Annotated in this window: 55 protein-coding genes and 1 tRNA gene (1 of these 56 only partly in view); 17 read left to right on the forward strand and 39 right to left on the reverse strand. The window is 56.5% G+C overall.

Annotation, left to right across the window (positions count from 1 at the left end):
• Window positions 1-171 precede the first annotated feature (171 nt).
• A complete protein-coding gene (locus tag EDC30_RS12910; RefSeq protein WP_132259259.1) occupies window positions 172-2,292 on the forward strand; it encodes a PAS domain-containing sensor histidine kinase in 2,121 nt (706 codons plus the stop codon).
• Between the two features lie 62 nt (window positions 2,293-2,354).
• Here EDC30_RS12910 and EDC30_RS12915 read toward each other — a convergent pair whose 3' ends face one another.
• The 4 genes from EDC30_RS12915 to EDC30_RS12930 all read right to left on the reverse strand — a co-directional run bounded on the left by EDC30_RS12915 (window position 2,355) and on the right by EDC30_RS12930 (window position 5,747).
• The gene (locus tag EDC30_RS12915) at window positions 2,355-3,110 is read right to left on the reverse strand and encodes a Crp/Fnr family transcriptional regulator (RefSeq protein WP_132259260.1); all 756 of its coding nucleotides are present in this window, start codon (window positions 3,108-3,110) and stop codon (window positions 2,355-2,357) included.
• Between the two features lie 343 nt (window positions 3,111-3,453).
• The gene (locus EDC30_RS12920; RefSeq protein ID WP_132259261.1) at window positions 3,454-3,882 is read right to left on the reverse strand and encodes a response regulator; all 429 of its coding nucleotides are present in this window, start codon (window positions 3,880-3,882) and stop codon (window positions 3,454-3,456) included.
• A 96-nt stretch (window positions 3,883-3,978) separates the two neighbouring features.
• Complete coding sequence (locus EDC30_RS12925; protein WP_132259262.1) at window positions 3,979-4,611, reverse strand: response regulator; 633 nt, start codon at window positions 4,609-4,611, stop codon at window positions 3,979-3,981.
• A 35-nt stretch (window positions 4,612-4,646) separates the two neighbouring features.
• Window positions 4,647-5,747 (reverse strand): sigma-54 interaction domain-containing protein, encoded by a 1,101-nt coding sequence (locus tag EDC30_RS12930; RefSeq protein ID WP_132259263.1) that lies wholly within the window; start codon window positions 5,745-5,747, stop codon window positions 4,647-4,649.
• A 394-nt stretch (window positions 5,748-6,141) separates the two neighbouring features.
• On the opposite strand from EDC30_RS12930, the gene EDC30_RS12935 reads away from it, so the two are divergent.
• The 5 genes from EDC30_RS12935 (at window position 6,142) to EDC30_RS12955 (ending at window position 11,617) form a co-directional block, all read left to right on the forward strand.
• Window positions 6,142-8,064 (forward strand): PrkA family serine protein kinase, encoded by a 1,923-nt coding sequence (locus EDC30_RS12935; RefSeq protein WP_132259264.1) that lies wholly within the window; start codon window positions 6,142-6,144, stop codon window positions 8,062-8,064.
• 72 nt (window positions 8,065-8,136) lie between these two features.
• Window positions 8,137-9,405, forward strand: coding sequence for a YeaH/YhbH family protein (locus EDC30_RS12940; protein ID WP_132259265.1), 1,269 nt, complete (start codon window positions 8,137-8,139; stop codon window positions 9,403-9,405).
• A gap of 11 nt (window positions 9,406-9,416) precedes the next feature.
• A complete protein-coding gene (locus EDC30_RS12945; protein WP_207907276.1) occupies window positions 9,417-10,976 on the forward strand; it encodes a SpoVR family protein in 1,560 nt (519 codons plus the stop codon).
• Between the two features lie 88 nt (window positions 10,977-11,064).
• On the forward strand, window positions 11,065-11,349 hold the full coding sequence (locus tag EDC30_RS12950; RefSeq protein ID WP_132259267.1) for a hypothetical protein: 285 nt from the start codon (window positions 11,065-11,067) through the stop codon (window positions 11,347-11,349).
• 10 nt (window positions 11,350-11,359) lie between these two features.
• Window positions 11,360-11,617, forward strand: coding sequence for a hypothetical protein (locus EDC30_RS12955; RefSeq protein ID WP_132259268.1), 258 nt, complete (start codon window positions 11,360-11,362; stop codon window positions 11,615-11,617).
• Window positions 11,618-11,685: 68 nt separating this feature from the next.
• Here EDC30_RS12955 and EDC30_RS12960 read toward each other — a convergent pair whose 3' ends face one another.
• Entirely contained in the window at window positions 11,686-12,273 is a 588-nt protein-coding gene (locus tag EDC30_RS12960) for a hemerythrin domain-containing protein (RefSeq protein ID WP_243656775.1), read from the reverse strand.
• Between the two features lie 260 nt (window positions 12,274-12,533).
• On the opposite strand from EDC30_RS12960, the gene EDC30_RS12965 reads away from it, so the two are divergent.
• The 3 genes from EDC30_RS12965 to EDC30_RS12975 all read left to right on the forward strand — a co-directional run bounded on the left by EDC30_RS12965 (window position 12,534) and on the right by EDC30_RS12975 (window position 14,095).
• Window positions 12,534-12,890 carry a hypothetical protein gene (locus EDC30_RS12965; protein ID WP_132259269.1) on the forward strand — a complete coding sequence of 119 codons (357 nt, stop codon included), beginning with the start codon at window positions 12,534-12,536 and terminating at the stop codon, window positions 12,888-12,890.
• Window positions 12,891-13,255: 365 nt separating this feature from the next.
• On the forward strand, window positions 13,256-13,519 hold the full coding sequence (locus EDC30_RS12970) for a hypothetical protein (protein WP_132259270.1): 264 nt from the start codon (window positions 13,256-13,258) through the stop codon (window positions 13,517-13,519).
• A gap of 273 nt (window positions 13,520-13,792) precedes the next feature.
• Window positions 13,793-14,095, forward strand: a complete 303-nt coding sequence (locus tag EDC30_RS12975; protein ID WP_132259271.1) for a hypothetical protein — start codon at window positions 13,793-13,795, stop codon at window positions 14,093-14,095.
• 197 nt (window positions 14,096-14,292) lie between these two features.
• Here EDC30_RS12975 and EDC30_RS12980 read toward each other — a convergent pair whose 3' ends face one another.
• The 16 genes from EDC30_RS12980 to EDC30_RS13055 all read right to left on the reverse strand — a co-directional run bounded on the left by EDC30_RS12980 (window position 14,293) and on the right by EDC30_RS13055 (window position 29,708).
• The gene (locus tag EDC30_RS12980) at window positions 14,293-16,161 is read right to left on the reverse strand and encodes an integrin (RefSeq protein ID WP_207907277.1); all 1,869 of its coding nucleotides are present in this window, start codon (window positions 16,159-16,161) and stop codon (window positions 14,293-14,295) included.
• Window positions 16,162-16,731: 570 nt separating this feature from the next.
• Window positions 16,732-17,382 (reverse strand): SGNH/GDSL hydrolase family protein, encoded by a 651-nt coding sequence (locus EDC30_RS12985; protein WP_132259273.1) that lies wholly within the window; start codon window positions 17,380-17,382, stop codon window positions 16,732-16,734.
• Window positions 17,383-17,401: 19 nt separating this feature from the next.
• Window positions 17,402-18,076, reverse strand: coding sequence for a glutathione S-transferase family protein (locus EDC30_RS12990; protein ID WP_243656776.1), 675 nt, complete (start codon window positions 18,074-18,076; stop codon window positions 17,402-17,404).
• A 65-nt stretch (window positions 18,077-18,141) separates the two neighbouring features.
• The gene (locus tag EDC30_RS12995; protein WP_132259274.1) at window positions 18,142-18,561 is read right to left on the reverse strand and encodes a hypothetical protein; all 420 of its coding nucleotides are present in this window, start codon (window positions 18,559-18,561) and stop codon (window positions 18,142-18,144) included.
• A 182-nt stretch (window positions 18,562-18,743) separates the two neighbouring features.
• The gene (locus EDC30_RS13000) at window positions 18,744-19,490 is read right to left on the reverse strand and encodes an SGNH/GDSL hydrolase family protein (RefSeq protein ID WP_132259275.1); all 747 of its coding nucleotides are present in this window, start codon (window positions 19,488-19,490) and stop codon (window positions 18,744-18,746) included.
• 383 nt (window positions 19,491-19,873) lie between these two features.
• Window positions 19,874-19,963 (reverse strand) — tRNA-Ser (locus EDC30_RS13005).
• 50 nt (window positions 19,964-20,013) lie between these two features.
• Window positions 20,014-21,270, reverse strand: a complete 1,257-nt coding sequence (hemW, locus tag EDC30_RS13010) for a radical SAM family heme chaperone HemW (RefSeq protein WP_132259276.1) — start codon at window positions 21,268-21,270, stop codon at window positions 20,014-20,016.
• Entirely contained in the window at window positions 21,267-21,851 is a 585-nt protein-coding gene (gene rdgB / locus EDC30_RS13015) for an RdgB/HAM1 family non-canonical purine NTP pyrophosphatase (protein WP_132259277.1), read from the reverse strand. The genes hemW and rdgB overlap by 4 nt, the downstream gene beginning before the upstream one ends.
• A gap of 24 nt (window positions 21,852-21,875) precedes the next feature.
• A complete protein-coding gene (locus EDC30_RS13020; RefSeq protein WP_132259278.1) occupies window positions 21,876-22,361 on the reverse strand; it encodes a TlpA family protein disulfide reductase in 486 nt (161 codons plus the stop codon).
• Window positions 22,358-23,593 carry a sialidase family protein gene (locus EDC30_RS13025; RefSeq protein WP_132259279.1) on the reverse strand — a complete coding sequence of 412 codons (1,236 nt, stop codon included), beginning with the start codon at window positions 23,591-23,593 and terminating at the stop codon, window positions 22,358-22,360. The genes EDC30_RS13020 and EDC30_RS13025 overlap by 4 nt, the downstream gene beginning before the upstream one ends.
• Before the next feature lie 12 nt (window positions 23,594-23,605).
• A complete protein-coding gene (locus EDC30_RS13030) occupies window positions 23,606-25,696 on the reverse strand; it encodes a TonB-dependent receptor family protein (RefSeq protein ID WP_207907278.1) in 2,091 nt (696 codons plus the stop codon).
• Between the two features lie 249 nt (window positions 25,697-25,945).
• Entirely contained in the window at window positions 25,946-26,257 is a 312-nt protein-coding gene (locus EDC30_RS13035) for a hypothetical protein (RefSeq protein ID WP_132259280.1), read from the reverse strand.
• A 250-nt stretch (window positions 26,258-26,507) separates the two neighbouring features.
• Window positions 26,508-26,900, reverse strand: coding sequence for a DUF2946 domain-containing protein (locus tag EDC30_RS13040; protein ID WP_132259281.1), 393 nt, complete (start codon window positions 26,898-26,900; stop codon window positions 26,508-26,510).
• Window positions 26,901-26,927: 27 nt separating this feature from the next.
• Window positions 26,928-27,662 carry a ribonuclease PH gene (gene rph, locus EDC30_RS13045; RefSeq protein ID WP_132259282.1) on the reverse strand — a complete coding sequence of 245 codons (735 nt, stop codon included), beginning with the start codon at window positions 27,660-27,662 and terminating at the stop codon, window positions 26,928-26,930.
• A 99-nt stretch (window positions 27,663-27,761) separates the two neighbouring features.
• On the reverse strand, window positions 27,762-28,694 hold the full coding sequence (locus tag EDC30_RS13050) for a PP2C family protein-serine/threonine phosphatase (protein ID WP_132259283.1): 933 nt from the start codon (window positions 28,692-28,694) through the stop codon (window positions 27,762-27,764).
• 3 nt (window positions 28,695-28,697) lie between these two features.
• On the reverse strand, window positions 28,698-29,708 hold the full coding sequence (locus tag EDC30_RS13055) for a serine/threonine protein kinase (RefSeq protein ID WP_132259284.1): 1,011 nt from the start codon (window positions 29,706-29,708) through the stop codon (window positions 28,698-28,700).
• A gap of 160 nt (window positions 29,709-29,868) precedes the next feature.
• Between EDC30_RS13055 and EDC30_RS13060 the strand changes: the two genes are divergently transcribed.
• The 4 genes from EDC30_RS13060 to EDC30_RS13075 are packed head-to-tail and all read left to right on the forward strand — an operon-like array spanning window position 29,869 to window position 34,007.
• On the forward strand, window positions 29,869-30,765 hold the full coding sequence (locus tag EDC30_RS13060) for a YicC/YloC family endoribonuclease (protein ID WP_132259285.1): 897 nt from the start codon (window positions 29,869-29,871) through the stop codon (window positions 30,763-30,765).
• A gap of 45 nt (window positions 30,766-30,810) precedes the next feature.
• The gene (gene gmk, locus EDC30_RS13065; RefSeq protein ID WP_132259286.1) at window positions 30,811-31,455 is read left to right on the forward strand and encodes a guanylate kinase; all 645 of its coding nucleotides are present in this window, start codon (window positions 30,811-30,813) and stop codon (window positions 31,453-31,455) included.
• A gap of 19 nt (window positions 31,456-31,474) precedes the next feature.
• Window positions 31,475-31,678, forward strand: a complete 204-nt coding sequence (gene rpoZ, locus EDC30_RS13070) for a DNA-directed RNA polymerase subunit omega (RefSeq protein WP_132259287.1) — start codon at window positions 31,475-31,477, stop codon at window positions 31,676-31,678.
• Between the two features lie 49 nt (window positions 31,679-31,727).
• Window positions 31,728-34,007, forward strand: a complete 2,280-nt coding sequence (locus EDC30_RS13075; RefSeq protein WP_132259288.1) for a RelA/SpoT family protein — start codon at window positions 31,728-31,730, stop codon at window positions 34,005-34,007.
• 2 nt (window positions 34,008-34,009) lie between these two features.
• Here the strand turns inward: EDC30_RS13075 and greB are convergent, their stop codons facing one another.
• The 6 genes from greB to EDC30_RS13105 all read right to left on the reverse strand — a co-directional run bounded on the left by greB (window position 34,010) and on the right by EDC30_RS13105 (window position 40,856).
• On the reverse strand, window positions 34,010-34,567 hold the full coding sequence (gene greB / locus EDC30_RS13080) for a transcription elongation factor GreB (RefSeq protein WP_132259289.1): 558 nt from the start codon (window positions 34,565-34,567) through the stop codon (window positions 34,010-34,012).
• 40 nt (window positions 34,568-34,607) lie between these two features.
• Window positions 34,608-35,873: an EAL and HDOD domain-containing protein gene (locus EDC30_RS13085; RefSeq protein WP_243656777.1), complete on the reverse strand. Its 1,266-nt coding sequence runs from the start codon at window positions 35,871-35,873 to the stop codon at window positions 34,608-34,610.
• A 183-nt stretch (window positions 35,874-36,056) separates the two neighbouring features.
• A complete protein-coding gene (locus EDC30_RS13090) occupies window positions 36,057-37,010 on the reverse strand; it encodes a 23S rRNA (adenine(2030)-N(6))-methyltransferase RlmJ (protein ID WP_132259291.1) in 954 nt (317 codons plus the stop codon).
• 151 nt (window positions 37,011-37,161) lie between these two features.
• On the reverse strand, window positions 37,162-38,478 hold the full coding sequence (aceA, locus tag EDC30_RS13095; RefSeq protein WP_132259292.1) for an isocitrate lyase: 1,317 nt from the start codon (window positions 38,476-38,478) through the stop codon (window positions 37,162-37,164).
• Between the two features lie 588 nt (window positions 38,479-39,066).
• Entirely contained in the window at window positions 39,067-39,561 is a 495-nt protein-coding gene (rraA, locus tag EDC30_RS13100; RefSeq protein ID WP_132259293.1) for a ribonuclease E activity regulator RraA, read from the reverse strand.
• A 47-nt stretch (window positions 39,562-39,608) separates the two neighbouring features.
• Window positions 39,609-40,856 carry an MFS transporter gene (locus EDC30_RS13105; protein ID WP_132259294.1) on the reverse strand — a complete coding sequence of 416 codons (1,248 nt, stop codon included), beginning with the start codon at window positions 40,854-40,856 and terminating at the stop codon, window positions 39,609-39,611.
• A gap of 114 nt (window positions 40,857-40,970) precedes the next feature.
• On the opposite strand from EDC30_RS13105, the gene EDC30_RS13110 reads away from it, so the two are divergent.
• Window positions 40,971-41,771: an AraC family transcriptional regulator gene (locus EDC30_RS13110; protein WP_132259295.1), complete on the forward strand. Its 801-nt coding sequence runs from the start codon at window positions 40,971-40,973 to the stop codon at window positions 41,769-41,771.
• Window positions 41,772-41,977: 206 nt separating this feature from the next.
• Window positions 41,978-43,840, forward strand: coding sequence for a dihydroxy-acid dehydratase (ilvD, locus tag EDC30_RS13115; protein WP_132259296.1), 1,863 nt, complete (start codon window positions 41,978-41,980; stop codon window positions 43,838-43,840).
• Window positions 43,841-43,977: 137 nt separating this feature from the next.
• On the opposite strand, the gene EDC30_RS13120 is transcribed toward ilvD, so the two are convergent.
• The 3 genes from EDC30_RS13120 to EDC30_RS13130 all read right to left on the reverse strand — a co-directional run bounded on the left by EDC30_RS13120 (window position 43,978) and on the right by EDC30_RS13130 (window position 47,519).
• Window positions 43,978-44,469 (reverse strand): hypothetical protein, encoded by a 492-nt coding sequence (locus EDC30_RS13120; RefSeq protein WP_132259297.1) that lies wholly within the window; start codon window positions 44,467-44,469, stop codon window positions 43,978-43,980.
• Between the two features lie 38 nt (window positions 44,470-44,507).
• Window positions 44,508-45,020, reverse strand: a complete 513-nt coding sequence (locus EDC30_RS13125) for an RDD family protein (RefSeq protein ID WP_165973819.1) — start codon at window positions 45,018-45,020, stop codon at window positions 44,508-44,510.
• A gap of 222 nt (window positions 45,021-45,242) precedes the next feature.
• Window positions 45,243-47,519: an ATP-binding protein gene (locus EDC30_RS13130; RefSeq protein WP_165973820.1), complete on the reverse strand. Its 2,277-nt coding sequence runs from the start codon at window positions 47,517-47,519 to the stop codon at window positions 45,243-45,245.
• Window positions 47,520-47,768: 249 nt separating this feature from the next.
• Here EDC30_RS13130 and EDC30_RS13135 point away from each other — a divergent pair, with 249 nt between their 5' ends.
• Entirely contained in the window at window positions 47,769-48,245 is a 477-nt protein-coding gene (locus tag EDC30_RS13135) for a host attachment protein (RefSeq protein WP_132259300.1), read from the forward strand.
• 2 nt (window positions 48,246-48,247) lie between these two features.
• Here the strand turns inward: EDC30_RS13135 and EDC30_RS19915 are convergent, their stop codons facing one another.
• The 3 genes from EDC30_RS19915 to EDC30_RS13145 all read right to left on the reverse strand — a co-directional run bounded on the left by EDC30_RS19915 (window position 48,248) and on the right by EDC30_RS13145 (window position 51,804).
• Window positions 48,248-48,370 carry a hypothetical protein gene (locus EDC30_RS19915; protein ID WP_279389758.1) on the reverse strand — a complete coding sequence of 41 codons (123 nt, stop codon included), beginning with the start codon at window positions 48,368-48,370 and terminating at the stop codon, window positions 48,248-48,250.
• A gap of 107 nt (window positions 48,371-48,477) precedes the next feature.
• Window positions 48,478-51,063: an ATP-dependent chaperone ClpB gene (gene clpB, locus EDC30_RS13140; protein ID WP_132259301.1), complete on the reverse strand. Its 2,586-nt coding sequence runs from the start codon at window positions 51,061-51,063 to the stop codon at window positions 48,478-48,480.
• Between the two features lie 195 nt (window positions 51,064-51,258).
• Window positions 51,259-51,804, reverse strand: coding sequence for a Dps family protein (locus EDC30_RS13145; RefSeq protein ID WP_132259302.1), 546 nt, complete (start codon window positions 51,802-51,804; stop codon window positions 51,259-51,261).
• Between the two features lie 257 nt (window positions 51,805-52,061).
• On the opposite strand from EDC30_RS13145, the gene EDC30_RS13150 reads away from it, so the two are divergent.
• Window positions 52,062-53,075 carry a cation diffusion facilitator family transporter gene (locus EDC30_RS13150; RefSeq protein ID WP_243656778.1) on the forward strand — a complete coding sequence of 338 codons (1,014 nt, stop codon included), beginning with the start codon at window positions 52,062-52,064 and terminating at the stop codon, window positions 53,073-53,075.
• Here EDC30_RS13150 and crcB read toward each other — a convergent pair.
• The 6 genes in view from crcB to EDC30_RS13180 are tightly spaced (at most 40 nt apart) and all read right to left on the reverse strand, a layout consistent with a single transcriptional unit that may run on beyond the window.
• Window positions 53,056-53,430 carry a fluoride efflux transporter CrcB gene (gene crcB / locus EDC30_RS13155; RefSeq protein ID WP_132259304.1) on the reverse strand — a complete coding sequence of 125 codons (375 nt, stop codon included), beginning with the start codon at window positions 53,428-53,430 and terminating at the stop codon, window positions 53,056-53,058. The genes EDC30_RS13150 and crcB overlap by 20 nt on opposite strands.
• On the reverse strand, window positions 53,427-53,936 hold the full coding sequence (moaE, locus tag EDC30_RS13160) for a molybdopterin synthase catalytic subunit MoaE (protein WP_132259305.1): 510 nt from the start codon (window positions 53,934-53,936) through the stop codon (window positions 53,427-53,429). Before moaE ends, crcB begins: the two co-directional genes overlap by 4 nt.
• Before the next feature lie 3 nt (window positions 53,937-53,939).
• Window positions 53,940-54,197: a molybdopterin converting factor subunit 1 gene (gene moaD, locus EDC30_RS13165; RefSeq protein ID WP_132259306.1), complete on the reverse strand. Its 258-nt coding sequence runs from the start codon at window positions 54,195-54,197 to the stop codon at window positions 53,940-53,942.
• A gap of 9 nt (window positions 54,198-54,206) precedes the next feature.
• Complete coding sequence (locus tag EDC30_RS13170) at window positions 54,207-55,475, reverse strand: molybdopterin molybdotransferase MoeA (RefSeq protein ID WP_243656779.1); 1,269 nt, start codon at window positions 55,473-55,475, stop codon at window positions 54,207-54,209.
• A 40-nt stretch (window positions 55,476-55,515) separates the two neighbouring features.
• Entirely contained in the window at window positions 55,516-56,976 is a 1,461-nt protein-coding gene (gene thrC, locus EDC30_RS13175; protein ID WP_132259308.1) for a threonine synthase, read from the reverse strand.
• A gap of 31 nt (window positions 56,977-57,007) precedes the next feature.
• Window positions 57,008-57,242 carry the 3' end of a GNAT family N-acetyltransferase gene (locus tag EDC30_RS13180; protein ID WP_243656780.1) on the reverse strand. Its footprint extends 302 nt past the window's final position, so 235 of the gene's 537 nt are visible here — the last part of the coding sequence; its start codon lies off the right edge, out of view; it ends in the stop codon at window positions 57,008-57,010.

Raw genomic sequence — 57,242 nt, forward strand, 5'->3', positions numbered from 1 at the left:
ACTGGAAGACTTATACAAAAGACTGCGTATAGATCTATGAAATTAAAGCCAAGATAAAAATAATTGCATTCAGAAATGGAATGAATTCGGTGTGCATCTTCTTATTCATTGAGATGCATCAATCCTGGTTGGCACATTTTTCATCGTCGCTCAGTAAAATACTGGGCCCTTTTGATTTTTGCGCAAAGTACAAATCGATACAGCAATTACATTGGCATCTGTTTTCCTATCAGTCGGCATCTGCTCCCAGAAATCATGAACCCTAATTCCATCGGACGCCGCCTTTTCAATATTCGACTGATCTCCATTCTCGTCGCATTCATCCTGTCTATCGGAGGAGCGGCGCTGATGTTGGACATGGAAACATCCCTTTTTGCTTCTGTGCCAGACAATCAAAGTCTATTTTTACCTGCTACCCGTACCTTCACCGCGGCAGCGATATTGCTATCCGGATTGTCGCTCGGCTTGCAAATCGAACCGTCGATTTTCAAGTCCGCCCAAGTGAACCGACTACTGCGCATTGCTGCACGAAGCTTTGCTGGCTTGATGATTTTTCTGGGAATTGTTTCCTTGGTCGATATCGCGATCAGCAAAAACTTCATTCCCTACCTGAGCACTTCGATTTTTTCCATTAATGTCGACCTGCATGCAATGTCATTTCTGACGGCATTAACCGCCATCCTTGCTGGATGGGGACTGTACCGCCTTGACGACGTTACGCATAACAAACACTTTTCCGCTGAATACTGTGCGGTAGCCGTCCTGGCGCTGATGTCCGTTCCGGTCATCGGCTATTTATTTAATCTGCCGATGCTGGCTAGCCCAGGTCCCTCACCAGCCATTTCCCGGGAAACACCATGGGCGTTCATTGCGTTGGCGATTGGGATGTTGCTCGCTCGCCCTCAACACTCGATGATGGCTGTCTTATTCAGTAAGGCGCCAGGAGGTCGACTGTTACGCAGCGTTTTACCTGCAACAATCATTTTGCTGGTGGGCTTGGCCCTGCTTGCGAAATGGGGTGAAAGCCAGGGCTTCTACGGCAAAGAAATGATTTCGCCACTGGCGCTACTGGCTGGCTGCGCCCTGCTATTGGTGTTGTACTGGCGCGCGGCGTTAATACTGAATCAGGAATACGGCACTCGCGTCAAGGGAGAAGCCGAGCTGGCGCAAACCAATCACCTGATTCGCATCGTAAGCGACTTCACGACTGATGCCATCTGCGTCAAGGATCGCAGGGGGCGCTATATCTTCGCCAACCCCATGGCATTGAAGATCTTTGGCAGACAATTGAATAAAGTCGTCGGCTTTACGAGTGTCCAGATACTCGAAGGTCAGGAAGAAGCCGCAGCCGCCATCGAGGCGAACCACCGGACCGTTCTTAGCGAAGAAAAAGCCAATGCGATCGAATTCACGCTGAAATCTGCCGTCGGTAAGCGCACGTATTATGTGACTACCGCTCCCTGGTTCGGCAAGCATGGAAAAATCATGGGAACGGTAGGCATCGCCACCGACATCACCGACAGAAAACGCAGCGAAGATGCATTGCGCGCGCAGGAAGCCCGCCTTGAAAAACTGGTGGAGGCGAGGACGCAGGAAGTGCGGGAACTGATCGGCCATCTTGAAACGATGCGCGAAGAAGAAAAGCGCGCCATTGCGCGCGAGCTGCATGATGACATGGGCGCATCCCTGACCGCACTCAACATGCACTTGGCAATTATGTTCCAGCAGATTTCAAACGAACCGGGCATGGCCGAACGGATCGTGCAAATCAAGGCCTTGCTGGGCTCGATAACGGCGACCAAGCGTCGCATCCAGAACGGACTGCGCCCTGACAAGCTCGATATCTTCGGCATCAAGACGGCAATTACCGATCAGGCAATGGATTTCGAAAACTATACCGGCCTAAGCTGCTCTGTCAGTTTGCCGGATGAAGAGGTGAAGTATTCCTCCCAAGTGGAAACGTCCCTCTTCCGGATGGTCCAGGAGGCGCTCAACAATATCGCCAAGCATGCCAAGGCATCTCACGTGGATATCATCCTGGACGATGATGGCGACTACATCTATCTGACCATTCGCGACAATGGCGTTGGCATTCCACCTGCGGTTCACCCCTATACCCTGACGCATGGCTTGCGGGGCATGCGCGAGCGCGCCGCCTATCTGGGCGGCAGCATAGCCATCGATAGCAAGCCGGGAGCTGGCACCCGCATCAGCATTACCCTGCCAAAGACCCATATCATCAGTCCGGCCGAATCCGCAACCATCCTGGATTTTCCAAAGCACCCGGCATAAATCACGAGCATCGCGGCGCTCCATCACCGAGCAAAGCCTAAAACGGAAGCATGTCGGATTGCTTATTTCTGTGCCGAGGCGCCGGAATCCATCTTCGTCGGCAGCAATCGTTCGTATTCGCTTTTCAGATCGGCGTAGCATTCACATACCTTGTGCTCCAGGCCCTCGCGATCCAGGATCGTGATGTGACCGCGGCTGTAATGGATCAGCTTTTCATCCTGCAGCCGCCCCGCTGCTTCAGCCACACTCTCGCGCCTGACCCCCAGCATGTTGCCGATCAATTCCTGGGTCATGGTCAGCTCATTGGATGGCAGGCGATCAAGCCGCAGCAACAGCCAGCGACATAATTGCTGGGCGACGCTGTGGTGACGGTTGCATACTGCAGACTGCGACATCTGCGTCAGCAATGCCTGGGTAAACCGTAATAAATGCTTTTGCAGCGCACCGCCCCGATCGAATTCTTCTTTCAATTGTGCGGCGCCAAGGCGAAAGCCGTAACCGGCGCTGGTCACCACTGCCCTGCTGGACATGGCGCCGCCGCCCATCCACTGCGCTACGCCGACCAATCCTTCATGACCGATTACCGCAGTTTCCGCCGACGCGCCATCCCGTGTATCGTGCAGGATCGAGACGATGCTACTGGTAGGGAAATAAACATACGGCATAGCGGCGCCGGCTTCCGCCACCACCATCCCCAAGGGCATGGATGCAAGTTCCAGGAAAGGGCTGAGCCGTTCATATTCGCCATTAGGTAACGATGCCAGGATATGATTCTGTTGCGGATTATGTCCATACAGACCGGCAATTCGCACCGGCATGTCAGCTTGCCGAGCCCTGACCTGCTGTCGCTGTTCGTTACCGTACTTTTTGAATGTATTGAGGACGTGAGAACTTACCGGCCGCAAAGCGGAAGCACCTGTAAAAGAACTGCTCTTCTGCCCCATGAACGTCTCCTGGCTTGTCCAATACCCTGTCTGCATGCCGTCAACACTACGTTTTCGGGATGCACTGTTCTGAACTAGTTGTGGGATTGCAGAGGCAGCGGGAAGTTGCGCATAGCATCAGCATTCTGAAGAAGAACTGACATGTCGCCAAACGACACCATGAATTCGTACGTAAGCCTGCTTGAAATTCTTAAGAAACGGCTTTGCCCGATTTCAATCAAGAAATCGTAATCGAGGATGCGAGCTTGTTCATCAAAGAACGAAGCTGCAGGAAGTCGGTGGATTTATCAAAAAAATGCGCAACGCCATATTGCGTACATGCCCGTCGGTAAGTATCGCTGGCATTATTGGTGAAGATAACTTTGACGTTGATATTAATATTGGGCAGGCTGTTCAAGGAACGCAAAAGATTTACGCCGTTTCCCTGCTTGAGACGTATATCAAGAATCAATACGTCGCAGTGATTGGAAGATAGTTGCTCTAATGCATCGTTTTCCCCATCCGCATAGCCAACGAGTTCAATACCTGGAATATTAGTCAGGTTTTGAATCAACAAGTCCCGAACCGCCTTTGAATCTTCCACCAGGAAAATTCGGAGGCAACGTGGCGCGGTCACCGTGGATACGGGGGCATGAGAACGATTCATTGCATACATTAAGTGAAGTTAAGCTTCTCCCTGAAACTGCAAGTACATTCCATTTATCAACATTATTACATTGCTTACTAAAATGCAATTAAATTGCTAATCGATCAGTTTTTCTTTAATTGCGTAATAGATCAGGTCGGCATTGGTTGCCATGTTCATTTTTTGCAATATCCGCGTACGGTAAGTACTGACGGTTTTTACGCTGAGACACAAAGTATCGGCAATTTTCGTGACCCCTTCGCCCTGGCTCAACTTGCAAAAAATTTCATATTCCCTGCGCGACAAAGTTTCATGCAAGGCTTTACTGCCTTCATTTTCCTTTTGCGTGGTCAGCAATTCAGCAACGCCGTAGCTGATATATTTTCTGCCGCTTCTGACGGTATTGATGGCGTTTACCAGTTCCTCCGCCAGCGCCTCCTTCTGCACATAACCAGCTGCTCCGCTGCGAAGCATATGTACGGCATAGCGGTTCTCCGGATGCATGCTGAGTATGAGTACAGGCAAGTTGGGCTTTTCCCTCTTAATCTGTCGCAACACTTCCAGCCCGCTTTTATCCGGCATCGCGATATCCAGAAGAACGACATCCCAGTCTTGAGTGCGAATCAGTCGGATCGCTTCGTCGGCGGTTGCCGCCTCCCCGCCAATGCGCATGTCTGGCAGGCTATCGATAATATAGTGGACGCCGGCGCGCACCACGGCATGATCATCGACTACCAGAATATTTACCATATATTAACTACCTTGCTATGCTTGAAGGCGCCACCTTACCCGGCACCACTTGGTTTAGATTCATACTCTTTTAAACGATTGTACAAAGTCTTCAGACTGACGCCCAATACTGCGGCAGCCAAAGTTTTATTACCGTTATAGTGCCCCAGCGTTGCGCAAATCAGCTTGCGCTGCGCTTCTTCCAGGGTACTGCCCACCTGCAGCGTCACGCAGTCTCCCGACTCTTCTCGGTCCGCCTGGACCGCCTCGGACAAAGCCGGGCTCGGCGCCGTCATGGCTGCAGTCAAATCCAGTTCGCGATCCGCCAAAATGAACGCGCGCTGAACGGCATTCTTCAATTCCCTCACATTCCCCGGCCAATGATAGGTCTGCATGAATTGCCGCGAAGCCTGTGAAAAGACCTTGTTCGTGTGGTCTTCGCGATTCAAGCGATCCAGAAACACATTGGCGATCAATTCGATATCTTCCCCTCGCTCGCGCAGCGCCGGCACCTGCAAGGGAAAAACCGACAATCTGTAATACAGATCACTGCGCAGGATGCCATCCCGTACAGCCTGTTTCGGACACCGGTTGGTGGCGGCAATCACCCTAACCTTTACTTCCGTTTCCGAATCGGCGCCGACCCGGCAAAACCGCCCGGTCTCCAGGATACGCAGCAACTTGATCTGCATATCCATCGGCATTTCCGTGACTTCATCCAGGAACAGGATGCCGCCATCGGCACGCTCGAAACACCCCTTGCGGCTACGCACAGCGCCGGTAAAGCTCCCGCGCTCATGCCCGAACAGCTCCGCCTCCATCAGGTTCGGGGAAATCGCCCCACAATTTACCGCCACAAATGGCTGGCCGGCACGTCCGCTCATCAGGTAGATCGTATTGGCTACCAATTCCTTACCCGTACCGCTTTCCCCCTCGATTAATACATTGGCCTGAGTCGGCGCCACCTTGGCGATCATGCGAAAAAGCTGCCGCATAGGCCGCGATGCGCCATACAGATCGCCGAATCTTGCCAGAACTTGGGGCTGGGGTTTTTGTGTCTCGTCAGAAATCGTTGCAATAACTGGAATACGAGGTTCACAGGCGAGGTAGCGCACAGCGGCCTGAGGCGTGTCACTAATTCGGTAATCGTTAAGCATAGGACACTCCTTGTTCTATTGCATGTTGATTTCAACAATATTTACACAACCGGAAAATATGACGCATCCGTGTTTCTCCGATTTTCGTGTAGGACGACACCGACTTACTTGCTTAATTTTTTCATCGGCATATGAACAATTGATTTCTCTCAAATGTCTTAGAGAGTAAAAATAGGCAAACGTGCGTACGACGATGCTGTCGTTATACGCAGATCGAAAAAAAGCCGCTGCTGAAGCGGTGTGACATTTCTCCAAAAAATGTCTCGCGAAGGAGAAAGAATTGGCACAGTATGAGAAATATGGGCGTATGATTAAATCGTTGCCCTACACTAATTTGCTGTATGGCAGACGGTACCGTCATGCTTGCAAAAAGTTTTCTGCGTAAAGGATCATTATGAGTATCTTTGAAAACTACGCTTCACGTTATGAACGTACCCGGGAAGAAGAATATTCCATGAAGGAATATCTCGAGATTTGCAAGCGCGATCATCTGGCGTATGCAAGTGCGGCTGAACGCATGCTGCATGCGATCGGCGAACCCGAGCTTGTGGACACCCGCAACGATCCGCGCCTGTCGCGTATTTTCTCCAACAAGGTCATCAAGATTTATCCTGCCTTCCGCGAGTTTTACGGAATGGAAGAAGTGATCGAACAGGTGGTTTCCTATTTCCGCCATGCCGCGCAAGGCCTGGAAGAGCGCAAGCAGATTCTTTACCTGCTGGGGCCGGTCGGCGGCGGCAAATCGTCGATCGCGGAAAAGCTCAAGCACCTGATGGAACATGTGCCCTTCTATGCCATCAAGGGCTCGCCTGTGAACGAGTCGCCGCTTGGCCTGTTCGATGAAGCCGAGGATGGCACGATCCTGGAAGAGGATTTCGGCATCCCGCGTCGCTACCTCCGCACCATCCCCAGCCCGTGGGCAGTAAAGCGCCTGCAGGAATTCAATGGCGACATCAACCAGTTCCGCGTGGTCAAGCGTTATCCCTCGGTACTGAAACAGGTCGCCATTTCCAAGACCGAACCGGGCGATGAAAACAATCAGGATATTTCCTCGCTGGTGGGCAAGGTCGATATCCGCAAGCTGGAAGATTATTCCCAGGACGATCCGGATGCTTACAGCTATTCCGGCGGCCTGTGCCTGGCCAACCAGGGCCTGATGGAATTCGTCGAGATGTTCAAGGCGCCGATCAAGGTGCTGCATCCGCTGCTGACGGCTACCCAGGAAGGCAACTTCAAGGGCACCGAGGGCTTCGGCGCGATTCCTTTCGACGGCGTTATCCTGGCGCACTCCAACGAATCCGAATGGAAAGCCTTCCGCAACAATAAGAATAATGAAGCCTTCCTTGACCGTATCTATATCGTCAAGGTGCCGTATTGCCTGCGCGTATCTGAAGAGGTCAAGATTTACGACAAGCTCCTGCGTAACTCTTCGTTGTCGGAAGCGCCCTGCGCGCCCGGCACGCTGAAGATGATGGCGCAATTCGCCGTGCTGTCGCGTCTGAAGGAGCCGGAAAACTCCAGCATCTATTCCAAGATGCTGGTCTACGATGGCGACAACCTGAAGGACACCGATCCGAAGGCCAAGTCGATCCACGAGTATGTCGACTATGCCGGCGTCGATGAAGGCATGGATGGCTTGTCCACCCGTTTCGCCTTCAAGATCCTGTCGAAAGTCTTTAACTTCGACACGACGGAAGTGGCGGCCAACCCGGTGCATTTATTGTACGTGCTGGAACAGCAGGTCGAGCGCGAGCAGTTCCCGCCCGAAACCGAGCACAAGTATCTTACGTATATCAAGGAACACCTGGCGCAGCGCTATGTCGACTTCATCGGCAAGGAAATCCAGACTGCATACTTGGAAAGCTATTCCGAGTATGGCCAGAACATTTTCGACCGCTATGTCGTGTTTGCCGACTTCTGGATCCAGGATCAGGAATTCCGCGATCCGGATACCGGTGAAAGCTTCGACCGCACGGCTTTGAATAATGAACTGGAAAAGATCGAGAAGCCTGCGGGCATTTCGAATCCGAAAGATTTCCGAAACGAAATCGTCAACTTCGTGTTACGTGCCCGCGCGCAAAATGGCGGCAAGAATCCGCTCTGGACCAGTTATGAAAAGCTGCGCACGGTGATCGAGAAGAAGATGTTCTCGAATACGGAAGACTTGCTGCCAGTGATTTCCTTTAACGCCAAGGCCAGCGCCGACGATGCCCACAAGCACGAGGAATTCGTCAAGCGCATGGTTGCAAAAGGTTATACGGCAAAACAGGTACGCTTGTTGTGCGAGTGGTACCTGCGGGTTCGCAAGTCTTCGTAACAGGTAACAGAGTCGTTGTAACGCATACCTTCCCCTTCCCGGGGAAGGATGCCAAGCAAGCAGGAGAAGGTTTTGGTTCATCTTATTGACCGACGTCTGCAGGGCAAGAACAAGTCTGCGATCAACCGCGAGCGCTTCATCCGTCGTTACAAGGGACAGATCAAGGAAGCGGTGGCGCGCGCAGTCAAGGGCCGCTCCATCACGGATATGGAAAGCGGCGAAAAAATCTCCATTCCCGTCAAGGATATCAACGAGCCGGTATTCGGCCACTCCCATGGCGGCATCTGGGAAAGCGTTCACCCGGGCAACAAGGAATATGCCAAGGGCGACCAGATCGAGCGCCCCCGTGGCGGCGGAGGCGGCAGCGGCCGCGGCCGGGCCGGCAATAGCGAGGAAACCAGCGAGGACGATTTTTCCTTCGAACTATCGCGCGAAGAATTTCTCAACGTATTCTTCGACGACCTCGAATTGCCGAACCTGGTCAAGACGCAACTGACCGCCGTCCCGGAATTCAAGATGCAACGCGCCGGCTACAATGTCTCCGGCACGCCATCCAATATTCATGTGTTGCGTTCCCTGCGCGGGGCTCTCGGACGGCGCATCGCTGTCGGCGGCGGCCCGCGCAAGCGTCTGAAGGAAGCGGAAGACGAACTGCAGGCATTGCTGGAGCAAGCCGACGAAGACGATCCGCGCGTGATGGAGTTGCGTAAGGAAATCAGTCACCTGCGTGCGCGCATCCTGGCGATTCCCTTCATCGACCCGTTCGATCTTCGCTACAGCAACCGCATCAAGGTACCCAAGCCGTCGAGCCAGGCGGTCATGTTCTGCATCATGGATGTCTCCGGATCGATGGATGAGTCCAGGAAGGATATGGCCAAGCGCTTTTTCATCCTGCTCTACCTGTTCCTGACGCGTGCTTATGAAAAGATCGAGGTGGTCTTCATCCGGCACCATACTTCGGCCACCGAAGTCGACGAGCATAATTTCTTCCATTCGCGCGAATCGGGCGGCACGGTAGTCTCCTCGGCCTTGCAACTGTTGCAGAAGATCCTGCAGGAACGCTATGCCAGCGGCGACTGGAATGCCTATGTCGCCCAGGCTTCCGACGGCGACAACTGGGACAGCGATTCCACGACTTGCCGCGAACTGCTGACCAACGCCATCATGCCGCTGGTGCAGTATTACGCCTATGTCGAAATCACGGATGGTCCGCCGCAGAATCTGTGGGAAGAATATGCGCAGATTCCTGCAGCCCATCCGCATTTCGCCATGCAGAAGATCGAGTCGCCCGCCGACATTTACCCGGTCTTCCGCGAACTGTTCAAGAAACAGACTACATGAGGAGGGAGACAATGAACGAACTGCCTGTCTCGCCCCAATCGGCGCCAGCGGTGAATCCGCGCCGACTGCCTGACCAGTCGGAATGGACATTCGAGCTGATCGAACAGGCGCATGAAGAAGTGCGCCGCGTCGCCGAAAAATTCGGCCTCGACACTTATCCGAACCAGCTGGAGATCATCAGCGCCGAGCAGATGATGGACGCCTATGCCTCCGTCGGCCTGCCGGTTTCCTATCACCACTGGTCATTCGGCAAGCACTTCCTTTCCACGGAAAAGAGTTACAAACGCGGCCAGATGGGCCTGGCGTATGAGATCGTCATCAATTCGAATCCCTGCATCGCCTACCTGATGGAAGAAAACAGCCTGATGATGCAGACGCTGGTGATCGCGCATGCAGCCTACGGCCATAATTCCTTCTTCAAGGGGAATTACCTGTTCCGCACCTGGACCGATGCCGAGGCGATCGTCGACTACATGGTCTTCGCCAAGAATTACATCAGCCAGTGCGAGCAACGTTACGGCATCGAAGAGGTGGAACTGCTGCTGGATTCCTGCCATGCCTTGCAGAATTATGGCGTCGACCGTTACAAGCGCCCTGCCAAGATCTCGATGGAAAAGGAGCGCGCACGCCAGCAGGAACGCAAAGAGTATCTGCAATCGCAGATAAACGAGTTATGGCGCACCCTTCCCCGCCGTGAGGCCGAAGAGGAAGAGGAAGAAGTCGCACAGCGCTTTCCCGAAGAGCCGCAGGAAAATCTGCTGTACTTCATCGAGAAATATGCCCCGCTGCTGGAACCCTGGCAGCGTGAGATCGTGCGTATCGTGCGCAAGATTTCGCAGTATTTCTATCCGCAGCGGCAAACCCAGGTCATGAACGAAGGCTGGGCCACCTTTTGGCATTACACCATCGTCAACCAGTTATACGACGAAGGCATCGTCGGCAACGGCTTCATGATGGAATTCCTCCAAAGCCATACCAACGTCGTGTATCAGCCGCCGGTAAGCAGTCCCTATTACGGCGGCATCAATCCGTACGCGCTGGGCTTTAACATGATGCGCGACATTCGACGCATCTGCGAAGAGCCGACGGATGAGGATCGCGCCTGGTTCCCCGAAATTGCCGGCAGCGACTGGATCAAGACGCTGGATTTTGCAATGCGCAATTTCAAGGACGAAAGCTTCATCGCGCAATATCTTTCGCCCAAGCTCATTCGCGACTTTCACTTTTTCTCGGTGCTGGACGACGACCATAAGGACAACCTCGAAGTCTCGGCAATCCATGACGACAGCGGCTACCGCTATGTGCGCGAACAACTGGCGGCGCAGTACAACCTGGGCAATCGCGAGCCGAATATCCAGGTCTGGTCCGTCAATACGCATGGCGACCGCAGCCTGACACTGCGTCATACCCAATTCCAGCGCCGTCCCCTAAGCCAGAACACGGAAGAAGTGTTAAAGCATGTTGTTCGCCTGTGGGGATTCGACGTACACCTGGAGACGGTCACGCCTGAAGGCGCAATACTGCACACGAAGGAATGCAAAGCTGAAAGAAGACAAAGACGCAAGCGCTAGCCTTACGTCATAGCGGCGCTGGTTCTCGCCGGGGAACCAGCATACATCGACTTGATCTTATGGAAAGTCGTCGTATGGAGGTCAATTCATGTCCAGCCGCATTAGCTTATCCTTATGCCCTATTCCAGGAACCTTGTTTCGTCCCGTTTCCGTTTTCTTCTATAACCATACTCTAGTGTGGCAATTGCATCGCGCGCCCATTCCGGAAGAAGATCCGCTGGACCCGCTGCCAGGCGAGGAGCCTTCTCCCGATGAGGAAGAGCTGCCGCCTCATCCAAATCCGTCCATTGTCAACGCAGCCCCAGAATTATCGAAGACAATCAGCACGTCCGGCGCGGCTCGCTGCAGCCGGCTGCGTCAGACTTTTCACTAGAGAGAATCGCATGACTACACCGCAGAACTCTACCGATGAAGCATCCCGCTATGCAGATGAACTGATACGCCGTTTTGAGGAATTCACCAGCTGGGCGATCACTAACTGGCCACAGAAAAACTATCCGCTGATGGCATCGGACTTTGCCGAATCGCGCCGCGAAATCAGCACTATCATCGGCCGGCGATTGGATGAGGGCGAATCCGTGCCGCCACCCGAGAAAGGCGGCCCGCAATACACGGACGTCAATCCGACGCCCTGGCCCTGATTGTAATAAAGAGATAGAAGGCCAACGCCCGTAATTGCGCTTCATTACGGGCTCTTACCTGGTTCTATTTAGATATGCCGCATGCGCGAGGCGGCGTTGCGTGCATGGGAAGACGAGAGATACATATCCTCTTCCGGGAAATGCTCATCCGCAATTTCTTCGATTGCGAGGCCGAGCCGGGCGCGCATCTCGTTTTTTGCCGCAAGCAATTCTCTTCCGACGGCGACCAGATCCAGTTCCGACACCAGCACCTTGGGAAACATGACAGCTTCCTCATCCTGAATGTGGTGTTCTATCTGTTCCGCCAATGCGCGGACCTTGGCATCGAACATAGGGTCGTCCGGTGGAATACTCCCCAGCATGATGATGATGCTTTTGGCGGATTCGTGTTCATCCTCTGCTTCATCCATCAGGCGGACATCTTCTATGGCCTCTCGCACGGCCGGATAAAAGATCCCCTCTTCCACGGCGAAATGAATCAATAACTCGGCGCATACTTTACGCACGAGCTCGAATTTTTCATGCACGCGAATACGGCCGCGCTTTGCCTGAATCTCGGCAAATAGAGCCTGGACCTTACGATGGTCCATGGTGAGCAGACCGACGACATCCGGGTAAACCACCATTGGCAAAACCAGCTGGGGGCGTTTATTCATGCCGCACCTTTACGAATATAGTCACAAAAAAATGGACTCGGCATCAGCAGAATTACTCACTTCAATTAGCTGGCATTTGCGTTAGAACAAATGGATATTCAGACTACAAAACCGGTTGCTTAACAGGATCCGCTTTTACGATTGCCTGTATCCGCGGTGGCTTCTCTACGAACTAAGGATTGCTGCTGAACTCTGATGTAAATGGCCTGTATGAAATCTTGGATGGCCAGGTAAATTCATCGAATACATAGGAGAAGGCAATGGCTCCGAAATATGAGCATTTCATGGATGAAGCGGATATTGGTTCGGGCGAAAAAACTCCAGCCGAAATCGACGACTTGGAAAAAACCAAGCATTTAAGGAAAGAACAGGAACAGGCAAGACAAGAAGCCAGGCCAATGGACGGTGCTTTGCTACATCAAGTGGTTGAGGAGCAGCAATATATCAACCAGCACGAAAGCCATACGCCCCATAGCGTGATGGATCCGCCTGCCACCGACGCGGAAACACCAGCGAACCGCGATATCGAAGAAGTCTCCGGCTTCTCACCCATACCATCAGAAAAGTCAGACGACAAGTCACGCTCCTCGCGTTCGCAAAGTCGTCAGAGCCGATAAATTTTTAGATAGGGAAATTTATGAGGAAATTTTCGTTGGTTCCAAAGAAAGCAGTGTTTTTACTATCCTAGTGAAAAATGTAAATTTAACTTGCTTGTTGGATTCCGTGTCGGCATCGATGAAATTTCCTCTCTTTCATTTCGCCTTGCGTTTATTGCAAAGCAAGTCTTTGTTTTTAAATGGATTTAAATTAAGAAATATTTTTACCGTTAAATTATTGGGTTTCTTATAGAGAACTTTCCGAAAAAGAAAAACATTTTCCATAACATGTTATTCATAAAGTGAATGTCAACAATAAGATATTAAACGTTGATTTATAGCGCGAAGGCGCCATAATAAACTTACCAAGTTGACAGGAGAACATCATGTTGAACGCAAACTTCGCAAGCTATCCGTATGTCAGTCCGGTAAATTCTTATGCGGAAAATCTGGGTCGTGCAGCACGCGGATTTGTTGCCGCGCTTTTAGCCATCGATCCGGTCAAGGCGCATGTCGGCCCGCCGGCTGCTGAGGATGCTACTGTAGACCATGAAATTAGCCTGGATGAACTGGAACTGATGGCTCGCCGGTTTGAATCCACCATGCCAAACCAAGCGGCTGAACTGCGCTACCTGGTAAGCAGGACGTAAGCGCGGTTCCACTATCCAGGACGCTGGCACAAGCGGGAAATCGATAAGCAGATTTCCCGCTTTGCTACCCAACTATTGCCGTGCATTAATTTTCGCAATTGGAAAAGTGATTGCTAACTTTGAACGATTTCGACAGTTTCCTTCATGAGATTTTCTGTGTTTTAATAGATTCCGTAGTTAAAGACTTCTTTTGAGAAAAGTTGATTTTACTCAAAGTTGTCAATTTTCAACGGAGAATAATACTTACAGAAAATTCTTTACAAGGAGACAAGCATGCCGACTTTGACCTCCCAAGAAATGGTGGCTTCTTTGGTTAATGCTTACTGCGGACAAAACGCTACGTTAAGACAGAAGCACGTTTTCGAACAAGCCCTATTCGCTCTGGTGCGTTTGGCCAAATCAGAGCAGATGATGGAAATAAAGGCTAATGTCCGAAAACTGACCGGCCCGCTTGTCCCATTTGTCCCTCGGCAGACGGTAAAACAGCAAGCACAAGCTCGCCTTGCCCAGATGGCTTTGCCCGGACTGGAAGAAAAGGTTGGCGCACCTAGTGCGACTTCCCGCCGCCGCAAATAAATCAGATACGTCAGGATTGCAGTTACGCTCCAGATTTTTTGTCTATTGGTTTTCCTGAGAACGATCGTTTTTACCGGTCAAGCTCCGTGATTCAGAATTGTTGATACCTATATGTATGCATATAAATAAGGGCAGCTTAGGCTGCCCTTATGCTTTTAGGAGCGCGGGGAATTTTCCGGGCCCTGTTTCCGATAAGCTTAGTAGAGATAGACGGCGCCGCTGTTGGATGCCGTATTACTTGCCTGGTTACCGTTGATACCTGCGGCCCCGCTGTCTTCATTATAAGCCCCGACTGCTGCGGTGCTGCCATCGGCGGAAATCGCGACACTCATGCCGAACATGTCACCGGCTCCCGGATTCGGCGCCTTGATATAAGCGCGCTGCGTCCAGGTGACGCCGCTGCGGACAAAGACATAGGCTGCGCCACTGTCGCCAGTACCGTTGTCAGCCTGGTTGCCGTTGATTCCAACGCTGCCGCCATCCTCGCCGGCCGCACCGACAATCAAGGTGTTGCCATCGGCCGATAGTGCCACACCCGTGCCAAACCAGTCGAGTGAGTTGGTATTGGATGCCTTGATATAGGCTTGCTGGGACCAGGCGCCACCGTTACGGCTAAATACGTACACCGCACCTGATTCAGCACTGGAATTATCGGTCTGATTGCCATTAACGCCGGAGGCAGCACTATCTTCGCCGTATGCGCCCACTGCCAGCGTATTGCCGTCCGCCGAGAGCGCTAGGCTATAACCGAACCAGTCCATTGATTCCGTATTGGATGCCTTGATATAGGCTTGCTGAGTCCAGTTGCTACCGTTGCGAATGAAAACATAGACAGCACCGCTATCCGTTGCCAATTCGTTATTCTGATTGCCCTGGATACCAGTTGCGCTGCTGTCTTCGTTGTACGCTCCTACTGCCAGCGTATTGCCGTCACCTGAAAGAGCGATGGTGGCGCCAAAGGCATCGCCTTCACCGGTATTGGACGCCTTGATATAAGCCTGCTGGCTCCAGGCAGTACCGCCGCGCGTAAAGACATAGACCGCACCGCTGTCGAAGGCATTGTTATTATTTTGATTGCCATTAATCCCGGTCGCGCTGCTTGCTTCGTTGGCGGCACCGGCTGCCAGCGTATTGCCATCGGACGACAGTGCGACACTGATACCGAATGCATCCCCGGTATTGGTATTGGAAGCCTTGACATAAGCCTGCTGGCTCCAGGCAGTGCCGTTACGGGTGAACACGTAGACAGCTCCGCTATCCAACGCATCATTGTTAAGCTGATTGCCGTTGATCCCGGTGGCGGCACTGCTTTCAAACGGAGCGCCTACGGCCAGCGTATTGCCATTTCCCGCCAATGCAACGCTATAGCCGAACCAGTCTCCTGCCCCCGTATTGGATGCCTTGATGTAGGCTTGCTGAACCCAGATATTACCGCTGCGGGTATAGACATACACGGCGCCGCTGTTGAAGGCAGTATTACTTGCCTGGTTTCCGTTGACGCCGGTCGCGCCGCTGTCTTCCAGATAAGCGCCGATGGCGAGGGTATTGCCATCCGCAGTGAGCGCGACGCTGAAGCCAAACCAGTCATCCGCCTCAGGATTGGATGCTTTCACATAGCCGGCCGCCGCAGCGAGGTTGTTGCTGACAGCCACTGCTGCAGAATTCGCGCATCCCGAAGCATTGCAGGCTTGCAGAACGTATTGCGCATTGACGCGTCGCGGCAGGAAAGCAGGCAGGTCATAGCTGCCGGTATTGGCGGCAATCGTCGCCACCTGCACAAAACCAGCCCCGGCATCCAGTTGTTCGAGCAAACGGTATTCCGATTCACCGGCAACATCCGACCAGGTAAAGCGGAAGGTCTTGATGCTCTGCGTCGCCAGCGACAATGTCGGTGCTGGCGGTGTGTTGCCCGTAACAGTCGTCGTGGTCACACCCGAGGTGGAGGTCGCGCCAGGCACAGTCGTCGTCACGCTTGAAGTCGAAGTCACGCCGGGTACGGTAGTCGTCGTGCCGGCTCCTGAATTTCCATTCGTGGATGTCGTAACGGAGCCTTGCGAAGGACTCACTGATGGGTCTGCTCCCCCTCCACCGCCGCCACAAGCAGCGAGGACAAACGTCAAGGCAATGATCGTCGCTCTGCCAAGAGTTTTCTTAAACAATTGCATCAGTTTCTCCCTTTGATCAATAGAGATGCCATTAGTATTACGAGATGCTGGCACTGCCAATCTCACGAACTTGTTTCGTCATGGATGACGATGCCCCCTGGCACATGTTCAAATCAAAGGCCGATATTTCTATTTTGCTTCTGAAATCTTCGTCGCTATCGGACTGCATCGCTCACAGCTATGCGTCCGTCGGCTCGCCCTTCATGATTTAAGAATCACAAGGCATCAGCCTTGATTGTGGTCAGCCTTGCACCACATCATGAGGACGATATAGCCACATGCTTGACTCTGCTGAAATGCAAACGACAATGAGGTGTCGCGTTTCGGTAGGGTTTGCAAAAATTGGGAGGGAATGAAGAGGGAGAAGACTTATTCTGCAGCACGCAATGGCGAGCGTGTTGATCGATGATGGACCGATCCGGAGGCATGCTTATTTCGTTGCATGGAAGCCTGTCCTGAACTTGCAAAGAGCTATAAAGGACTGCTCTTCAAGAGTGTGCTCACGACATCCGCCATTTTCTTTCCCAGCGTCATATGCTGATCAGGATCCAGATGGATTCCGTCTATAGTGCTCGATGAAATGACGCTTCCTGCATCAAAGAAATGACACGTCGATTCTATGCAAACAGTACGATACGCTTCAGCCAGCCCGACAGACTTGACTTCGCCTCCGTGGAATTTTGGCGCTATCGGACCTTTGGGTGTTTGCATGGGAGGCGGCGCCACGACCAGCACGGGAGGAACCGGCATCCCCGGCTCAATGGGCGCATTTCTTATCGCAGAAACCAGAGCAAGAATTCCTTGGGAAGAGTGCCAGGCATTGTGATCATGCATGGACTGAAAGTCGTTTGTCCCGAGCATGAGGATGACAAGGGACAAGGGCGAATGGATTTCAATGCGCTGCCCTATTCCAACAAGGCCATTTCGCCCGGGCTTGAATGGATCATCCCAGACGGTGCGTCGACCATTCAGACAGTCTTCAATGACACGGACTTTTTGCCCGGACGCGCACAGTACGTTTTCCATCACGCCGGGCCAGCGCTGGTCGAAATCCAATCGCTTGCGAGTCGTCGGAATGATGCCCCACGAGAGTGAATCGGCATAGACGAGAATCTGCTGCATAGGTGTTTTTGCGCTCGGTTTAATTCTGCATGCCAGCTGACATTTCGCCGATTCTCACGAATCCTGGTTGCGACTTTATACGCTCGATCCAGCGGCAAACGGCAGGAAATTCCGCAAGCTCGAATCCACCTTCTTCCGCCACATGGGTATAGGCGAACAAGCCGATATCGGCGATCGTATAGCGCTCGCCGACGAAATAGTCATGGCCGCGCAGGTGGATTTCCATTACACGAAGGGCCTTATAGCCCGGTGCAAGCTTCGATCGAAGCATGGCTTCCATCTCCGGCGGCCGGCCCAGGTAGCGAATGATGTAGCGTGCAGTAGCAATATAAGGCTCATGGCTGTACTGTTCAAAGAACAGCCACTGGAACACCTGGGCTCGTTCCAACCGTTCTTCCGGCAAGAAGCGCGTACCTTCTGCCAGATAGTAAAGAATGGCATTGGATTCAGAAAGAAACCGGCCGTCTTCCAATTCGAGCAGCGGTATCTTCCCGTTAGGATTTTTTTGTAGAAAAGCCGGCGTCTTCGTTTCCTTTTTCAGGATGTCGACATTGAACCACTCGTATTGCATCCCTAACTGCTCGGCCAACAATTTAACCTTGTAGCAGTTTCCTGAATTGAGGTCGCCGTAAATTTTATACATAGTCTTTTGATTGTCGATTGTCGATTGCCGATTGCCGGCGGCATGTTCCACGCGCTACTAGACGAGCTCGCTTAAAGAGCGAAATATGTCTTTGCCACGGTCAAAACCGAATACGCCTACGAGATCGCGTTCTTATACCTGCTTACCCAATAGCCTCTCCCAATCTTCAAAGCACAATACAGTGCTGCGATTGTCGACGACGGGGTAACCGTAGCGAGGATATTCGGCGTGCCGCGAAAATAATGAACGGTACTGAGCAAAGCAATCATTACGCTGACCGGTAAAAGACCTGAAAGCAGGAGTTTCCCAGCCAGCGTGGTAGCGTTTAAATAAAGACAATCTACTACCAGTGCGAAGAAAAACGTGGCGATAAAGCTGAAAGTAAATTGCGTGATGAATGCTCTCTGAGCCGCTGCATTACCATGGCTCCGATTTGCAAAATAAGCCCAGCCGCCCCAAAGCAATCCAAAAAAACATGCAGCCAGGAAGGCCTGGTAAAAAGGAGGCTTGTGCTTGGGTTTCCCTTGGTCGGACATTGGCTACTCCGCTTATCAAAAGGTCGAGTTGCAAAGCGAACAACTATACAGTTTGACCTACCTTAGCGGCATCCCATATTTATGGGAATTTTATGGGAGTTCCATCCATTGAGTGACTATAGGTGTCATATGACGCCGAGTTAATCGATGTGCAGTAGAGGACTTAAAGCAGCAATTCCAGATTATCTAGCTTCATTCTGCAATGCGCGAGGGGCGACAATTAAATTCGCGATGTCTTCCGCGACCATCTCGGCCCACCTGCAGTATTGCCCTTCCCCGGGATGGTACTTGTCAGCCGCCATTTCGCTCGGAACCGCGGCCCAGTCCAGCGAGACATAGCGGAAATTTGCGGAGCTGTCGGCCCAGGCTTTCAAGCTCTGATCCAATGCAGCGGCATATTTCCCGAGGTACCATCTAAGCGGATGTGGTGCGGCAGGGAGAATTCGCAGCGGAGGAAGTCCCGTCACCACCACATGGCGAAGGCCGGTCCGTTCAATCAGGCGATCGACCAAGCGTTGATAATCCTGAATGAACTGTTGGGGCGTTCGTTGCGACGTTACATCATTCACACCTAAAGCAGTGACCAGCACATCCGCTGCATGAATATCCGATTTTTCAGCCAGCTCCAACGCCTCTTTCGTATTGACTCCGGATTTGGCGATCAATTGCCAATGCACATTGATCTTTAGCGTCTCGGATAATCGCTCGGCTGCTTGATATGCCAGCGCTTGTGTTTGGTTGGGCACGCCCACACCCGCAGCTGAAGAATCGCCTACAAACAAGACGCGAACAGCTTCAACGCTTTCTTCGACCGCATGCACGCCGGATCTCGGCCCTGCGGCTTCGGGAAGGCGGAGTGCCGTGGTTCTGAGCCACTTCGCTTGAGCTAATAGAATCGGGCCTAAACAGTATTTGTACATGCTAAGCATGACTTGGCTCCCTCGTGCCTGGTTGAATAGCATACTGCCTGGTTCATAAAGTGGCATATAGACTGGGCTGAACCGAAATTGGACAAATGGGAGTAGTTTAAAACCATTACAGCGACTTCCGAATATCGGATTTCACTCCATGGCATTTCAGGCTCGGTGTGGATTGAGATGAGCGCAAGCGCGATGTGCTGGTCAGCCAAGCAAGCTAGCCCTAGCCAGATGCACCTTTGCAGCGGCCCTCGGAGCGAGCGGAAATATTGAGGTGCTGCTTGAAAGGCCAGGAATATGCCGAACTATTGCTGAAGGGGAGGTTGAGCATAACCGACCAGATGGTCACCTTATGCTTAACAGTACACAGAAAAAAGAACAGCAGGGAGAAATTCTGGCGGAAGCGGTGAGATTCGAACTCACGGAGGGCGCAAACCCTCGCCGGTTTTCAAGACCGGTGCCTTAAACCACTCGGCCACGCTTCCTTCGGGGGCACCATTATACCCAAGCAGCCCCGATACACGAAAAGATTTTACTACTCGGAGAGAAACATTTCTTGAAGGTCGTTAAGAAAACGCTGTCCCAACGGGGTTGGTTTAATCACGCGAAAATCTCGATATAACAAGCCTTTTGCCTCCGCCGCGTTGAGCTCGGCTTCAATGACGTTCAGGGTCAGCCCCGTCCTTTCGGCAAACAGATTGACCGCGAAGCCGTCGCGCAAGCGCAACGCATTGAGCATGAATTCGAATCCCAGCTCACCGTGCCCGATTTCCCTTTCCTCCTGCACCGGGTTACCGGTCGCGACTTGCTGCATGTAAGCCTTGGGCTGCTTGTAACGAGCCTGCCGCACGATCCGATGGGGGAACGATAGCTTGGAATGCGCGCCGGCGCCGATGCCGAGATAATCGCCAAATTCCCAGTAATTCAGGTTATGACGAGATTGCCTTCCAGTCTGGGCGTATGCCGACACTTCATAATGGCCATAACCGGCTTGCGCTGTCGACTCTTCGATCATGTCTTGCATTTCCGCGCTGGCGTCATCATCGGGCAAGGCCGGCGGAAACTTAGCAAAATACGTATTCGGTTCCAGCGTCAGATGGTACAGCGACAGGTGCGGCGGCGCGAAACTCAGGGCGGTGGCCAGATCGGCCCTTGCCTCTTCGATGCTTTGCCCCGGCAAGGCATACATCAGGTCGAGATTGAAGTTGTCGAAGCTGGATTGCGCAATCTCGACGGCACGGCGCGCCTGATCGCCATCATGGATGCGCCCCAGCGCTTCGAGGTGATGCGCATTGAAACTTTGGATCCCGATCGACAAGCGGTTGATGCCGCTGGCACGATAGGACTTGAATTTTTCTGCCTCGAACGTACCGGGGTTGGCTTCCATTGTAATTTCCGCGCGCCCGTCCAGCGGCAGCAGCGTGCGGATATCCGACATCAACCGGTCCAGGCCTTCAGCCGACAACAGGCTGGGCGTGCCGCCGCCGATGAAGATGGTATGGATGCGCCGGCCCCAGATCAAAGGCAAGGCGCCTTCCAGGTCCGCGCGCAGCGCCGCCAGGTAGTCAGCCTCGGGAAAACCGCCCTGCACTTCATGCGAATTGAAATCGCAATACGGACACTTGCGCACGCACCATGGAAAATGCACGTACAGCGATAGCGGCGGCAAGCTTTGCAGGTTAAGAATGCCTGGCTTCAGGTAAGCATTGGCAGCCTGAGCAGCGGAAGCGGCATGGGATTCTGATGCTGCCGGTGCAGATGCAGGCGCACCGACTGGCTTAATGGGGATCATCGCAGTTTTTCCACCAACAGTCGCATGGCCTGGCCGCGGTGCGACAGGCGATTTTTGTCTTCAGCAGATAGCTCCGCCGCGGTCTTGCCCTGTTGCGGCAACAGGAAATAAGGATCATAGCCAAAGCCGCCGGCGCCGCGCGGATCGGCGATAACTTCGCCATCCCAGCGTCCTTCCGCGATGATCGGCTGAGGATCTTCGGCATGACGCACGAACACCAGCACACAATAGTAATAGGCACGCTTATCAGCATGTGCTGCGAGGTCGGCCACCAGCTTTTCGTTGTTGCGCTGGTCCGATTTCGGCTCGCCGGCATAGCGCGCCGAGCGCACGCCGGGCGCCCCCTGCAAGGCCAGCACGCAAATGCCGGAGTCGTCGGCCAGCGCCGGCAGACCGGTCAGGCGCGAGGCATGGCGCGCCTTGGCCAGGGCATTTTCCACAAAGGTCGGATGCGGCTCCTCGGCTTCGGGAACCTGGAATTCACCTTGCGGCTTGAGTTCGAAACCGAGCGGCGTCAACAGCTGGTTGAATTCCTTCAGCTTGCCGGCATTGTTAGAGGCGAGAACGATAGTCTGGGACATGTCATTTACTTAAAACATCATGGGTTACCAGTGAGATGATAACTTGTCGATGACCGCTTTGCTGAGTGCGCCGGAATGAGCGCGCTTCTCGCCTTGCGCATTGATCCAGTAGGTGCGCGGCAATTCACCGAACCACTTGGGATCGATGGCATAGCGCAGTTGCTCAACGGGCGCGTCCCCGAAAGCCCAGATTTGCGACGCCAGGCCGGATGCTTGCAGCTTTTTCATGATCAGGCGGCGTGCCTGCGGATCATCTGCCGGATCGGTGGCAATTGTCACGACAGTAAATTTCCGCGCCCGCTGGGCTTCTGCAAGCGCAGCGAAACTGGCCTGGCAATACGCGCAATCCAGCCCCCACACCACGATGACATAGGGCTTGCCGGTGTGGCTTGCCATGATTTGTTTGAGGCTATCCGGGCCAAAGGCATGAATAGTGTCGACAGCATGAGCACTCGTCGCCCACATCAGGAAAAGCACGCATGCCAGCAATATACGAAGCATTTTGCTCATGACGCCTCTTGCACGGTACGGACCACGCGGATGCCTTCGTTATTGGTGCGCCATACCAGCAGAATGCCGGCCGGCGAATGAATCAGGAAAGGCTTGTCCGAATCGCCAGCGGTGCGGACCAGTTCCCTCGATTGCCAGGTGGCGCCGCCATCCGCGGAAAGCTTCGCCATGATGGCAGTCGCCTGGCCATCGAACTGTTTCCATGCAATCGCCACCTGCTTGCCCTGTACCGCAATATCGGCATGAGACGCCTGGGCTTCACCCAACTTGACCGGCTTGATGGACGTCTGCCCAGGCGCTACGGTGGCATACTGCACACCGGCGCTGTCGCCATCCTTGCCATTGAACCAGACCTGATGACGCGTGCCATCCGCAGCGTAAGCCAGCGACGGGCCATGATGTGGGCAGGCGTCGATACGCCAGTCATCGAATGTCGCGCGCATCGCGGTCCCTGCCTTGCCATCCGGTGCCAGCTCCGCCACGGCATGGTCACGCGCATTCGGCTCGAAGACATGTCGCCACATGGCAACAGGATTACCCTGCGCATTCAGCGCGAGGCTGATACGGCAGCATTCGCAGACATGGTCCGCGATCTTGTAATCGCCCTTGAATGTCGCGCCACCATCGCTGGATACGGCATAGTAAATGGCGGAGCCGCGATAGCTTTCACCACGTGCCCTTGTTGCCGTCGCGTCCCGGCCATCGATCCAGACAATGAAAATCCTGCCGGCACGATCGACGATCATGGAACCGAAAGCATGGACAATCCTGTCGCGGCTGGCATGCACGGTAACTGGCTCGGAAAAGCTGCGTGCGCCATCGACGGAACGCGCAAAGCGGATATCGCCGATATGCGGCTTAGCCACCGGCTTGGTGTAAGTAACGTAGATCTCGTCCTTGGGACCAAAGGCGATCTTGGGACGCTCCTCGCCCCCGGCTGATACCGGCTCGGGAGTATTCTGGACTTTGATAGGTTTCGACCAGGTCTTGCCGAGATCCGCAGATCGGCGCAGCACGACGAACTCGCCGCCATCCAGCGTTTCCTTGCTGGCGACCCACAGACGCCCTTCCTTGTCCACGGCGGCGGAAGTGCCGAGTTCCAGTCGTTTGGTCGCAGCAGCTCCGGCATGCCCCTCATGCGCGAGCGCCCCCTGCATCGCGGTTGTGACCAGCATAAACATGCAGAACAAGAACTTCGGCGCCGTGGCCAACCCGTGCATCATTCGCTTCATGACATCCTCTCCTTAGTACGTCAGTTCGATCCCGGCATACAGGGACCGGCCATCTCCCGGATAAAACTGGCGGCTGTCCAGACCGCGCGCATCAGCAATTACATTGGTCGTCGCTGCATAGGTCTTGTCCGTCAGGTTTCGGAAATCCGCAAACCAGGATACATTCTTGCCGATTTTCTGGCCGACCTTGAATCCGACGATGCCATAGCCGGCGGCACGCAGAGAATTGGCATGGTCGACGTAGGTTGACGAGGCGATGCGGACATTTGGACCGGCATAAAAACCGTTTTCCAGGTTGTACAGTAATTCAGCCTGCAAAATCTGGCGCGGCACACCAGCCAGCCGATTGTCGCCATAGGTGCGATCGCCATCGAAGCGGAAATCGTTGAGCACATAACTGGCACGGGCGATCCACGCGGAACCGAAACTCGCTTCCAGGCCCGCCTCGATGCCCTGATGGATGGTCCTGTCGGCGTTAATCGTGCCAAGCGGGTTACCGTTCACATCGTTCAGCGCCAGCAATTCCTTTTTGACTTGCGCACGGTAGAGCGACACATCCCAGTTCAGTTTTCCCCATGACTCTCGGGCAGACCCGCGCGTACCAAGTTCGAAGGTTCTGGCACGCTGCGCATCCACCGGCGTCACGTTCGGCCCGCCATTCAGCTCGCCAAACGTCGGCGGCTCATAACTTCCGCTGATATTGCCATATACCTGCACCGCCGGCGTCAGCTCGTGGCGCATGCCGATCTTTGGCGACACACGATTGAAAGTCTCATTCACGCTGTTGTCGCCATTGGCTAGAAAAGCATCCAACAGCCTGCGTTTTGCCGAAGCCGCTTGGGCACCGATTACAAGAGCGGTCGACGGCAGCAGATAATGCTGGTTTTCCGCGAACACGGTGAAATTTGTCGAACGCTGCTTTGACTGCGCCGTACGGGCTCCAGCCTGCCCGTTGACATTGGCGAAACGATCATCCGACAACTCTCCCTGCTGAAGCGTTATGCCCGCGATCAGCTGGTTCTTGTTGCCGAACAGCTTTTGGTCACTGATGTAGCGCGCATTAATGCCGTAATCATCCGAGCGCTGTTCCAGCACCTGGAAGATCGGGTGATGCAGGGATTTGTTGGAATAAAAGCCGCCGATTTCCACTCGCTGCTGCCCATCGATGCGCCACGTGGTCAGGTTGGACAAACGATACAGCGTGAAGTCGCGATGCTGATCGCCGGTGACGGTCGCGGGGTCAGCCATTTTCGGCGTGGCATACATTTCCGCCTTGGTCAGCGCGCCCGGCAATTCCGAATCGGTTGTAACGGCCGTCAAGAAAAAGCGGGTTTCCACGGCATCGCTGAGCTGAACGCCAAGATTGCCGGACACGCGCTGGGTATCCTGTTTCGAATGCTGGCGGAACCCATCCTGATAAAACTCCGAGCCGGCGATGAACCAGTCAAGCTTTTCATTCTTGCCCGCCACCGCGACCTGCGCGCGCTTGTAGCCAAAACTGCCGGCTTCGATCCGGGCGGCGAAAGGCGGATGGTTCAGCCCCGACGGACTGACGAAATTGACGGCGCCGCCCAGCGTCGTAGAACCGAATTGCAGGGCATTGGCGCCGCGATAGACTTCGACATAACGGGCGGCGAGCGGCTCGACTGCCTGGAAATCCACGCTACCGTCCGCAAGATTGAGCGGCACGCCATCCTGCAACAGCTGGATGCCGCGCATGTGAAAGGTCCGCTGCAGGCCCGAGCCGCGAATCGACAGGCGCGTTTCTTCGGCGCCGAAACGCGACGCCACGAAGACCCCCGGTGAGAATTGCAGCACATCGTTGAGTGTCGATACGCGCCCTTCCTTGTATTGCTCGGCATCGACGATATTGGCGCCGCCGGGAATCGTGGCGATTCTGGTCCGTGCAGCCTCGATCGGCAAGAGCGTCTCGCTTCCCGCAGGCGCCGCCTTGACGATGACAGGTGCCAGTGTCTGTTCTTCCGCAGCCGCATTCAATGCATGTAAAGCGCACCATGCCGCGATAAAGCCGATTGACAGCCCGGGAGAAAATCGGAAGTCACCCGCCGGATTTTTCTTGCTCATTGTGATTTGGTTTTTCATTATCTTCCCTTCAGATGGCCAGGCGCGGCATCGAGGCGTGGCCAATGCCATGCACGATCAGGCTTGTCGCTTCGCCGGCCTGAACTGCACGGCCTACACTATCGATGGATCGACAGCTTCGCATTTACATTCGCCAACGACTGGACGTTCACTCACGTTGATCTCAGTCAAGCACCTAATAACGGCCGCAGCCGGGGCCCCAATAACTGGAATCGCGACATAAATCACGACATCAAAGGACCGCATCGTTTATCCCTGCAATCGCTGCATCGCCATCACGATGTCGACCTGTTGCTGGTAACGGGATGCGTGTTCAGGCAATGTCAGATGCTGGGCGGCATAGAAGAGCTCTTTCCAGAAATACGCTTCGTCGTCATGACCTGTATGCGCCAAGCCGATTTCTTCGAGAATTTCCAGCGCCTGCAGGCATTCTCCGCGCCGCAGATGCGCGTGGTAGCGCTGTTCGAGATCACCAGGGCAATCAAGGTATTCGGGAAGAAAATAGCGCGCCGCCGCCAGCAGCCGCAGTGCCTGTTTCGTTTCTTGAGGCCAGTTCCGCATGGTCTATCCTGTACTGTATTGTGTTCAAACAAACTGACTTGGCGCCAGCATTCGCCTTGACGTGCAGCGAACGCGCCCACAGGCGCATTCCACGTTTATCGAGCTTTGATCGGGTTGAGGCTGTAGTGAAAACTGGTCGCGATATCGCCTAGCCTTGCGCAGGATTGCCACCTTGAATCCAGAGCATTCATGCGCGGCCTGGCAGACAGCACAACAGTGCGCTACCGGGCTTGCTTTTCACAACAGCGAATCAGGATTGGTAAGGCGGGGCGCGCGATTGCGGACTCGCCCACACGAACAATGGGCGCGGAGCCTGGTAGAACAGGTCCGGCATGGAAGACGTGCCGACATAGGCCGGCAATATGAGAGATGCGGACTGCGGCAAGGCAGGCATGCCGCCATGCGCCTGGCAGAAAGGACAATGCTCAAAAGCGCTGATCGGCTCGCCATGGCTGGATGATGGCGACCCCGCATCCAGCTTGACCAGCTTCAGACCAGCGGAAGAACAGATTTCAGCCCAGAGGGAACGCGGCTTGCCGCCATCCGAGAGCGCATGCGATATCGACGGCGCGAGCGCAGCCATCAGGATCGCCAGGCAGGCGAACGCTGCTGTGATTTTCCTGAATAGCCGCGTATGAGTCATGCCAAAATTCTATCACGCAGACTGGAATCACTGCGCCAGGCCGAGTGCTTCCTTTTGCATGCGGTTCAGGTTTTCAATGCCCGCCTGCGCCAGATCAAGCATCTGATTCATGGTGACACGGTCGAATGCTTCGCCTTCCGCAGTGCCCTGCACTTCGATGAAATGCCCGGCATCGGTCATCACCACGTTCATATCGGTGTCGCAGCCTGAGTCTTCCAGGTAATCCAGATCGAGCACCGGCACGCCGCGATACACGCCGACCGAAATGGCGGCGACGAAATGCTTGAGCGGAATTGCGCTGATCAGCTGACGCTCGACCAGCACTGCAAAGGCGTCGTATGCCGCGACCATGGCGCCGGTGATGGCAGCGGTGCGCGTGCCGCCATCCGCCTGGATGACATCGCAATCCAGGTGCAGCGTGCGCTCGCCGAATGCGTTCAGGTCGAACGCGGCGCGCAGCGAGCGGCCGATCAGGCGCTGGATTTCCTGGGTGCGGCCGGATTGCTTGCCCTTGGCAGCTTCGCGGTCCATGCGGCTGTGGGTGGAACGCGGCAGCATGCCGTATTCCGCGGTCAGCCAGCCCTGTCCTTTCCCTCTCAGGAAGGGAGGCACTTTCTCCTCGATACTGGCGGTGCAGATTACCTTGGTATCGCCAAACTCGATCAATACCGATCCTTCGGCATGTTTGGTATAACGGCGGGTCAGGCGCACGGGGCGCAGTGCATCGGCGGCGCGGCCGCTGGGACGGGTGTCGACTGTCATAGATGGAAAAGCTCAGATTCGAATAATAAATATGGAGTTCTCGCCGGAACGTCGGAATATTCCAGGCAGGCTCCAATGCAGATTGTACCGGCCCGGATTTTACCCTTTGCCGGTGACCTTCGAGGATTTTTCAATCGCCTTGCGGATTTCTTCGATCGCCTTTTCGATATCGGTATCGCTGTAGCCGTCCGCGCCTTCCAGGTCGGCGTGGCGCGGCGCTTCGATGGTGGTGGTGACGGCGCCGATCGGCAGCACGTTGGTCGTGATCGAATTCGGATCGTCGACGCCATCCTCGCCGCCTTCCCACATCATGGCCAGCGCGGTAACGTTGTCGCTATTCTTGCCAGCGATTGCGGCAGCGGACTGCACCAACTGAGGCACGGCGCGCACGATGGTATTGTTTTGCAGCGTATGCGTCAGCTGATGTTCCGGCAGCACCGACCACAAGCCATCGGAACACAGCAGCATCACGTCACCCGGCTGCAGGCTGGCGCTGCGCGAGACTTCCACCATCGGCATGGTCGGCGCGCCAAGGCAATTGAACAGCTTGTTGCGGTCGGGATGCGTTTCACGTTCGGAAGGATCGACCTTTCCCTGCGCGATCAATGATTCGATCCGCGAATGGTCGCGCGTGCGCGTCAGGATCTGACCGTTGCGCATCCAGTACAGGCGCGAATCGCCGCAATGCGCCCAGGTCGCCGTATTGTGCTGAATGAGGCAAGCCACGATGGTCGTGCGCGGCGTTTCCGGCAGATTGTTGATGGCGCGGTAGCGGTGGATTTCGCGATGCGCCGCGAAGAAACTCTCTTCCAGGAAGCGCTCGGGCTTTTTCACATACGAATTGGCGTTACGCTGGAATAGCGTGGCAATGGTTTGCAAGGCGACTGTCGCCGCCACGTCGCCGCGGATATGCCCGCCCATGCCATCGGCGAGCAACAGCAGTAAGGCATCCCGGGTGAAGCTGTAGCCCATCCGGTCCTGGTTGACCTTGCGGCCGCCGATGTTGCTCTCTTGGTAGACGGAAAATCGCATTGTTTATTGGTATTGCGTGGTTTCCTGAATGGTATTCAGCGAATCTTTGTCCTTGCCGAAGCGGCTGAACAAGCCGCGCACCTTGCGCGACAGGCTTTGCAAAGGATCGCTGCCCTTCTTTTCCTGCACCGGTTCGCGCAAAGCCTTTTGCAGGGCAAAGACGCTTTGCGGACGTTCCAGCGGATCGAGCTTCAGGCTCCAGCGGATCACATCCAGCAACTCGGTCGAATAGACGCCTTCCAGCTTGCGCAGGTGCCCTTCCATCTTGTCGGCGATCTTGCGCTGGTCGGCCGGCTGCGGCGGCGCCCCCACCATGCAGGCGAACATCGAAGCGCCGATGCTGTAGATATCGGTCCAGGGTCCCAGGTTGCCATTCTTGGCGTACAGCTCGGGCGGCGCAAAGCCAGGCGTATACATCGGATACAGCTTGGGCTGATCGCTCTTCAGGGTCTGGCGTGCCGCGCCGAAATCCAGCAGGATCGGCGTGCCATCCACGCGCAGGTAGATATTGGCGGGCTTGAGATCGAGATGCAGGAGCTTGTTGGTATGCACCTCGCGCAAACCCATCATCACGTGCGAAAACATCTTGCGGATGAAGCGCTCCGACACGATCGGACGCTCGCCCTTGTCGCGCCGGCGCAAGATGTATTCCTGCAGCGAGCGGCCCGATTCATAGGCCATCACCATGTAAACGGTTTCGTTGGCGCGGAAAAAATTCAGCACGCTGACGACATTGGGATGGGCGATACGCGCAAGCGCCCGGCCTTCCTCGAAAAAGCACTTCAGGCCCATGCGGAAAATCGGCAAATTTTCCGGCGCGATCATCGGCACCAGTTCACCCGGTTCGCGCAGGGCCAGCGAACTGGGCAGGTATTCCTTGATAGCCACCGCATTGCCATCCTCGTCATATGCCAGATAGACAATACTGAAGCCACCCGATGAGATCTTCTTTACAATGCGGTATCCGGCGATTTCCAATCCGTCCGGCAAGGGAGCATTATTCTGGGCCGCCAAGTCGTGCCTCCAAGGTAAAGCGATAAAATAGCCAGGATGTGAAGGATATCGGCCACTAGCGGCCAGCAAGTTTCCTGGTCTCCATGCAATCTCTTCGATTGTGTGGATAAATCAATGTTTTGTAAAGACAATCCGAGGTTCCATTTTGACCATACATAGCATGACCGGTTATGCGGTAGTCAGCCGCGAAACCGCCGCAGGCAGCGTGACTATCGAGCTAAAAAGCGTGAATTCCCGCTTTCTTGACCTGCAATTCAAGGTCAATGACGATTTGCGGACAGTCGAGCCGGCGTTGCGCGAAGCCATCATGGCACGCGTCGGCCGCGGCAAACTGGAATGCCGGTTGAGTCTCGGCCGCCGCCATGCCGAAGGCAATACCCAGACATTGAACCAGGGCGTGCTGGCGACACTGGCGCAATTGCAGGAAGACGTGCGCCGTCAATTTCCGCAAGCCGCAGCTTTGACCGTTAACGAATTACTGCGCTGGCCTGGCGTGATCGAAGAAGCGCAGATTTCGCAGGAAACCCTGCAGGCGGAAATCCTGGCTGCACTGGCCACTGCGCTGGACGCTTTCATGGAAACGCGTGCCCGCGAAGGCGCAGCCATGCGCAACGTGATCCTGGCCCGGGTCGACGCCATGCAGGAAATCGTGCAGCGCATCACGCCGCTGGTGCCACAGGTTATCGCTCAATTCCAGCAAAAAGCCATGGAACGTATGCAGGAAGCATTGGGGATTGCGCCGGCAGCCGAAGCCAATGCGCAAGCCTTGTCGCGCGAGGAGGCGCTGGAGCGCGTGCGCCAGGAAGTGACGCTCTACGGCATTCGCATCGACGTTGCCGAGGAACTGGCCCGCCTGGCCGCGCACCTGGAAGAAACCCGGCATATCCTGCAAAAAGGCGGCCCGGTCGGCAAACGGCTGGACTTCATGATGCAGGAACTGAACCGCGAAGCCAATACGCTCGGCTCCAAGGCGGCGCTCAAGGAATTGGCCGACGCCTCGATGGAATTGAAGTTATTGATTGATCAGATGCGCGAACAGGTGCAAAACTTGGAATAATCGCGTCCAAGTATTATTCTAGGAAAATATTACTGAAGGATTACCATGCCCCAAGCAAGTTCCACTGCCGGCAGTCTTTTCATGGTCGTCGCCCCGTCGGGCGCGGGCAAGTCCAGCCTGGTCAACGCCCTGCTGGAGCGCGAACCGGCCATCAAGCTATCCATTTCGCATACGACGCGCCAGCCGCGCCCGGGCGAACAGCATGGCAGGGAATATTATTTCACCTCGGTCGATGACTTTCTTGCCATGCGCGATGCCGATGAATTTCTTGAATCGGCTGAAGTCCATGGCAATTACTATGGCACGTCGAAGATCCAGATCTTGGATCAGATGAAGGCCGGCACCGATGTATTGCTGGAAATCGACTGGCAAGGCGCGCAGCAGATCAAGAAGCAATTCCCCAATGCGATTGGCATTTTCATCCTGCCGCCTTCGATCCAGGCGCTGGAAGAAAGGCTGCTCAAGCGCGGGCAGGATGAACCGCATGTGATCACCCGCCGCATCCTGGCAGCGGGCGGGGAAATTGCGCACGCGCCGGAGTCTGAGTATGTTATTATCAATCAAGACTTTGCAACTGCTTTGTCAGAGTTGACTGCAATTATCAAGGCGGCACGTTGCCGCTTCGCGCAACAGGCGGCGCGCAACGCAGCCCTGTTTGCCCAGCTTGGCATCCATGCCCCCTTGAGTTAACCATTCCAGGAGTAAAACCATGGCCCGTATTACCATTGAAGATTGCCTGAAGCAAATTCCAAACCGCTTCCAGCTGACCCTGGCTGCGACCTACCGCGCACGCCAGCTGTTGCAAGGTCACACCCCGAAAGTGGACGCGAAAGACAAGCCGACCGTGCTGGCCCTGCGCGAAATCGCCGCCGGCAAGGTTGGCCTGGAAATGCTGAAGAAGGTGCCAACCTAAGGATCCTGCAGCGTGATGCTGTCGCTCATCACGGGCTAAAGGCCCCGCCATGAAACTGATGCCTGCCGATTCAACGCCAACCACTGTCGCCGTCAAGCGCGCAGCTGCAAGACGTTCGGCCACGAATTCCGCAGGATCGAATACCTCGATGGATGCTGCGCCTTCCGCACCCGGCGTGGCATCCATCTCAGACCTTTCCGCCAAGCTTTCCGTCTATCTGAGTGAGTCCGACCTGAAAAAGGTCAGGGAAGCCTACCGCTTCTCCGACGAGATGCACCTCGGACAGATGCGCAAGTCCGGCGAACCGTACATTTCCCACCCGATTGCCGTCGCCGAAATCTGCGCCGACTGGAAGCTCGACGCGCAAGCCATCATGGCCGCCCTCCTCCATGACGTCATGGAAGACCAGGACGTCAAGAAGGAAGAGCTGATCGAGCGTTTCGGCGCGCCGGTGGCGTCATTGGTGGATGGGCTGTCGAAGCTCGACAAGATCGAATTCCAGAGCCAGGTCGAAGCACAGGCGGAAAACTTCCGCAAGATGCTCCTGGCCATGGCGCGCGACGTGCGCGTCATCCTGGTCAAGCTGGCCGACCGCCTGCACAACATGCGCACGCTGGATTTCATGGCGCCGGAAAAGAAGCGTCGCATCGCCCGCGAGACCATGGAAGTGTACGTGCCGATCGCGCACCGGCTGGGCCTGAACAATATTTACCGCGAACTGCAGGACCTGTCGTTCGCCCATCTGCATCCGCTTCGCTACCGCACGATTGCCAAGGCAGTCAAAGCTGCACGCGGCAATCGCCGCGAAGTGGTCAGCAAGATCCTGGAATCCGTCAAGAACACGCTGGCTGCCGCCGGCCTGGAAGTCCAGGTGTACGGCCGCGAAAAAACCCTGTACGGCATCTACCGCAAGATGCGCAACAAGCACCTATCGTTTTCACAGGTGCTGGACGTGTATGGCTTCCGGATCGTGGTCGACAGCTTCGCTAACTGCTATGTCGCGCTGGGTACCCTGCACGCGCTGTACAAGCCGATGCCGGGCAAATTCAAGGATTACATCGCCATTCCCAAGCTGAATGGCTACCAGTCGCTGCACACGACCCTGATCGGCCCCTACGGCACGCCGGTGGAATTCCAGATCCGCACGCAGGAAATGCACCGCGTCGCTGAATCCGGCGTGGCCGCGCACTGGCTATACAAGAGCGGCGACGACAGCATGACCGACCTGCAGCAGCGCACCCACGCCTGGCTGCAGTCGCTGCTGGATATCCAGAAGCAGACCGGCGACTCGGCGGAATTCCTCGAGCACGTCAAGGTCGACCTGTTCCCGGATTCGGTGTACGTGTTCACACCGAAGTCGAAGATCATCGCCTTGCCGCGCGGCGCGACCGCGCTGGACTTTGCCTACACCATTCACACCGATGTGGGCGACCAGGCTATCGCGGTCAAGATCAATCACGAACAGGCGCCGCTGCGCAGTGAATTGCGCAATGGCGACATCGTCGAGATCATCACGTCGCCGACTTCGCGCCCCAACCCGAACTGGCTGACGTTCGTCCGCACCGGCAAAGCGCGCTCGGCGATTCGCCATCACCTGCGCACCATCAACCTCGCGGAATCGACCGAGCTTGGCCGGCGCCTCCTGAACCAGGCGCTGATCACGCTGAAGCTTGATCCCGAATTACTGCCGCAACTGGCGGAACGCTTATTGAACGAATCCAGCGCCAAGTCGATGGACGAGCTGTATGCCGACATCGGCGTCGGCAAGCGCATGGCCGCGCTGGTGGCGCGCCACATTCTCGGCCTGGTGGAGAACGACGCCGGCGCCGCGCCGTCGGTCACGCCACAGGGCGATATCATTCAGAGCAAGCCGGCTCCGGTCGTCATTTACGGCAACGAGGGAACCTCGGTGCAACTGGCGCCCTGCTGCATGCCGATTCCCGGCGATGGCTTGCAGGGGCAGTTGCGGCGCGACCAGGGCTTGATCGTGCATGCGCTCGATTGCGACCAGGCCAAGCGCAATCGCGCCAAGGAACCCGACCGCTGGATCGATGTGGTGTGGGGACAGGAGCTGAACCGCCGCTTCGATTGCCGCATCATGATCCTGGTGAAGAACGAGCGGGGCATGCTGGCGCGCATTGCGGCCGAAATCGGCGAATCCGACGCCAACATCAGCTACGTGGCCATGGATAACGGCAAGGATGAAACCATGCCGATCACGCAGCTGAAATTCACCATCCAGGTAGAAGACCGCGTACACCTGGCCCGCCTGATGCGCAATATCCGCCGTATTCCGAATGTCGCGCGTATCATGCGCGAACGCGGATAAGCTTACTGCGGCACCGGGTAGCTGACTTCCAGAACTTCTAATTCTTCGATGCCGCCGGGCGTCTGCAAGGTCACCACGTCACCTTCGCGCGCCTTCGTCAATGCGCGCGCCACGGGCGATACCCAGCTGATCTTGCCACTCAATGGATCGAGCTCGTCGATGCCGACGATGGTGACGGTCTGTTCATCGCCAGCCTGATTGCAGTAAGTGACCGTCGCGCCGAAAAACACCTGGTCCGAGCCATGATGCACGCTTGGATCGACCACTTCCGCCAGGTCCAGGCGCTTGGTCAGAAAACGGATGCGCCGGTCAATCTCGCGCAGGCGCCGCTTGCCATAGATATAGTCGCCATTCTCCGAGCGGTCGCCATTGGACGCCGCCCAATGCACGATGCGCACGACTTCCGGGCGCTCGACATCGATCAGCTGCAATAGCTCATCCTTGATGCGCTGGTAACCGGCCGGCGTAATGTAGTTCTTGGCGCCCGGGGGAATCGGTGGCAGAGCGGGGCCGAGATCATCCTCGTCGCCATCGCTTTCCTTGACAAATGCTTTATTCATAACAGCGATTATAGCCTCGTCCCGTGCGAAGGACGAGGCGCTAATGGGCGTCGGCGATGCTGTTTGCCCAGTGAAAAGCCTGCACTTGCATCTCCGTCAGATCCTGCGGAGTGAGCCCGAGACTATGCAGAATGGCCAAGGCCGGCGGCCCGAGATGGTCGATCCGCTCGATATATTCCACCAGCTTCAGCATGTCGCCGAATTCGCCACTTCGATGCAACAGCGCCTTGCGCACCTCATCGGCAACGGTGAGCTGATCAAGCACCTCTTCCATCGACATGCCAAACAGCGCGTCCATCAGCGACATGATCCCGATGGTAAAAGATTTTTCGCTCAAGCCACGGTCGCCTGGATAACGCTTTTGCGCCATCAGCTCCAGCAGCTTGCCGCGCGAGGTTGCCAATGCGAGCAGCGGCGACTTCAATGCCTCGCCTTCTCCCGAGCTGGCGTAAATCAGGATTTGCAACCAGCGCTGCAATTGCAGGCGCCCCATTACCAGGAGTGCCTGGCTGACCGAATCGATGTGCCGGCCAGCGCCCACGCCGGCAGTGTTCACCAGCCGCAAGAGGTTCAGCGACAGCGTCACATCGCGCTTGATCGTCTGTTCGAGCGCGGCGCTATCTTCATCAGCCAGAATCTGATTCATGAGCTGCATGATCCCGACTTGCGAAGGCGAAAGCTTCTTACCGCTCAGGATAAGCGGCTTGGCAAAATAATAGCCCTGAAAATAATCGAAACCGAGGTCCAGGCAAGTCTTGAACTCGCTATGGGTTTCCACCTTTTCCGCCAGAAGTTTCTTGCTGGCGTGCTTGAGCTGGCGCACCAGGGCATGCAAGGTCTGTGAGGGCATGCCCATGATATCGATCTTGATGAACTGAACCAGGGGGAGCAATTGACGCACGTCCTCGGACTGGATTACCACATCGTCCAGCGCAAACTGATACCCTGCCTTGGCCAGTTCCTTGATACGTTCGATGATTTCCGGCGTCACCCTGACGGTTTCCAGGATTTCCAGAACCACCTTGTCCGGTGGCAGAAACCCGATGAAGTCACTCATCAGCACGCCTTCGTCGATATTGACAAAGCCCAGCGAATCGCCAATGACGTTTTCCAGCCCGAGTTCGGAAACGTGCGCCATGACAGCAGCGGTGGCGGCAACGTTATCCACGATCTGCGCATGGCCCGACGCAGCATCGCGGAACAACAATTCATACGCAACCAGCTGTTGGGCACGGCTCAGAATAGGCTGCCGCGCCAGGAAGAATTCCCGCGCATGTTGTACAGCTTCTGCGTTGAGGGTAGCCAAGTCGGGGCTCATCGGATAGAGAAGCTGCCTTTATTCAAGATATATTTAAGAATTTACATGGGGAAAATATTTCCCTCAAGAATTTTTGTATTGTAAAGGCAAATTCCTTTTCGAAGACGGCAGTCTAGTAGTTTTACTTACCATAAGTATCAAATTCACCTACCTCGCCAACACCGCTCCGCCTCAACGCTTGCTACCTCTTGAAGGGAATGGTTTTCTTCCTGCTTCACTTGACGGCGAAGCAGAACTCCCGCCCTCTCCCGTTTCCAGTACAAACCGTGCAGCGGTATCCTGCTTTAACGCGTCAACGAGCCAAGGCATTACCTGGCGCAATAGCGGCGCCAAGGTCCACGGGGGATTAAGGATGAACATGCCGCTGCTGCGCAAGCCAAGTCCGTCCGGCTGCGGAGCGCCGGTCGACAGGGTTACGTTTAGCCAGTCCTTGGCCGGCAAGCGTTTCAGTTGCTCCGGCAACTGGCGCGATTCGGGACGCTGCAAGACCGGATACCAGACCGCATAAGTACCGGTGGCAAAACGCTTGAGGGCATCGTTCAAGGTTTCGACTACGCGGCGATAATCCTGCTTGACTTCATAGGGCGGATCGATCAGCACCAGGCCGCGCCGCGATGGCGGAGGCAGCAGCGCTTTCAAGCCATCGAAGCCATCCGCCTTCTGCACCATCACGCGCTTGCCGCGCGCCGCTGGCCGCTGTCCTTGCGCGGCGGCGTGGGCATCGAGCTTTTCGAAATTGTCACAAAGGATCTTGATCTCATTGGGATGCAGCTCGAACAGGCGCAGACGATCCTGCTCGCGCATCACCTTTTCGGCGCAATATGGCGAACCGGGGTAATAACGCATCTTGCCGCTCGGGTTCATGGCTTTGACCAGTCCGACATAGTCAGCCACGGCTTCAGGCAGGTCGGCGCGCTCCCACAGCCTGGAGATGCCGGTATCGAACTCGGCATTCTTGGTCGCCTGCTCGCTATCCAGCGCGTACACGCCGGCGCCGGCATGGGTATCGATCACCATGTAGGGCGCATCCTTTTGATTCAAATAGCGCAGCAACTGGATCAGCACCATGTGCTTGAGCACATCGGCGTGATTCCCTGCATGGAAGGCGTGGCGGTAACTCAGCATGGAAGATAAACGTGGAAATGGGTAACGATAAGTATAGGGAGTATGACACCGGGCGGCATAATCTGCCCGCATGCCAATAAAAAAACCGCACGGTTTCCCGTGCGGTCTTGGTAATCCGCTTGCCAGGCTCCGAAAGGAGCCTGCGGCTGGATTAGTGGAATTGCTCTTCTTCGGTCGAGCCGGTCAGGGCTTTCACGGAAGACGAACCGCCCTGGATCACGGTGGTCACGTCGTCGAAGTAGCCAGCGCCAACTTCCTGCTGGTGCGACACGAAGGTGTAGCCTTTTTCGCGAGCTGCGAATTCCGGCTCTTGCACCATGTTGACATAGTGCTTCATGCCTTCGCCGCGAGCGTAAGCGTGGGCGAACTGGAAGGTGTTGAACCAGTTGACGTGGATACCAGCCAGGGTGATGAACTGGTACTTGTAGCCCAGTGCCGACAGCTCTTCCTGGAACGACGCGATCTGGCTGTCGTTGAGGTTCTTCTTCCAGTTGAAGGAAGGCGAGCAGTTGTACGACAGCAGCTTGCCCGGGCAGGCAGCGTGCACGGCTTGCGCGAATTCACGTGCGAAGCCGATATCGGGCACGCCGGTTTCGCACCAGACCAGGTCAGCGTACGGAGCGTAGGCAACGCCACGGCTGATAGCTTGCTCCAGACCGTTCTTGACGCGGTAGAAGCCTTCTTGAGTGCGCTCGCCGGTCAGGAACGGCTTGTCGTTGGCGTCGTAGTCGGAAGTCAGCAGGTTTGCAGCTTCAGCGTCGGTACGGGCCAGAACGATGGTCGGCACGCCCATGACGTCGGCAGCGAAACGAGCAGCGGTCAGCTTCTCGACGGCTTCCTGAGTCGGAACCAGAACCTTGCCGCCCATGTGGCCGCACTTCTTCACAGCAGCCAATTGGTCTTCGAAGTGAACGCCGGCAGCGCCTGCAGCGATCATGTTCTTCATCAGTTCGAAAGCGTTCAGCACGCCGCCGAAACCGGCTTCAGCGTCAGCGACGATCGGCAGGAAGTAGTCGATGAAGTCTTTGTTGCCCGGCTCGATGCCACGCGACCACTGGATTTCGTCAGCGCGCTTGAAGGTGTTGTTGATACGACGAACCATGGTCGGCACGGAGTCGTATGCGTACAGCGATTGGTCGGGGTACATGGTTTCGGAAGTGTTGCCGTCGGCAGCAACTTGCCAGCCCGACAGGTAGACGGCTTCCAGGCCAGCTTTAGCTTGCTGCATGGCTTGACCGGCAGTGATCGCGCCGAATGCGTTCACGTAACCCTTCTTGGCGCCACCGTTAACTTTTGCCCAGAGCTTTTCAGCGCCGCTCTTGGCCAGGGTGTACTCGATTTGTTGGGAACCACGCAGGCGAACGACGTCCGCAGCGGAGTAGTTACGCTTGACGCCTTTCCAGCGGGGGTTTTCAGCCCAGTCTTTTTCGAGGGCCTTGATTTGTTCTTCACGAGTTGCCATTGTCATTCTCCTGAGTTTGACGGGTGTTACGAAGAAGGGTGAATCGAATGAGAGGAATCATATTCCTTTTCTTGCGAGGCAACAAGGTCTTATATAAGACATATAAGTAAATTTATTTCTTTAAAATTCAAATACTTATATTTCCCCTTTCGGATTGCGAAACAAAAATTAACGAAATGCATCAGATTTTTATCGCGCTGACAGCACTGCTTTTCACAATACAAAAATACGGCACTGCATTATGAAAAAATTGTCGGAATGTTTATCAATCAGGGGCGGCCCGGCATCGTGAATTTTTACTTCGGAAATGAAAAGACGGGGGCAATCTGCCAGCCCATGATCAACTCCAGCATTGACTGGAACTAGCAGAGCTGAGATTTAGGCAGATATGGAACCTGGGACGTGGCGCCGTTTAGGGGCTGATGGCGGGTACAAGATTGAGGTCCAGTCGCATCGAGCAAGGATGCCCAGACCTGCGAGGACCAAACCGGAAAAGCCGAGAATCTGGAATGGGGAGCTGGTTGGCCTTGCCAGGGCAGTCCAGACTGGCAATGGCAAGGCACGGGAGGACGTTTATCCGCCCTCCTGTCTGACTCAGGCGAGTTTGGCTGACGACACCAGCATGCCGTCGGCGTCGGCATAGATCCAGTCGCCCGGATTGACCGTCACGCCGGCGATCGATACTTGAATATCCTTGTCGCCCACGCCCTTGCGGATACTGCGCTGCGGATGCGTGGCCAGGGCACGCACACCGATGTCGCAGGCATTGATTTCCTCGGAATCGCGGATGCAGCCGTTGACGACGATGCCGGCCCAGCCGTTCTTCTCGGCCAGCACGCCGAGATTGCCGCCGACCAGCGCGCAACGCAGGCTGCCGCCGCCGTCGACCACCAGAACATGGCCTTCGCCCGGCGTCTCCAGGGCGGCGCGCACCAGGACGTTATCCTCGAACACCTTCAGGGTACGGGCAGGGCCGGCAAAGGCAGCACGCTTGCCGAACGATTGGAATACCGGCGGCAGGACCGCCAGCGTGCCGGCGGCGATCTTGTCTTCGTTGGCGTCACAGATATCGCAGGTTGCAAAGCTCATGAGTTTCTCCCTGATGAAAATTGTTCAACCTGAAATTGTAAGCGCTTTCATGCTGCTTGCGTTGCGGCAGCGCGCCTTGCCGACCTGCCGCCGACATTGACGGCGGTGAGGATCGCCATGATCTGAAACACGCCGATCAAAAGGAATACCATGGCAGGATGGTGCGCATCCATCAGCGCGCCGAACAGCAAGGGCCCGGTCGCCAAACCGATATCGAGGCCGGAATACACGACGCCATACACGCGGCCGGTGGCATTCTTCGGCGCAGCGGCGCGGATCAGCAAGTCGCGCGAAGGACCGGCGACACCGGCGCCGAAGCCGACCACGCCCATCAGTAGCACGACCATCCAGGCTGGGGTAATTGCCGCAGCAATCAGGATGGAAAAGGCACCGGACAAGGCAAAAGCCATCGCAATCGTGCGATCATGGCGGGTGGCCTTCGCGGCCAGAAAACCGCCCCACACCATGCCGCCAGCCGAAGCCAGCATGTATGCCGTCTGGCCGGCCGTAGCCGAAGCCATAGACATGTCATACAAATCGCGCAAGCCGGCGGCAGAAAAACTCTGGATGCCGGCCAGCGCCATGGCGGTAATGAAGAAGAAGGCGAAACACATCCAGACGGCCGGCAGGCGGATGAAGCCAAGCGCCCCGCCCTCCTCCTGCGTGGTACCGGCCGACTTGGCGGCAGCGGCCTCGCCATGCCCGGTTTGCAGCAGGTCGCGAAATACGAGCAGCACGGCCAGCCAGACAAACGGCACCGCAGCAGCGGCAGCCAGCGCAGTGCGCCAGCCTGCCACACCGGCAATCCCCGCCAGGAAGACCGGGGCGGCAGCCCAACCGAGATTGCCGGAAATGCCATGCACCGAAAAGGCATGCCCCAGGCGGCCGGGCGAGACGCGCTTGTTAAGCAAGGTGAAATCCGCCGGATGAAACACGCTATTGCCCAGGCCTGCCAGCATCGAACCCACCAGCAGCATCCCGTAGTTTGGCGCCATTGACAGCGCCAGCGCCGACAAGCCCAACAAGGCCATGCCGGCAAACAGCACGGCACGGGCGCCGACGCGATCCACCACGAAGCCGGCTGCCGCCTGGCCGACGCCGGAGACGACAAAAAACACCGTCATCAACAAGCCCAGTTCTGCATACGAGAGGTTGAATGCCGGCTTCAGCCACAGAAAGAGCGGCGCCAGGATCAGGTGGAAGAAATGCGATACGCCATGGGCGACGCCGACCAGGGCAATGACCTGGGCGTCCTGGCGCAGAGTTTGGGAAACGTTGGCAGCGGTGGCAGTCATGGTACGACTTAGAAATATTGGGATTTCAAAGTGTAGGCAAAATCGAAACGTCCGGTTTAAGATAACATGACAATATTTATCGATTTTCGGCCAACCCGCTGAGTTCGCTTTTTCATGGCTGCTTCACCCGTCACGCATACCCGCCTGCACCTGCCCGGCACAACCCCCAGCGCGGGCCGGCCGATCAGGATCGTCGCGCGCGATCTGGAAGCTCTGCAATTGCTGAAGCCACACCGCCATGACTGGGGCCAGATCACCTATGCCAAGGAAGGCGTTGTCCGCGTCACCGTGGCGGACAGCAGCTGGATCGTGCCGCCGCTGCGGGCCATCTGGATTCCACCCGATGCCGTACATGAGATACACGTTCTCGAGAAAGCAAAAATTCGCGCCCTGTATGTCCACAATACCGCCGCGCCATTCGCGGATAAGCAATGCAGGGTGATTGAAGTCTCGCCACTCTTGCGCGAATCGATCGCCGCGTTCGAGCATGCTGAAATCGAATCCAGGCGGGAAGCTTTGCTTGCTGCGCTCATCCTCGATGAAATGCGCCATGCCGCGACGCTGCCGATGCGGATCGCCCTGCCGGACGACAAGCGCTTGCGGACGCTGTGCAAAATGCTGATCGATTCTCCGTCAGCGATTGCCACGCTGGCTGAAGGCGCGCAGCGGGTAGGCGCGTCCGAACGTACCCTTGCCCGCTTGTTTCAGGCGGAACTCGGCGTGAGCTTTGGCGAATGGCGGCGGCAAATGCGCCTGGCGCACGCGGCGGCGCTGATTGCGCGCGGCATGCCGATGTCGCAGGTGGCGGCGGAACTGGGTTATGCCAGCCAGTCCGCTTTCTCCGCCATGTTCCGCAAAACCTTTGGGCAAACGCCATCGCAGTTTTTAGCCGGCCAGGCCTTGCATAATGGATAACGTATGCTGCTGGCGTAGCGGAAGCGCTGCAAATGCCAGGCGGGGACGTTAAAATAGCCCAAGCACCATGGAAAATGATGGATTGCCTTCCTGGATTTTCCCCCGCCGACCGAGCCACTGTTCCCTGCGCGAATACTCACTTGCCGAATTGACATTCGGATAGGCTCAGGGCACATTACGCACAACTTATTTTTTGGAAGAGAACCATGCCTCAGTATCGCTCCCGGACCACGACCCACGGCCGCAACATGGCTGGCGCACGCGCCCTCTGGCGTGCCACAGGCATGAAGGATAATGACTTCGACAAGCCGATCATCGCCGTCGTCAATTCCTTCACGCAGTTCGTGCCGGGTCACGTGCACCTGAAAGACCTGGGTCAACTGGTCGCGCGCGAGATCGAGGCAGCCGGCGGCGTCGCCAAGGAATTCAACACCATCGCCGTCGATGACGGCATCGCCATGGGCCATGGCGGCATGCTCTACTCCTTGCCTTCGCGCGACCTGATCGCCGACTCGGTGGAATACATGGTCAACGCCCACTGCGCCGATGCGATGGTGTGCATCTCCAATTGCGACAAGATCACGCCGGGCATGCTGATGGCGGCCTTCCGCCTGAATATCCCGGTCGTGTTCGTCTCCGGCGGCCCGATGGAAGCCGGCAAGGTATTGAAGGTAGTGGATGGCTCCAAGAAGATCATCAAGCTCGACCTGGTCGACGCCATGATCCAGGCCGGCGACTCGAAGATCAGCGACGCCGACGTTGCCGAAGTCGAGCGTTCCGCCTGCCCGACCTGCGGTTCCTGCTCAGGCATGTTCACTGCCAACTCGATGAACTGCCTGACTGAAGCGCTGGGCCTGTCCCTGCCGGGCAATGGCACCACCCTGGCCACGCATGCCGACCGCAAGGAACTGTTCCTGCGCGCCGGTCGCCTGATCGTCGATCTGGCCAAGCGTTATTATGAGCAGGACGATGCTTCGGTCCTGCCGCGCAACATCGCCACCAAGGCGACGTTCGAAAACGCCATGGCGCTCGACGTCTCGATGGGCGGCTCGACCAACACCGTGCTGCACCTGCTGGCCGCTGCGCATGAAGCCGAAGTGCCTTTCACCATGGCCGACATCGACCGCATCTCGCGCAAGGTACCCTGCCTGTGCAAGGTGGCGCCGATGACCGACAAGTACCACATCGAAGACGTGCACCGCGCCGGCGGCATCATGGGCATCCTGGGCGAGCTGAATCGCGCCGGCCTGCTCGACACCTCGGTGCCGACCATCCATGCGAAGACGCTCGGCGAAGCCATCGAGCGCAACGATATCAAGTCCAGCGACGATCCGGCCGTGCACAAGCTGTTCAGTGCCGCGCCGGGCGGCGTGCCGACGCAAGTCGCCTTCTCGCAAGAGAACCGTTTCGAATCGCTCGACACCGACCGCAGCACCGGCTGCATCCGCGACCTGGAGCATGCCTACTCCAAGGATGGCGGCCTCGCTGTCCTGTACGGCAACCTCGCCGAGAAAGGCTGCATCGTCAAGACCGCCGGCGTGGATGAAAGCATCCTCGTCTTCAGCGGCAAGGCGCGCGTGTTCGAAAGCCAGGACGCTGCCGTCGAAGGCATCCTTGGCGACACCGTGCATGCCGGCGATGTCGTCATCATCCGTTACGAAGGCCCGAAAGGCGGCCCGGGCATGCAGGAAATGCTCTACCCGACTTCGTACATCAAGTCCAAGGGCCTGGGCAAGCAATGCGCCCTGCTGACCGATGGACGCTTCTCCGGTGGTTCGTCAGGTCTGGTGATCGGCCACGCTTCACCGGAAGCGGCGGAAGGCGGCGCCATCGGCCTGGTCGAAGAAGGCGACATGATCGACATCGATATCCCGAACCGTCGCATCAGCCTGCGCATCAGCGATGAAGAACTGGCCAAGCGCCGCGCCGCCATGGAAGCCAAGGGCGCCGATGCCTGGAAGCCGGTCGAGCGCGAGCGCTATGTCTCGCAGGCTTTGCAAGCGTACGCTGCGCTGGCAACGTCTGCGGATCGCGGCGCGGTGCGCGATTTGTCGCAATTGAAACGTTAAATAAAATTGGGATGCCATGAAGTGACATAAGTCTTCACGGCATCCCACATATTTCTTTTTGAGAGACAGAGCACAAGGCTTTTCAGCCTTTTCCGCTGAAGTCCCTAACGCATCATCGAAATGCAGGACATACGCAGCTATCGGATGGGCGGCGTGTCAGTGGAAATAATTGTCTGCAGCGTAGTCCCGCCAATCGCGGCACATTCCGGCTTATTTGAATCGGTCCATTTCACGGCGATTCCTCTGACCACTGGACGTACTACGCGCCATGGAAAAAAACCAAATCGTTGAGATCCCGTGTAGCGGATAATCGCGTCTGCTCCTGCCATTCTTGCATTATCAGCTAGCCGGGGAAGAATGTCTCTCACGCTGCCGTAGCTACCCTTCCCAACTTTCAGCTTTCTGATCACTGTGTATTTTTGCTCGGCTGGTGGATAGCCAGCAAAGAAACAAAAACCACCCAGATCATTAATCAGCCGATTTGCTTCCGCGGCATCAGAGCTTGGCGTAACCTCGACTTCATCACTGGAATTATCAGAGGACTGACGTTCCTGCGTCTCATCGGCGGCTAAAGCCACGTTGAATACAAATGCCAACGCGATTGCTGGCACAACATGCTGCCGCTTCATTATGTTTCACCTGTTCCCGTTAAAAAAATAACCTTTGCTCAGTCGCTTTTCGCCTTGATCACCTTGGTACCGGCGATCAAATCATGCACGCAGCGGCGTTCCGCGGTAAAAATAAACAGCACGTCGATCAGCGGCAGAATCTGGCCCACGGCAGGAATCACGCTGACCGCGGAAATAGGCAGATAGCGTCGCAAAACGATTTTCCAGAAATCGGCAGTATTGTCATTCAAGTCGACGATCTTGATGCCCATGACTTTCTTACCGATGGTTTGGCCGTTACGCTTTAAAAAATAACCGTGCACGAGTATGAAAATAACGAACGCGACCGCAGTCAGCGCCAGCGTCAACATCAGCGGCGGCGTCTGGCCGCGCCTGGAATAGTCAAACAGACCAAAGGCAAACAGGAAGGGTGCGCCGCAGACAAAGCCGATGATGGCGTCCAGGATACCGGCCCAGAACCTTTGCCAGCGCGTGGCAAGCTCGATGGCTGAAGTGTCTTCCTCGACCCTGAGAACGGCATCCGGCGGGAGATAGGGATTGGCATGGCTCATAATGACGTCGCCTTTATAAGATTGTGGTGGACGTAGGATGCGAATGCTGTATATCCGATATGTGGATACAGCCCCGATCATTATTATTGCCTTGCCAAGTGTGGACGCTCTGCGCGTCGCTTGCAATAGCCGGACGGACGAAACCGGGGCAGCTCGTCTTATTGATGCAACAAGCCGAAGATTTCGCCTTTGAAGAAGCCGCCACGTCGGCGCACTTTGTTTTCAGGCTGATTGACGGGGCGATTGTTGAAGCGGAATGCTGAAGAAAAACTGGCTTCCGCTTCCCACGACACTTTGCGCCCAGATGCGACCGCCATGCTTTTCGACGATGCCCTTGGCAATGGACAGGCCAAGCCCGGTCCCCATCGACTTTGCGTGGTCTTCCTGCCAGAAGCGTTTAAAGATGCGTGAAAGGTGCTCCGGCGCGATCCCGACACCGGTATCGGCAACGCAGAAGACAAGGTCATCGCCCTCCGGCGCTACCGAGACTGTTATCCGCCCGCCTGCCGGCGTGAACTTGAGGGCGTTGCTGATCAGGTTTCCGAGCACTTGCCCGATCCGCGCACGATCGCACGGCACCTGCACACCTAGCGCATCGGACACGGCTTCGATTTGCACCGACTTCTTCTCTGCCAACGGAATAACCAGGTCAATGGCATCATGCACGAGGCTTCCGGCATCCGCCATTTTCACCTGCAGCTCGAGCTCTCCGGCATCCACCCTTGCCATATCCAGCACATCGCTGGCAAGGTGTTCAATCGCTTGCGCGGCGCGCATCCCCCGCTGAACCAGGGTCTGCATCATTTCGGCGCTGCGCGGCGCGCCATGCAGCAATAGCTGGAAAGTCATCTCGATCACGCTAAGCGGCGTACGCAAGTCATGCGACACCATTTGCGCGAGGCTTTCCTTCTCCTGCGCGATACGCTCGGCCCTGGATCTTTCCAGCTGCTCCTTGCGAAACTCGCGCTGCAGGTCCAGCGCAAGAATGCTCTTGCGCAGCTCTTCGATCGCCTCGATTTCCACTTTCTTCCATGGCTCGGCCACGCCTTCCATGACTTCCTGCCATGAATGAAAGGAGGACCGCGGATGGAGAGTCAGCTGATCGCCTTCTTGCATCACCGCCTTTTGCGGGTTGCCCGCCCACGTGACGGTAGTCGCCGCTTCAGGGCGAAACCACAATATGTAATTACGCTCGGTCTTGGGAATCAGAACCGCAATCAAGCCGCTGGCAATATCCTTGTAGGCCCACGCTTGCGGATTATGAATGCTCAGGCGATTGGTGTTGAACAGGCTTTCACCGCCATGATGCTGCACCAGCCAATCGACCAGCTGTTCGATTTGTTGTTCAGACGGCGTTTTGCCGATGATTGTCCACTTGCTGTCGTGGTAGATCGCCGCAGCCGCACCGGTAGCGGCAGCCATGTCCAGCATGTTGGGGCAGTACTGCACCAGGCCCTGGACCAGATCGTCTTCCTGCTCCATGTAGGCGATCAGCTGGGCATGCACTTCGCGGAGTTCGGCGCGATAGTGCAGGTCTTCCAGCGATTCTTTCAACTTGAGCTGCGACGAGACCAGCTGGCCGATCATCTTTGCCGCCAGGCGGCTATCCGCGTCGATGCGTCGTGGCGATGCATGATGGCAAGCGATCAGCCCCCACAGCTTGCCGTCGTCGACCAGGGAAATCGTCAGCGTGGCCTTGACCTGCATGTTGCGCAGGTATTCGAGATGAACCGGCGAGACGCTCCGCAACAATGCGCGTCCCAGATCGAGCGGCGCGCCATTCTGTGGATTGATGCCCGGATAAAGCGCTGCCGGCTCGTAGTCGACGTCCGGAATCATGCGGATCCAGTTTTCTAGAAAGACTGCCCTCGCCTGGGCGGGAATATCGGATGCGGGGAAATGGTGGTTAAGGTAGGCGTCCATATGCGGCGCGCATGCTTCCGCAATGACCTTGCCATGCCATTCCTCGTTAAATTGATACAGCATGACCCTGTCAAAGCCGGTCACGGCTTTCACCTGCTGCACGGCGGCTTCGCAGAGTTGCTGCAGGTTGCTGGTGGATTGCAGCGCCTGCACCGCATCGCGTATTTTCCGATGAAAGGTCAAGGCATCGCAGACCGGGGGGATGCCGCGCTCGAGCTCGACGATCAGGCTGCCGCGATGCCGGTGCGCGCTCAGCTCCCAATCTTGCCGGGCCGGTCTGCCCGGAGAACATAATGTGAGATTGAAAGGAGTTTGTTCCCGCAGCTTTTCCTGCTTCAGATACTGCTGCAGAGACTGAAGTTGGTCGGGTACGACCAGTTCGCCAAAATATTTCCCAATCAATTCAGAGGGGGCAATGCCAAGCTCTTTCGAGCAATTTTCGCTGGCATTTCGTATTTGCAGGCTTGGCCAATCCAGACTGAGCAATACACCGAAAGGCTGAATGGCACCGGGAATATGAATCGGCTCGCTCTCACAGGAACGCAAAAGGTCTGTGTGATTTTGTTTAATTTCCATGCCTACATTTCCCGCGCTCAACATTTAAACTTATTTCATTATTACCCATAAATCGATTTGCCGTTACCAAACGTCAAATATTAAATACTAGGAGATTCAATAAATTGAACGCGGACGACTATGCAGGTTCATCATTTCCGCAGCGATAAAGCAGGATGGATCACGCACTTAGCCCAACTTCTCAGGCTTTCGGAACAATCGCACCTTTCCCGCATCGAAGATTTTTACCAATATACTAACGAGGCTGATATGAACGCAACCTGGATTGTTTCAGCGAATGCCAGCCGGGCACGCTTTTTTTCCCAGATGCAGACGGAAGATCATCTGGAAGAAGTCAATGACATGATCAATGACGCGGTGCGTCAGCGTATGCTCGAAGCCAGTGAGACAGACAAGCTCGGTCCGACCTCCGCCACAAAGAGCATGCATAACACGGGCGGAGCCACGCCGAACAAACTGTACGAACCTGCCCAGACCCCGGATCAGCACCAGGCGGAGCTGTTTGCGAGGGACATCATTAATTATCTACTGCAGTCCCATCGCGAGGGACGCTTCCAGCAACTCTCGCTTGTCGTGTCGCCGAAATTTCTGGGCATGCTGCGCTCGCTGATGCCGGCGGAACTGGAGTCGGTGGTAAGCATGGAACTCAACAAGGATTACACCCAGTTCAGCGGCGATCAGCTGCTTGAGCAGATCAAGGGACAAGTGGCGAAAAAATCGTCCTGAACTTAAGGAATGACGGACATATTGAAGCCGAGGCTGGCGGCGCGCACGCAGCCGCCTTCATCATGAACAGAAAGCCAGCCTAAGTTGGTGAGCATGTCCAGGCAGTCAGAGTCAGCGAACTTCATACGATAAAGTCATGCAAAAAAAGCCGCTCGCTGCATCAGCGGGCGGCTTTTCACTGGCACAGCCAAACGGCATCGGCTGAATATATCAGCGGGGTAGATCAGCTGGATTAGCTGACGACCTTTTCAAATATCAGCTTGCCATTCTGCGCATCGACGCGAATCACATCCTTCGGACCGAACTTGCCTTCCAGGATCAGCTTGGAGAGCGGATTCTCGATCTCCTGCTGGATCGCGCGCTTCAGCGGCCTTGCGCCATATACGGGGTCGAAGCCGGCTTCGGCGATCTTCTGCAATGCCGCTTCCGACATATCCAGGCGCATCTCCATCTTCTCCAGACGTTTTTCCAGGATGGCCAATTGAATCTTGGCGATGGAGCCGATATGCTTTTCATCGAGCGCATGGAACACCACGATCTCGTCGATACGGTTGATGAACTCCGGACGGAAATGGTTCTTCACTTCCGCCAGCACGGCCAGCTTGACCAGCGCCGGGTCGCTCTCTTCCATCGACTGGATCTTGTGCGATCCCAGATTCGAGGTCATCACGATCACCGTGTTCTTGAAGTCCACGGTTCTACCTTGGCCATCGGTCATGCGGCCATCATCCAGCACCTGCAGCAGCACGTTGAACACATCGGGATGCGCCTTCTCGATTTCGTCGAGCAGGATCACGCTGTAGGGTTTCCTCCGCACCGCTTCGGTCAGATAGCCGCCTTCCTCGTAGCCGACATAGCCCGGCGGCGCGCCGATCAGGCGGGCCACCGAATGCTTCTCCATGAACTCGCTCATGTCGATACGGATCAGGGATTCTTCCGTGTCGAACAGGAACGAGGCCAGTGCCTTGCACAGCTCGGTTTTACCCACACCGGTCGGGCCCAGGAACATGAAGGAACCGTACGGCCGGTTGGGATCGGCGAGACCAGCACGGGAACGGCGGATCGCATCCGACACCGCCACGATGGCTTCATCCTGCCCCACCACGCGCTTGTGCAACTCTTCTTCCATGTGCACCAGCTTGTCGCGTTCGCCCTGCATCATCTTCGACACCGGAATGCCGGTGGCACGTGACACCACCTCGGCGATTTCCTCGGCGCCGACCTGGGTGCGCAAGAGCTTGTTAGCCTGCGGCTTGGCTTCGGCGCTGTCAGCTTGCTTCAATTGCGCTTCCAGTTGCGGCAGCTTGCCATACTGCAGCTCGGACATCTTTTGCCAATCGCCTTTGCGCTTGGCTTCTTCCATCTGCAACTTGACCTTTTCGATCTCTTCCTTGATGTGCTGGCTGCCCTGGACCATCGCCTTTTCCGCTTTCCAGACTTCTTCCAGGTCGGCGTATTCGCGCTCCAACTTATCGATCTCGTCTTCGATCATGGCCAGGCGCTTTTGCGAAGCTTCATCGGTTTCCTTCTTCACCGCCTCACGCTCGATCTTCAGCTGGATCAGGCGGCGGTCGAGCTTGTCCATCACTTCCGGCTTGGAGTCGATCTCGATCTTGATCTTGGAAGCGGCTTCGTCGATCAGGTCGATCGCCTTGTCGGGCAGGAAGCGGTCGGTGATGTAGCGGTGCGACAGTTCGGCGGCTGCCACAATCGCCGGGTCGGTGATCTCGACGCCATGGTGCAGCTCGTATTTTTCCTGCAGGCCGCGCAGGATGGCGATGGTGGCTTCCACGCTCGGCTCATCCACCAGGATCTTTTGAAAGCGGCGCTCCAGCGCGGCATCCTTTTCGATGTACTTGCGGTATTCGTCCAGCGTGGTGGCGCCCACGCAATGCAGCTCGCCGCGCGCCAGGGCCGGTTTGAGCATATTGCCGGCATCCATGGCGCCCTCGGCCTTGCCGGCGCCGACCATGGTATGCAGCTCATCGATGAAGACGATGGTCTGTCCCTCGTCCTGGGCCAGTTCCTTCAGCACCGCTTTCAGGCGCTCCTCGAATTCGCCCCGGTATTTGGCGCCAGCCACAAGCGCGGCCATGTCGAGCGACAGCACGCGCTTGGACTTCAGGCTGTCAGGCACTTCACCATTGACGATGCGCTGCGCCAGGCCTTCGACGATGGCGGTCTTGCCCACGCCCGGCTCGCCGATCAGCACGGGGTTGTTCTTGGTGCGGCGCTGCAGGACCTGGATGGCACGGCGGATCTCGTCGTCGCGCCCGATCACCGGGTCGAGCTTGCCCTGGCGAGCGCGCTCGGTCAGATCCAGCGTGTACTTCTTCAATGCCTCGCGCTGGCCTTCGCTTTCCTGCGAATTGACGGAAGCGCCGCCGCGCACGGCATCGATGGCCGCTTCCAGCGACTTGCGGCTCAAGCCGTTTTCACGCGCCAGCCGGCCGGCGTCCGACTTATCCTCGGTCAGGCCGAGCAGCACCATCTCGCTGGCAATGAACTGGTCGCCGCGCTTTTGCGCTTCCTTGTCGGCTAGGTTCAGCAAGGCCGACAATTCACGGCTGACCTGCACTTCACCGCCGGTGCCGGAGACTTTCGGCAGGCGTTCCAGCGCGCCTTTCAACGCGTTGGAAAGCCCGCCGACATTCACGCCGGCGCGCTGCAAGAGAGAACGGGCGCTGCTGTCATCCTGGTTAAGCAGGGCAACCAGCAGGTGGACCGGTTCGATATAAGGGTTGTCGTTGCCCACGGCCTGGCTTTGCGCATCCGCCAGGGCTTCCTGCAACTTGGTTGTCAGTTTATCTAGGCGCATCTTTCACACTCCAGAATTTGTTGGTTGGCTGGTAAGTGGGGATCGAACGTCGCATTTCAAGAAAGCGGCTGGCGCATCGCTCTTGCGCCGATCTCCTGGCTCTCTTCAAGAAGGACTCGCCAAGCGAATGCCGGAAAAAACAGCGCCCAGATGTATTGCACTACAACAACATCATCATCAAGCTATCCAGGGTAATCAGTGGCCCGTCGAATCCAGCCGCCGGCCCGCTTCAAACAGGAACCAGGTGCGCTCCTCGGTCTCATCGATCCAGTTTTCAATCAGGCTGGCAGAGGCGATATCCCGGCTATCGTCGCAGATGCCATGAACCTCGCGCAGGCGGCCAACCAGCATGCGATTGTCTTCCGCCAGTTCGGACAGCATGCCGCCCGGTTCGACATATTCCGCATCGTTATCGAGAATGCGCTGGGTCCGGGCGATATGGCCGATCGACTTGAGCGTGGGCTGGCCGATCTTGCGAATGCGCTCGGCGATCGGGTCGGTCATGGCAAAGAGCTGATCCGCCTGCTCATCCAGAAGCAGGTGATAGTCGCGGAAATGTGGTCCGCTCATATGCCAGTGAAAATTCTTGGTCTTCAGATACAGGGCGAAGACATCGGCCAGAATCGAATTCAGGGCGCCGGCAATGTTGCGGGTTGCCTCCGGAGTTAAATCTGTCGGCGTGGTAAGAGGAGCGCGTTGCTTGCGTTCCGCTCGCTGGACGACTTCATCGTTTCTTTCCATGGCCCTGCTCCTTGTAGGCGTTGAAATGCCTATTGGAGTGGCAACCAGAGGCACGGTTCACTACGTGGCGCGCAAGCCGGTATTGTGGGCGCTTTCACAAAGCCGGGAGCTTCCCTGTAGTACGATGGCTGCAGCAAGGAATGCCCGCGGCGGGCAGCTCTTGTGAGTTTGTGAACGCAAGAAATGATGACGAACAACCGCGCGGCAACGACGGATTGCCCTGCCACCCTGGCATACGCCAGTTGAGGGAGAAGGCTGTGAGCCCAGCACATTCACCGAAAACGCCGGAACCGGATGCTGGCGCAGCATCGACCCCAGCCAGTGCGCCGGCTCCGGTCGACGCGGCATCCAAACATGCCGGAGCAAAGAAAGTCATCTATGCAGCCCTCGTGGCAAACTTCGCGATTGCCATCAGCAAGTTTGTCGCAGCGGCCTTCACCGGCAGCGCGGCCATGCTGGCCGAAGGTGTTCACTCCCTCGTCGATACCGGCAACGAATATCTGCTGCTGGTTGGAATCGGGCGCAGCCAGCGCGCGCCGGACGAGTGGCATCCTTTCGGCTATGGCAAGACGCTGTACTTCTGGGCGCTCATCGTGGCGGCATCGGTATTTTCACTGGGCGGCGGCGTCTCAATTTATCATGGCATAACCAGCATGCTCCATCCGAAGCCCCTGGAAGACCCGACCTGGAATTACATCGTGCTCGGGGTCGCGGCGCTCTTCGAAGGTTACAGTTGGCATGTTTCGAAGGTAGAGCTCGTCGCCCGCAAGCACCCGGAGGAAAGCCTGTGGCAAGTCGTACGACGCAGCAAGGATCCATCGGTATTCACGGTCTTCATCGAAGATTCCGCCGCCCTCACCGGCATCGCCATCGCCGCGCTGGGCATCTGGCTGGGCCATATACTGAATAATCCCTACATCGATCCGGCCGCCTCGATCCTCATCGGCGTCGTATTGCTGGCAGCGGCTGTCGTGCTGGGACGCGAAACGGGCAGCCTGCTGGTCGGCGAAAGCGCGGACCGCGCGATGGTCCAGCAACTGCGGAAAATCATTTCCAGCGATCCCGCCGTGGAAAAAATCGGCCATTTGCTGACCATGCAGATGGGGCCGAACGATATCCTGCTCGTAGCGGAAGTGCAATTCAGGGGCGATCTGGCAGTGGATACGGTGGAATTGGCGGTCTGCAGGCTGGAAAGCGCCATCAAAGCGCAATATCCGCCGATTCGCCATATCTACTTCGGCTCGACCGGATTCAGGCGGACAGCATCCTGAAGCTGGCATAGCCGGCGATGCATAGCAGCACGGCGCCCAGCACATGCAACGCCGTGTGCACAAGCGCCCACAGGTAGTCGCCATTCTGCAGCAGGGTCATCGACTCCGCGGAAAAGGTCGAGAAAGTCGTCAAGCCGCCGAGGAACCCGGTAATCAGGAACAGGCGCCATTCTGGCGGCAGCGACGGGTTCCCCTGAAAGAAGGCAAGCGCGACACCGATCAGGTAACCGCCACCGAGGTTGGCTGCCAATGTGCCGAAGGGAAGCTGGTTATGCCAGCCATGCAGCCAGGTTGACAGCCCCCAGCGCAGCCAGGCGCCCAGTGCCGCGCCGACACCCACGGCAAGCCAGCTCATGCTTCCTCTCCCGGCAGCGACGCTTCCGTGTTGCCCGGGCCTGGACGAGCGGGCGAGACACCCCACCTGGCCAGTGCCTGATCGTCCGTCACGCGCGCATCGACCCAGCGCGCGCCTTCCGGCGTCTGTTCCTTTTTCCAGAACGGCGCCTGGGTCTTCAGGTAATCCATGATGAATTCGCAGGCAGCGAAAGCCTCGCCGCGGTGCTTGGAAGTCACGGCCACCAGCACGATCTGGTCGAGCGGTTTCAATGGCCCCACCCGATGGATCACCAGCGCATCGACGATATCCCAGCGCGCGCGGGCCTGGCCGACGATGACTTCCAGGGATTTTTCCGTCATGCCTGGATAGTGTTCCAGCTCCATCCCGGCGACGATTGTGCCCTCGTTCATGTCGCGCACCGTGCCGACGAATGCCACCACGGCGCCGACCTGCGGCTGGCTGGCGCGCAAACGGGAGACTTCCGCGCTCAGGTCAAAGTCTTCGGTCTGAATGCGAATCGGCATGGCTCAGCCTCCCGTAACCGGCGGGAAGAAAGCCACTTCGCAGCCTTCGGAAACAAGCGTACCGGGATTGGCCATTTGCTGGTTGCATGCCATGCGCAACGCCCTGCCTTCTGCCAGCACTTCAGCCCAGACGTCGCCGCGCTGGCGCAGGAATTCGCGCACTTCGCCAACGGTACGCACATGCTCAGGCAGGTCGACGCCTTCCTGGGCCGTGCCGAGGGCTTCGCGTACGCTGGCGAAAAAACGGAGCTGGATATTCATGCAGCCAGTTTAATACAGCAGGTCGGCAAAGGGAATGAAGCGCACCGTGTCGCCAGCAGCAATGGTTTGCCCGGGAGGGTTATCGACCAGGCCATCGCTCCACACGGTGGAAGTCAGCACGGCCGAGCCTTGGTTCGGAAAGAGATCGAGGCCACCGGCGTCATTGCGTTTGACGCGCAGGAATTCATTGCGGCGATCCGCTTTGGGCCAATTGAAATCGGCGCGCATGGCATAAGCCTTGGGCGCGACGTCGGCCACGCCTTGCAGCCGCAGGATGAAAGGCCGGACAAACAAGAGGAAAGTGATGAAGCTCGATACCGGGTTACCGGGCAAACCAAGGAAGAATGCCGCTGCCTTGCCATTTGCCTTGCCTCCCAATTCGCCGCTTGCATCGTTGCGGCGGTCGACTTCGCCGAATGCGAGCGGCTTGCCCGGTTTCATGGCGATCTGCCACATGTTGAGACGCCCTTCCGCTTCCACGGCCGGCTTGACATGGTCTTCTTCGCCAACCGAGACGCCGCCGGAAGTAATAATCAGGTCATGTCCGGCCGCCGCCTCGCGCAGCGTATCACGGGTGGCTTGCAACGAGTCCGGCACGATACCGTAGTCGGTGATGGCGCAGCCAAGGTTTTCCAGCAAGCCGCGCAACAGGAATCGGTTGGAATTGTAGATGGCGCCCGGCTTCAGGGTTTCACCCGGCATGGCCAGTTCGTCGCCAGTAAAAAATACCGCGACGCGCAGCCGCCGCATCACCGGCAGCGTGGCCAAGCCAACCGAAGCGGCAAGGCCGAGTTCCTGGGCGCGCAGGCGCGTGCCTGCTTCGAGGATGGTGCTGCCTGCACGAATATCTTCTCCGCGCCGGCGTATCCATTCGCCTGACACCGGAGCATGGCTGACGGTAACCCAGTCGCCATCAGCCTCCTTGTGGAGTTCGCATTGCTCTTGCATGACGACCGCATCGGCGCCATCGGGAATCATGGCACCGGTAAAGATACGCGCCGCGGTACCGGGCTGCAGCGGCTGCCCGACATGACCGGCCGGGATGCGCTGGGCGACTTTCAAACGCGCCGGTTTGCTTGCGGACGCGCCCGCACAGTCCGTAGCGCGGACTGCATAACCATCCATCTGGCTATTGTCCATCGGCGGCACGTCGAGACCGGATGCTTGCGATGTGGCGAGAATGCGGCCATTGGCCTGCAGCGTCGGCAATGTATCAAACTCGTCGACCTGACGTGCAGCGGCAAGAATGAGGTTCAATGCTTCTGCGACGCTAAGCATGGGCTTCTTTTCCATCATCCGCTCCTGCCGTATGAGCTGGTTACAAGCCGGTATGCTCGGCGATGTATTGCTTGACCTGCGCTACGTCCGCCTGCATGACATGGAAGCGCTGCGGCAGGGCTTCGATATTCTCGAAACCGGCCGGGCGCTCGGCATCGCGGCCCAATGCTTCCTGAATGGTCTCGTTGAACTTGGCCGGCAAGGCGGTTTCGAGCACGATCATGGTCACACCCGGCGTCAGGTTTTCGCGCGCGACTTTCACGCCGTCGGCGGTATGGGTGTCGATGGTGACGCCATACTTTTCATGGATGTCACGGATGGTCGCCACGCGGTCGCCATGCACGGACTTCCCGGACAGGAACCCATACTGCGCCACCTTCTTGAATTCATCGCCATCGCTGCCCGGCTTGCCGGACAAATCGAAGCCGCCATGGGTCTCGACTTTCTTGAACAGGGCCGCCACGCGCGCGCTGTCACGTCCCAGCAAGTCGTATACGAAACGTTCGAAGTTCGACGCCTTGCTGATATCCATGCTGGGGCTGGAAGTGTGATAAGTCTCTGCCGACTTGCGCACGCGGTAGACGCCGGTGCGGAAGAATTCGTCGAGCACATCGTTTTCGTTGGTGGCAGCGATCAGCTTGTCGATCGGTAGGCCCATCATGCGGGCGATATGGCCGGCGCAGATATTGCCGAAGTTACCGGACGGGACGGTGAACGATACTTTCTGGTCGTTGCTGGTGGTCGCCGCCAGGTAGCCGCGGAAGTAATACACCACCTGAGCCACCACGCGCGCCCAGTTGATCGAATTGACCGTGCCGATCTTCTGGCGGTTCTTGTACTCGAGGTCGTTCGACACGGCCTTGACCATGTCTTGGCAATCGTCGAACACGCCTTCGATGGCGATGTTGAAAATGTTCGGATCCTGCAGGCTGAACATTTGCGCAGTCTGAAACGCGCTCATCTTCTTGTGCGGCGACAGCATGAAGACGCGGATGCCCTTCTTGCCGCGCATGGCGTATTCCGCCGCGCTGCCGGTGTCACCCGAAGTCGCGCCGAAAATATTCAACTCTGCATTCTGCTTGGCCAGCGCATATTCGAACAGGTTGCCCAGCAATTGCATGGCCATGTCCTTGAACGCCAGAGTCGGACCGTTCGACAGCGCCTGCAGCACCAGCTTGTTGCCATTCTTTTCTTCCAGCACGTGCAGCGGCGTGATCTGTGCCGGGTCATCCCCTTTGCGGACATTGCAATACACTTCCGGCGTATAGGTCTTGTGCACCAGCGCCTTCAGATCGCCTTCCGGAATATCGGTGGCGAACTTCTTCAGGATTTCGAAAGCCAGGTCGGCATACGACAGCTTGCGCCAGGCATCGAGTTCTGCGCCCGTTACTTGCGGATATTCGGCCGGCAAGTACAGTCCGCCATCCGGCGCCAGGCCGCCCAGCAGGATTTGTGAAAAGGATTGGGCGGGCGCTTGGCCGCGGGTCGAAATGTATTGCATGGAAATAGAAAGAATAGTGTTATGCGGTCAATTATAACGTCGCTGCCCCGGTTAGACCGGCCAGACTTTTTACCATGTACCAGGCCGGCCCCGGGTAACTGTTCAGATTGGCTTGCTGTGCCTGCGCCAGTTCCTGGTACGCCCGGTATCCCAGCGCTTCCCAGTATGCCCTTGAATCCTGCACCGACACCAGGCTGGAATATGCCAGGCCATCCTGCTGCGCCTCGTTCCAGGCAAATTCAGCCAGCGCACCGGCTGCGCCCTGC

Origin of the sequence: Paucimonas lemoignei (assembly GCF_004342585.1) — a bacterium.
GTDB classification, from domain to species: Bacteria; Pseudomonadota; Gammaproteobacteria; order Burkholderiales; family Burkholderiaceae_D; genus Paucimonas; species Paucimonas lemoignei.

Bases quoted from the DNA above. Each gene is read 5' to 3' on its own strand.
- EDC30_RS12915 (WP_132259260.1), bottom strand. From the start codon at position 3,110: ATGCCGGTGCGAATTGCCGGTCTGTATGGACATAATCCGCAACAGAAT.
- EDC30_RS12920 (WP_132259261.1), bottom strand. From the start codon at position 3,882: ATGAATCGTTCTCATGCCCCCGTATCCACGGTGACCGCGCCACGTTGC.
- EDC30_RS12925 (WP_132259262.1), bottom strand. From the start codon at position 4,611: ATGGTAAATATTCTGGTAGTCGATGATCATGCCGTGGTGCGCGCCGGC.
- EDC30_RS12930 (WP_132259263.1), bottom strand. From the start codon at position 5,747: ATGCTTAACGATTACCGAATTAGTGACACGCCTCAGGCCGCTGTGCGC.
- EDC30_RS12935 (WP_132259264.1), top strand. From the start codon at position 6,142: ATGAGTATCTTTGAAAACTACGCTTCACGTTATGAACGTACCCGGGAA.
- EDC30_RS12945 (WP_207907276.1), top strand. From the start codon at position 9,417: ATGAACGAACTGCCTGTCTCGCCCCAATCGGCGCCAGCGGTGAATCCG.
- EDC30_RS12950 (WP_132259267.1), top strand. From the start codon at position 11,065: ATGTCCAGCCGCATTAGCTTATCCTTATGCCCTATTCCAGGAACCTTG.
- EDC30_RS12955 (WP_132259268.1), top strand. From the start codon at position 11,360: ATGACTACACCGCAGAACTCTACCGATGAAGCATCCCGCTATGCAGAT.
- EDC30_RS12960 (WP_243656775.1), bottom strand. From the start codon at position 12,273: ATGAATAAACGCCCCCAGCTGGTTTTGCCAATGGTGGTTTACCCGGAT.
- EDC30_RS12965 (WP_132259269.1), top strand. From the start codon at position 12,534: ATGGCTCCGAAATATGAGCATTTCATGGATGAAGCGGATATTGGTTCG.
- EDC30_RS12970 (WP_132259270.1), top strand. From the start codon at position 13,256: ATGTTGAACGCAAACTTCGCAAGCTATCCGTATGTCAGTCCGGTAAAT.
- EDC30_RS12975 (WP_132259271.1), top strand. From the start codon at position 13,793: ATGCCGACTTTGACCTCCCAAGAAATGGTGGCTTCTTTGGTTAATGCT.
- EDC30_RS12985 (WP_132259273.1), bottom strand. From the start codon at position 17,382: ATGCAGCAGATTCTCGTCTATGCCGATTCACTCTCGTGGGGCATCATT.
- EDC30_RS12995 (WP_132259274.1), bottom strand. From the start codon at position 18,561: ATGTCCGACCAAGGGAAACCCAAGCACAAGCCTCCTTTTTACCAGGCC.
- EDC30_RS13000 (WP_132259275.1), bottom strand. From the start codon at position 19,490: ATGCTTAGCATGTACAAATACTGTTTAGGCCCGATTCTATTAGCTCAA.
- hemW (WP_132259276.1), bottom strand. From the start codon at position 21,270: ATGATCCCCATTAAGCCAGTCGGTGCGCCTGCATCTGCACCGGCAGCA.
- rdgB (WP_132259277.1), bottom strand. From the start codon at position 21,851: ATGTCCCAGACTATCGTTCTCGCCTCTAACAATGCCGGCAAGCTGAAG.
- EDC30_RS13020 (WP_132259278.1), bottom strand. From the start codon at position 22,361: ATGAGCAAAATGCTTCGTATATTGCTGGCATGCGTGCTTTTCCTGATG.
- EDC30_RS13025 (WP_132259279.1), bottom strand. From the start codon at position 23,593: ATGAAGCGAATGATGCACGGGTTGGCCACGGCGCCGAAGTTCTTGTTC.
- EDC30_RS13030 (WP_207907278.1), bottom strand. From the start codon at position 25,696: ATGAAAAACCAAATCACAATGAGCAAGAAAAATCCGGCGGGTGACTTC.
- EDC30_RS13035 (WP_132259280.1), bottom strand. From the start codon at position 26,257: ATGCGGAACTGGCCTCAAGAAACGAAACAGGCACTGCGGCTGCTGGCG.
- EDC30_RS13040 (WP_132259281.1), bottom strand. From the start codon at position 26,900: ATGACTCATACGCGGCTATTCAGGAAAATCACAGCAGCGTTCGCCTGC.
- rph (WP_132259282.1), bottom strand. From the start codon at position 27,662: ATGACAGTCGACACCCGTCCCAGCGGCCGCGCCGCCGATGCACTGCGC.
- EDC30_RS13050 (WP_132259283.1), bottom strand. From the start codon at position 28,694: ATGCGATTTTCCGTCTACCAAGAGAGCAACATCGGCGGCCGCAAGGTC.
- EDC30_RS13060 (WP_132259285.1), top strand. From the start codon at position 29,869: ATGACCGGTTATGCGGTAGTCAGCCGCGAAACCGCCGCAGGCAGCGTG.
- gmk (WP_132259286.1), top strand. From the start codon at position 30,811: ATGCCCCAAGCAAGTTCCACTGCCGGCAGTCTTTTCATGGTCGTCGCC.
- rpoZ (WP_132259287.1), top strand. From the start codon at position 31,475: ATGGCCCGTATTACCATTGAAGATTGCCTGAAGCAAATTCCAAACCGC.
- EDC30_RS13075 (WP_132259288.1), top strand. From the start codon at position 31,728: ATGAAACTGATGCCTGCCGATTCAACGCCAACCACTGTCGCCGTCAAG.
- greB (WP_132259289.1), bottom strand. From the start codon at position 34,567: ATGAATAAAGCATTTGTCAAGGAAAGCGATGGCGACGAGGATGATCTC.
- EDC30_RS13090 (WP_132259291.1), bottom strand. From the start codon at position 37,010: ATGCTGAGTTACCGCCACGCCTTCCATGCAGGGAATCACGCCGATGTG.
- aceA (WP_132259292.1), bottom strand. From the start codon at position 38,478: ATGACAATGGCAACTCGTGAAGAACAAATCAAGGCCCTCGAAAAAGAC.
- rraA (WP_132259293.1), bottom strand. From the start codon at position 39,561: ATGAGCTTTGCAACCTGCGATATCTGTGACGCCAACGAAGACAAGATC.
- EDC30_RS13105 (WP_132259294.1), bottom strand. From the start codon at position 40,856: ATGACTGCCACCGCTGCCAACGTTTCCCAAACTCTGCGCCAGGACGCC.
- EDC30_RS13110 (WP_132259295.1), top strand. From the start codon at position 40,971: ATGGCTGCTTCACCCGTCACGCATACCCGCCTGCACCTGCCCGGCACA.
- ilvD (WP_132259296.1), top strand. From the start codon at position 41,978: ATGCCTCAGTATCGCTCCCGGACCACGACCCACGGCCGCAACATGGCT.
- EDC30_RS13120 (WP_132259297.1), bottom strand. From the start codon at position 44,469: ATGAAGCGGCAGCATGTTGTGCCAGCAATCGCGTTGGCATTTGTATTC.
- EDC30_RS13125 (WP_165973819.1), bottom strand. From the start codon at position 45,020: ATGAGCCATGCCAATCCCTATCTCCCGCCGGATGCCGTTCTCAGGGTC.
- EDC30_RS13130 (WP_165973820.1), bottom strand. From the start codon at position 47,519: ATGGAAATTAAACAAAATCACACAGACCTTTTGCGTTCCTGTGAGAGC.
- EDC30_RS13135 (WP_132259300.1), top strand. From the start codon at position 47,769: ATGAACGCAACCTGGATTGTTTCAGCGAATGCCAGCCGGGCACGCTTT.
- EDC30_RS19915 (WP_279389758.1), bottom strand. From the start codon at position 48,370: ATGAAGTTCGCTGACTCTGACTGCCTGGACATGCTCACCAACTTAGGC.
- clpB (WP_132259301.1), bottom strand. From the start codon at position 51,063: ATGCGCCTAGATAAACTGACAACCAAGTTGCAGGAAGCCCTGGCGGAT.
- EDC30_RS13145 (WP_132259302.1), bottom strand. From the start codon at position 51,804: ATGGAAAGAAACGATGAAGTCGTCCAGCGAGCGGAACGCAAGCAACGC.
- crcB (WP_132259304.1), bottom strand. From the start codon at position 53,430: ATGAGCTGGCTTGCCGTGGGTGTCGGCGCGGCACTGGGCGCCTGGCTG.
- moaE (WP_132259305.1), bottom strand. From the start codon at position 53,936: ATGCCGATTCGCATTCAGACCGAAGACTTTGACCTGAGCGCGGAAGTC.
- moaD (WP_132259306.1), bottom strand. From the start codon at position 54,197: ATGAATATCCAGCTCCGTTTTTTCGCCAGCGTACGCGAAGCCCTCGGC.
- EDC30_RS13170 (WP_243656779.1), bottom strand. From the start codon at position 55,475: ATGCTTAGCGTCGCAGAAGCATTGAACCTCATTCTTGCCGCTGCACGT.
- thrC (WP_132259308.1), bottom strand. From the start codon at position 56,976: ATGCAATACATTTCGACCCGCGGCCAAGCGCCCGCCCAATCCTTTTCA.